General features: G+C 45.4%; 59 protein-coding genes and 1 pseudogene (2 of these 60 only partly in view). 43 read left to right on the top strand and 17 right to left on the bottom strand.

Features of this window, described 5'->3' with window-relative positions; translation table 11 throughout:
- The 4 genes from ycbL to M1D94_RS19780 all read left to right on the top strand — a co-directional run.
- Positions 1-337, top strand: partial view of a two-component system response regulator YcbL gene (ycbL, locus tag M1D94_RS19795; RefSeq protein ID WP_009966453.1) — the 3' end only. Its footprint begins 344 nt before the window's first position; only the last 337 of its 681 coding nucleotides appear in the window; its start codon lies off the left edge, out of view; it ends in the stop codon at positions 335-337.
- A gap of 1 nt (position 338) precedes the next feature.
- Positions 339-1274 carry a two-component system sensor histidine kinase YcbM gene (gene ycbM / locus M1D94_RS19790; RefSeq protein ID WP_151870471.1) on the top strand — a complete coding sequence of 312 codons (936 nt, stop codon included), beginning with the start codon at positions 339-341 and terminating at the stop codon, positions 1272-1274.
- A 91-nt stretch (positions 1275-1365) separates the two neighbouring features.
- Positions 1366-2289, top strand: coding sequence for an ABC transporter ATP-binding protein (locus M1D94_RS19785; RefSeq protein WP_021481875.1), 924 nt, complete (start codon positions 1366-1368; stop codon positions 2287-2289).
- Between the two features lie 18 nt (positions 2290-2307).
- Positions 2308-2994, top strand: coding sequence for an ABC transporter permease (locus M1D94_RS19780; protein ID WP_021481874.1), 687 nt, complete (start codon positions 2308-2310; stop codon positions 2992-2994).
- On the opposite strand, the gene M1D94_RS19775 is transcribed toward M1D94_RS19780, so the two are convergent.
- Both M1D94_RS19775 and M1D94_RS19770 read right to left on the bottom strand, forming a co-directional pair.
- The gene (locus tag M1D94_RS19775; RefSeq protein WP_119122840.1) at positions 2955-3089 is read right to left on the bottom strand and encodes a hypothetical protein; all 135 of its coding nucleotides are present in this window, start codon (positions 3087-3089) and stop codon (positions 2955-2957) included. The genes M1D94_RS19780 and M1D94_RS19775 overlap by 40 nt on opposite strands.
- Positions 3049-3435, bottom strand: coding sequence for a YndM family protein (locus M1D94_RS19770; protein ID WP_003246313.1), 387 nt, complete (start codon positions 3433-3435; stop codon positions 3049-3051). The genes M1D94_RS19775 and M1D94_RS19770 overlap by 41 nt, the downstream gene beginning before the upstream one ends.
- A 313-nt stretch (positions 3436-3748) precedes the next feature.
- Between M1D94_RS19770 and cwlJ the strand changes: the two genes are divergently transcribed.
- From cwlJ to tatC, 6 genes are all read left to right on the top strand, one after another.
- A complete protein-coding gene (cwlJ, locus tag M1D94_RS19765) occupies positions 3749-4177 on the top strand; it encodes a cell wall hydrolase CwlJ (protein WP_015715185.1) in 429 nt (142 codons plus the stop codon).
- A gap of 105 nt (positions 4178-4282) precedes the next feature.
- Positions 4283-5014, top strand: coding sequence for a vWA domain-containing protein (locus M1D94_RS19760; protein WP_253137350.1), 732 nt, complete (start codon positions 4283-4285; stop codon positions 5012-5014).
- Between the two features lie 79 nt (positions 5015-5093).
- Positions 5094-5270, top strand: a complete 177-nt coding sequence (locus tag M1D94_RS19755; protein ID WP_032679897.1) for a hypothetical protein — start codon at positions 5094-5096, stop codon at positions 5268-5270.
- An 18-nt stretch (positions 5271-5288) separates the two neighbouring features.
- Positions 5289-7040, top strand: coding sequence for an alkaline phosphatase PhoD (phoD, locus tag M1D94_RS19750; RefSeq protein WP_029945967.1), 1752 nt, complete (start codon positions 5289-5291; stop codon positions 7038-7040).
- Positions 7041-7053: 13 nt separating this feature from the next.
- Positions 7054-7266 (top strand): sec-independent protein translocase protein TatAD, encoded by a 213-nt coding sequence (tatAD, locus tag M1D94_RS19745; RefSeq protein ID WP_003223835.1) that lies wholly within the window; start codon positions 7054-7056, stop codon positions 7264-7266.
- A gap of 60 nt (positions 7267-7326) precedes the next feature.
- Positions 7327-8055, top strand: coding sequence for a twin-arginine translocase subunit TatC (tatC, locus tag M1D94_RS19740; RefSeq protein WP_014475692.1), 729 nt, complete (start codon positions 7327-7329; stop codon positions 8053-8055).
- On the opposite strand, the gene pcp is transcribed toward tatC, so the two are convergent.
- Entirely contained in the window at positions 8052-8699 is a 648-nt protein-coding gene (gene pcp / locus M1D94_RS19735; RefSeq protein WP_038427317.1) for a pyroglutamyl-peptidase I, read from the bottom strand. The two genes, tatC and pcp, sit on opposite strands and share 4 nt — an antisense overlap.
- A gap of 78 nt (positions 8700-8777) precedes the next feature.
- Here pcp and M1D94_RS19730 point away from each other — a divergent pair, with 78 nt between their 5' ends.
- Entirely contained in the window at positions 8778-9890 is a 1113-nt protein-coding gene (locus M1D94_RS19730) for an aminotransferase class V-fold PLP-dependent enzyme (protein ID WP_456270317.1), read from the top strand.
- Between the two features lie 41 nt (positions 9891-9931).
- Here M1D94_RS19730 and lmr(B) read toward each other — a convergent pair whose 3' ends face one another.
- Both lmr(B) and lmrA read right to left on the bottom strand, forming a co-directional pair.
- Complete coding sequence (gene lmr(B) / locus M1D94_RS19725; RefSeq protein ID WP_003234772.1) at positions 9932-11371, bottom strand: lincomycin efflux MFS transporter Lmr(B); 1440 nt, start codon at positions 11369-11371, stop codon at positions 9932-9934.
- Positions 11372-11409: 38 nt separating this feature from the next.
- Entirely contained in the window at positions 11410-11976 is a 567-nt protein-coding gene (gene lmrA, locus M1D94_RS19720; protein WP_003246449.1) for a transcriptional regulator LmrA, read from the bottom strand.
- 216 nt (positions 11977-12192) lie between these two features.
- On the opposite strand from lmrA, the gene ansZ reads away from it, so the two are divergent.
- Entirely contained in the window at positions 12193-13320 is a 1128-nt protein-coding gene (ansZ, locus tag M1D94_RS19715; protein WP_003234769.1) for an asparaginase AnsZ, read from the top strand.
- Positions 13321-13481: 161 nt separating this feature from the next.
- Positions 13482-14120, top strand: coding sequence for a lipase LipA (gene lipA / locus M1D94_RS19710; protein ID WP_003234767.1), 639 nt, complete (start codon positions 13482-13484; stop codon positions 14118-14120).
- A gap of 37 nt (positions 14121-14157) precedes the next feature.
- Here lipA and M1D94_RS19705 read toward each other — a convergent pair whose 3' ends face one another.
- Positions 14158-14541, bottom strand: a complete 384-nt coding sequence (locus M1D94_RS19705; protein ID WP_151870469.1) for an RDD family protein — start codon at positions 14539-14541, stop codon at positions 14158-14160.
- Positions 14542-14775: 234 nt separating this feature from the next.
- Here M1D94_RS19705 and M1D94_RS19700 point away from each other — a divergent pair, with 234 nt between their 5' ends.
- The gene (locus tag M1D94_RS19700) at positions 14776-15852 is read left to right on the top strand and encodes a helix-turn-helix domain-containing protein (protein ID WP_003234762.1); all 1077 of its coding nucleotides are present in this window, start codon (positions 14776-14778) and stop codon (positions 15850-15852) included.
- A 39-nt stretch (positions 15853-15891) separates the two neighbouring features.
- On the opposite strand, the gene natK is transcribed toward M1D94_RS19700, so the two are convergent.
- The gene (gene natK / locus M1D94_RS19695; protein ID WP_088325262.1) at positions 15892-16848 is read right to left on the bottom strand and encodes a two-component system sensor histidine kinase NatK; all 957 of its coding nucleotides are present in this window, start codon (positions 16846-16848) and stop codon (positions 15892-15894) included.
- A gap of 12 nt (positions 16849-16860) precedes the next feature.
- Positions 16861-17562 (bottom strand): two-component system response regulator NatR, encoded by a 702-nt coding sequence (gene natR / locus M1D94_RS19690; protein WP_086343411.1) that lies wholly within the window; start codon positions 17560-17562, stop codon positions 16861-16863.
- 143 nt (positions 17563-17705) lie between these two features.
- On the opposite strand from natR, the gene natA reads away from it, so the two are divergent.
- From natA to M1D94_RS19675, 3 genes are all read left to right on the top strand, one after another.
- Positions 17706-18446 (top strand): sodium ABC transporter ATP-binding protein NatA, encoded by a 741-nt coding sequence (natA, locus tag M1D94_RS19685; RefSeq protein WP_165634631.1) that lies wholly within the window; start codon positions 17706-17708, stop codon positions 18444-18446.
- Complete coding sequence (gene natB / locus M1D94_RS19680; RefSeq protein WP_069322340.1) at positions 18447-19607, top strand: sodium ABC transporter permease NatB; 1161 nt, start codon at positions 18447-18449, stop codon at positions 19605-19607.
- 135 nt (positions 19608-19742) lie between these two features.
- On the top strand, positions 19743-20675 hold the full coding sequence (locus M1D94_RS19675) for an aldo/keto reductase (protein ID WP_029317225.1): 933 nt from the start codon (positions 19743-19745) through the stop codon (positions 20673-20675).
- A gap of 39 nt (positions 20676-20714) precedes the next feature.
- Here the strand turns inward: M1D94_RS19675 and M1D94_RS19670 are convergent, their stop codons facing one another.
- Together M1D94_RS19670 and M1D94_RS19665 are read right to left on the bottom strand one after the other, a co-directional pair.
- Entirely contained in the window at positions 20715-21779 is a 1065-nt protein-coding gene (locus M1D94_RS19670; RefSeq protein WP_003234750.1) for a DUF4352 domain-containing protein, read from the bottom strand.
- 22 nt (positions 21780-21801) lie between these two features.
- Positions 21802-21933: a hypothetical protein gene (locus M1D94_RS19665; RefSeq protein WP_003246334.1), complete on the bottom strand. Its 132-nt coding sequence runs from the start codon at positions 21931-21933 to the stop codon at positions 21802-21804.
- A 173-nt stretch (positions 21934-22106) separates the two neighbouring features.
- Here M1D94_RS19665 and M1D94_RS19660 point away from each other — a divergent pair, with 173 nt between their 5' ends.
- Together M1D94_RS19660 and M1D94_RS19655 are read left to right on the top strand one after the other, a co-directional pair.
- A complete protein-coding gene (locus M1D94_RS19660) occupies positions 22107-23528 on the top strand; it encodes a YcdB/YcdC domain-containing protein (protein ID WP_326352964.1) in 1422 nt (473 codons plus the stop codon).
- A gap of 186 nt (positions 23529-23714) precedes the next feature.
- Positions 23715-25076 (top strand): YcdB/YcdC domain-containing protein, encoded by a 1362-nt coding sequence (locus M1D94_RS19655; protein WP_456270316.1) that lies wholly within the window; start codon positions 23715-23717, stop codon positions 25074-25076.
- Positions 25077-25083: 7 nt separating this feature from the next.
- Here the strand turns inward: M1D94_RS19655 and cwlK are convergent, their stop codons facing one another.
- Positions 25084-25587, bottom strand: a complete 504-nt coding sequence (gene cwlK, locus M1D94_RS19650) for a peptidoglycan L-alanyl-D-glutamate endopeptidase CwlK (protein WP_077671202.1) — start codon at positions 25585-25587, stop codon at positions 25084-25086.
- A 122-nt stretch (positions 25588-25709) separates the two neighbouring features.
- Here cwlK and rapJ point away from each other — a divergent pair, with 122 nt between their 5' ends.
- The 6 genes from rapJ to znuB all read left to right on the top strand — a co-directional run bounded on the left by rapJ (position 25710) and on the right by znuB (position 32123).
- Positions 25710-26831: a response regulator aspartate phosphatase RapJ gene (gene rapJ / locus M1D94_RS19645; protein ID WP_003234740.1), complete on the top strand. Its 1122-nt coding sequence runs from the start codon at positions 25710-25712 to the stop codon at positions 26829-26831.
- A gap of 108 nt (positions 26832-26939) precedes the next feature.
- Positions 26940-27716 (top strand): SDR family oxidoreductase, encoded by a 777-nt coding sequence (locus tag M1D94_RS19640; protein WP_003234739.1) that lies wholly within the window; start codon positions 26940-26942, stop codon positions 27714-27716.
- Between the two features lie 24 nt (positions 27717-27740).
- Entirely contained in the window at positions 27741-29426 is a 1686-nt protein-coding gene (locus tag M1D94_RS19635; protein ID WP_449237459.1) for a glycoside hydrolase family 13 protein, read from the top strand.
- A gap of 187 nt (positions 29427-29613) precedes the next feature.
- Positions 29614-30573: a metal ABC transporter substrate-binding protein gene (locus tag M1D94_RS19630; RefSeq protein WP_038828539.1), complete on the top strand. Its 960-nt coding sequence runs from the start codon at positions 29614-29616 to the stop codon at positions 30571-30573.
- A 54-nt stretch (positions 30574-30627) separates the two neighbouring features.
- Positions 30628-31323 carry a zinc ABC transporter ATP-binding protein ZnuC gene (gene znuC, locus M1D94_RS19625; protein WP_014475714.1) on the top strand — a complete coding sequence of 232 codons (696 nt, stop codon included), beginning with the start codon at positions 30628-30630 and terminating at the stop codon, positions 31321-31323.
- The gene (znuB, locus tag M1D94_RS19620) at positions 31281-32123 is read left to right on the top strand and encodes a zinc ABC transporter permease ZnuB (protein WP_003246340.1); all 843 of its coding nucleotides are present in this window, start codon (positions 31281-31283) and stop codon (positions 32121-32123) included. The genes znuC and znuB overlap by 43 nt, the downstream gene beginning before the upstream one ends.
- A gap of 37 nt (positions 32124-32160) precedes the next feature.
- Here znuB and M1D94_RS19615 read toward each other — a convergent pair whose 3' ends face one another.
- Complete coding sequence (locus M1D94_RS19615) at positions 32161-33156, bottom strand: LLM class flavin-dependent oxidoreductase (RefSeq protein ID WP_038828536.1); 996 nt, start codon at positions 33154-33156, stop codon at positions 32161-32163.
- Between the two features lie 283 nt (positions 33157-33439).
- Here M1D94_RS19615 and M1D94_RS19610 point away from each other — a divergent pair, with 283 nt between their 5' ends.
- From M1D94_RS19610 to niaP, 7 genes are all read left to right on the top strand, one after another.
- A complete protein-coding gene (locus M1D94_RS19610) occupies positions 33440-34039 on the top strand; it encodes a TerD family protein (protein ID WP_003234725.1) in 600 nt (199 codons plus the stop codon).
- Between the two features lie 21 nt (positions 34040-34060).
- Positions 34061-34642: a TerD family protein gene (locus tag M1D94_RS19605; RefSeq protein WP_003234723.1), complete on the top strand. Its 582-nt coding sequence runs from the start codon at positions 34061-34063 to the stop codon at positions 34640-34642.
- 34 nt (positions 34643-34676) lie between these two features.
- Entirely contained in the window at positions 34677-35255 is a 579-nt protein-coding gene (locus M1D94_RS19600) for a TerD family protein (protein WP_003241242.1), read from the top strand.
- A 51-nt stretch (positions 35256-35306) separates the two neighbouring features.
- Positions 35307-36080, top strand: coding sequence for a TerC family protein (locus M1D94_RS19595; RefSeq protein WP_003246458.1), 774 nt, complete (start codon positions 35307-35309; stop codon positions 36078-36080).
- 83 nt (positions 36081-36163) lie between these two features.
- On the top strand, positions 36164-37777 hold the full coding sequence (locus tag M1D94_RS19590) for a YceG family protein (protein WP_014478749.1): 1614 nt from the start codon (positions 36164-36166) through the stop codon (positions 37775-37777).
- Between the two features lie 15 nt (positions 37778-37792).
- Positions 37793-38884 (top strand): toxic anion resistance protein, encoded by a 1092-nt coding sequence (locus M1D94_RS19585; protein WP_003234715.1) that lies wholly within the window; start codon positions 37793-37795, stop codon positions 38882-38884.
- 121 nt (positions 38885-39005) lie between these two features.
- Complete coding sequence (gene niaP, locus M1D94_RS19580) at positions 39006-40208, top strand: niacin permease NiaP (protein ID WP_015715206.1); 1203 nt, start codon at positions 39006-39008, stop codon at positions 40206-40208.
- Positions 40209-40436: 228 nt separating this feature from the next.
- Here the strand turns inward: niaP and M1D94_RS19575 are convergent, their stop codons facing one another.
- Together M1D94_RS19575 and M1D94_RS19570 are read right to left on the bottom strand one after the other, a co-directional pair.
- Positions 40437-41609: an MFS transporter gene (locus M1D94_RS19575; RefSeq protein ID WP_064672033.1), complete on the bottom strand. Its 1173-nt coding sequence runs from the start codon at positions 41607-41609 to the stop codon at positions 40437-40439.
- Positions 41610-41677: 68 nt separating this feature from the next.
- On the bottom strand, positions 41678-41980 hold the full coding sequence (locus M1D94_RS19570) for an ArsR/SmtB family transcription factor (protein ID WP_010886398.1): 303 nt from the start codon (positions 41978-41980) through the stop codon (positions 41678-41680).
- A 289-nt stretch (positions 41981-42269) separates the two neighbouring features.
- Between M1D94_RS19570 and opuAA the strand changes: the two genes are divergently transcribed.
- Genes opuAA through opuAC form a run of 3 tightly spaced genes read left to right on the top strand, consistent with a single transcriptional unit; the run spans position 42270 to position 45257 of the window.
- On the top strand, positions 42270-43526 hold the full coding sequence (opuAA, locus tag M1D94_RS19565; protein WP_003246301.1) for a glycine/proline betaine ABC transporter ATP-binding protein OpuAA: 1257 nt from the start codon (positions 42270-42272) through the stop codon (positions 43524-43526).
- Between the two features lies 1 nt (position 43527).
- The gene (gene opuAB / locus M1D94_RS19560) at positions 43528-44376 is read left to right on the top strand and encodes a glycine/proline betaine ABC transporter permease subunit OpuAB (protein ID WP_003234703.1); all 849 of its coding nucleotides are present in this window, start codon (positions 43528-43530) and stop codon (positions 44374-44376) included.
- Entirely contained in the window at positions 44376-45257 is an 882-nt protein-coding gene (opuAC, locus tag M1D94_RS19555; RefSeq protein ID WP_003246462.1) for a glycine/proline betaine ABC transporter substrate-binding protein OpuAC, read from the top strand. Before opuAB ends, opuAC begins: the two co-directional genes overlap by 1 nt.
- A 37-nt stretch (positions 45258-45294) precedes the next feature.
- On the opposite strand, the gene M1D94_RS19550 is transcribed toward opuAC, so the two are convergent.
- Positions 45295-46446, bottom strand: coding sequence for a M20 peptidase aminoacylase family protein (locus M1D94_RS19550; RefSeq protein ID WP_456270315.1), 1152 nt, complete (start codon positions 46444-46446; stop codon positions 45295-45297).
- Between the two features lie 148 nt (positions 46447-46594).
- On the opposite strand from M1D94_RS19550, the gene M1D94_RS19545 reads away from it, so the two are divergent.
- The 5 genes and pseudogenes from M1D94_RS19545 to M1D94_RS19525 all read left to right on the top strand — a co-directional run bounded on the left by M1D94_RS19545 (position 46595) and on the right by M1D94_RS19525 (position 53672).
- Positions 46595-48028, top strand: a complete 1434-nt coding sequence (locus tag M1D94_RS19545) for a YfcC family protein (protein ID WP_119898978.1) — start codon at positions 46595-46597, stop codon at positions 48026-48028.
- A 115-nt stretch (positions 48029-48143) separates the two neighbouring features.
- Positions 48144-48745 (top strand): annotated as a pseudogene (locus M1D94_RS19540) (DUF6773 family protein).
- Between the two features lie 148 nt (positions 48746-48893).
- On the top strand, positions 48894-50873 hold the full coding sequence (amyE, locus tag M1D94_RS19535) for an alpha-amylase (RefSeq protein WP_286317442.1): 1980 nt from the start codon (positions 48894-48896) through the stop codon (positions 50871-50873).
- A gap of 176 nt (positions 50874-51049) precedes the next feature.
- Complete coding sequence (locus M1D94_RS19530) at positions 51050-52015, top strand: L-lactate dehydrogenase (protein WP_144483791.1); 966 nt, start codon at positions 51050-51052, stop codon at positions 52013-52015.
- Positions 52016-52046: 31 nt separating this feature from the next.
- A complete protein-coding gene (locus tag M1D94_RS19525; RefSeq protein ID WP_038427334.1) occupies positions 52047-53672 on the top strand; it encodes an L-lactate permease in 1626 nt (541 codons plus the stop codon).
- A gap of 43 nt (positions 53673-53715) precedes the next feature.
- Here the strand turns inward: M1D94_RS19525 and bmr3 are convergent, their stop codons facing one another.
- A complete protein-coding gene (gene bmr3 / locus M1D94_RS19520) occupies positions 53716-55254 on the bottom strand; it encodes an MDR family MFS transporter (RefSeq protein ID WP_213414898.1) in 1539 nt (512 codons plus the stop codon).
- Between the two features lie 112 nt (positions 55255-55366).
- Between bmr3 and M1D94_RS19515 the strand changes: the two genes are divergently transcribed.
- The 3 genes from M1D94_RS19515 (at position 55367) to M1D94_RS19505 (ending at position 57365) form a co-directional block, all read left to right on the top strand.
- Positions 55367-55831 (top strand): MarR family transcriptional regulator, encoded by a 465-nt coding sequence (locus tag M1D94_RS19515; RefSeq protein ID WP_014475735.1) that lies wholly within the window; start codon positions 55367-55369, stop codon positions 55829-55831.
- 73 nt (positions 55832-55904) lie between these two features.
- Entirely contained in the window at positions 55905-56534 is a 630-nt protein-coding gene (locus M1D94_RS19510; RefSeq protein WP_003246469.1) for a LysE family translocator, read from the top strand.
- A gap of 69 nt (positions 56535-56603) precedes the next feature.
- Entirely contained in the window at positions 56604-57365 is a 762-nt protein-coding gene (locus M1D94_RS19505) for a YqcI/YcgG family protein (protein WP_070548499.1), read from the top strand.
- Between the two features lie 4 nt (positions 57366-57369).
- Here the strand turns inward: M1D94_RS19505 and M1D94_RS19500 are convergent, their stop codons facing one another.
- Positions 57370-57671, bottom strand: the 3' end of a protein-coding gene (locus M1D94_RS19500; protein ID WP_024572720.1) for an amino acid permease. Its footprint extends 1039 nt past the window's final position; the window shows 302 of its 1341 coding nt (coding positions 1040-1341); the start codon falls outside the window, past its right edge — the gene reads right to left on this strand; the stop codon is at positions 57370-57372.

Raw genomic sequence — 57671 nt, 5'->3', positions numbered from 1 at the left:
GACGCAATATTCGGCAGAGGAGCCGGCTGTGAATAAGGTGATCCGGATTCACCAGCTTGCGATAGATATAGACAATGTTTCCGTTTTGAAAAACGGAGAGCCGCTTCAGCTGACGTCAACAGAATGGCAGCTGCTGTGCTTATTTGCATCAAATCCTAAAAAAGTGTTTACGAAAGAACAAATCTACCGTTCCGTTTGGAATGAAGAGTACTTTGATGATCAGAACATCATTAACGTACATATGCGGCGGCTCAGAGAAAAGATTGAGGATGACCCCTCCTCCCCTCAATATATTAAAACGCTATGGGGCATCGGTTATAAATTAGGAGAGTTTTAGAATGACAGTGCTATGGGTGGCCGCTGTCATCGCTCTGGCGTGTCTGAATGTGATTCAATTCATAATGAAAAAGAAGCGGGACGGGAATCTGGCTTACACGGCTGACCAGCTTAGCTACATGCTCAGCTGGGATTCGGCAGGACAAATTTTGCTTCCTACAGACGATCATGCGCTCAAAGACTTGCTTGTTAACATCAATCTTTTCCTTGAGAATCGTCAGCAAATCAGTGCCCGGTTTGCGAAAACAGAGCAATCCATGAAGCGGATGCTGACCAATATGTCGCACGACCTGAAAACGCCGTTAACGGTCATTCTCGGTTATATCGAAGCCATTCAAAGTGACCCGAACATGCCGGACGAAGAGCGGGAAAGATTGCTGGGGAAGCTCCGCCAGAAAACAAATGAACTTATTCAGATGATCAACTCCTTTTTTGATTTAGCGAAATTAGAATCTGAAGATAAAGAGATCCCGATCACCAAAGTACATATGAACGACATATGCAAACGAAATATCCTGCACTATTATGACGCTGTTCAGTCAAAAGGCTTTCAAGCAGCCATCGATATCCCGGATACGCCGGTGTATGCGCAGGCGAATGAAGAGGCTCTGGACAGAATCCTGCAAAACCTATTGTCCAATGCGATTCAATATGGCGCGGCCGGCAAGTTAATCGGCATGACGCTGTCTTATGATGAGAGGAACATCGCCATCACCGTATGGGATCGCGGAAAAGGGATTAGTGAAACCGATCAGCAGCGGGTGTTTGAGAGGCTGTACACACTGGAAGAATCCAGAAATAAAGCATTTCAAGGAAGCGGCTTGGGTTTAACCATCACAAAACGGCTTACAGAAAAAATGGGAGGCACCATATCCGTCCAAAGCAAGCCGTACGAACGGACTGCATTTACGATCACATTGAAACGCATGACATATTAATCGTAAGAATTTCTTAAGGTTTGAGAAATAAAAATGACAGGGCTCGCCGCTACAATAGAAAACAGGAAAAGAGAGGGAAGGAGAAACAAAGTTGACTTATATCGTACAAACAAACGGGCTGACCAAAACGTATCAGGGCATAGAGGTCGTATCCAATGTCAGCATGCATATTAAAAAAGGTGAAATCTACGGCTTTCTCGGCCCGAACGGCGCGGGGAAAACAACCATTATGAAAATGCTGACGAGCCTTGTCAAACCGACAAGCGGTGAAATCATCATTCTTGGGAACAAGTTCACCCACACGTCATATAAGGTGCTGGGGAACATCGGCAGCATGATTGAATATCCGATTTTTTATGAAAACCTGACAGCTGAAGAAAATTTAGATCTGCATTGTGAATATATGGGATACCACAATAAAAAAGCCATACAAGAAGTGCTGGATATGGTGAATTTAAAACAAATCGACAAAAAACCCGTCAAAACCTTTTCCCTCGGGATGAAGCAGCGCCTTGGAATTGCGCGTGCCATCCTCACGAAGCCGGACCTGCTCATTCTGGATGAGCCGGTGAATGGTCTTGACCCTATCGGCATTAAAAAGATCAGGCAATTGTTTCAAGTGCTGAGCAAAGAGTACGGGATGACACTGCTGATCTCAAGCCACTTACTGAGTGAAATCGAACAAATTGCGGACACGATCGGCGTCATTCGGGACGGCAGACTGCTTGAAGAGGTATCAATGGAGGATGTCAGGGGCCAGAACACTGAATACATCGAGCTTGTTACATCGAATCAGACAAAGGCCTGCTTTGTTCTTGAGAAAGAGCTGCAATTAACCAACTTTAAAATTTTAAATGAGAAAACAATCCGAATTTACGAAGCCGAAGCCTCACAGGCTGCTATATCCAAAGCGCTGATTTTAAATGATGTAGACATTGAATCATTGAACAAAAAGTATACGTCGCTGGAGGATTATTTTATCAAATTGATCAACGGCAATAGCATCAGTGCGTAAAGGAGGAGAGACACGTTGATGAATTTGATCAGAATCGAATTAAGAAAAATGAAAATGGGCTGGTATATCAGAGGTGCCCTTATTGCCAACGTGATCATTATGGGTTTTATGTGGCTGATCAGTTATTCCGAAAAAGCCGATGGCGGGGTTTCGTTCCAAAGTACGGATGAAGCATTCCTCATCATCGGCACCTTCGTCAGAGCGGTATTTATCGTATTTGGCGCTGTGCTGATCGTAAAATTGGTGATTTCGGAATATAAAAACAAAACCATTCTTGTGATGTTCACGTACCCGATCAGCCGTAAAAAGCTGCTCACCGCTAAGCTCATGATCGCGGGCGGACTGACGTTTATCACGATTTTACTTTCAAATATACTCATAGCCGCCGGTTTCTTTTGGCTGAACTCGATCTACCATTTCATACCAGGAGAGCTTACTTCCGAGATCATTTCTAAACAGGCGGTCAAAATGGCGGTTTTCGCTTTTGGCGCCGCTGGAACCAGTTTAGTTCCCATCTTTTTTGGGATGCGTAGACACTCGGTTCCGGCGACCATCATTTCATCTGTAGTAATTGTGATGCTCATCAGCTCAACAAGTCCGGGCTTCTCGATTTCATCTGTTGTGTATATCCCGTTATCGTTAGCGGCATTCGGATTGTTCTTTTCCTACATGGCGATCAGGAATGCGGACAAGCAGGATGCGTAAACAAAGGCGCCCAATATGTATAAAAGGCCGATGCTGTCAGCACCGGCCTTTCCATTATGAGTCTGTTCTTGTTTCAAGATAATGCTTCTTGCCAATCTCTTTGCTCATCATATAGAAATGGAAGCAATATTCACCGATTGCCATGACAATCGCGCCGAATAAAGCCGCCAATGCAACTTCACCGCCAGTCATCCCCATAGAAAGCGGCATGCCCATCAGCCAGATCACGAGAAAGGCCAAACCAAAATCAGCCAAAGTTGCAATCATATTATTCCATTTCGGCAATACATAAAGATCGCCCAGTAAATAAGAAATAACTCCTAACACAATCGTCATTAGCAGCGTATCACCAAACGTGAACCCAAAGCCCAGACCAAGCACCAGATACAACACAATAATCGTCATAATACCTTTAATAGCGAGCGCTTTCACATGTGTCATTACAATTCCTCCTTTTGTCATTTGATTTGTTATGTATAATTCCTCAAATGTAAAAAGTTAAACCTTATTTTTTTTCGGAGGCGGGTGCAAATCTGCTGGGGAGGGGTCAATGATGTGAATCCAGGAATTGAGGCTGCGGCGCTTCGACAGCGGAAATGTGAAGCTTGTACTGCACCGGACGCTGCTTTGATGCCCAACAGCCCATTATGTTTGCTGTTTTTAGATGAATAAATTTAAAAACTTCTCCTGTCCCTCCGTCATCACTTCTGAAGTAATGAAATATGATGAAAAGAGATCAAGGGGAGGTGACGTGATGGCGGTCGTGAGAGCAACGAGTGCGGATGTCGATTTGATGGCAAGGCTGCTCAGAGCGGAAGCGGAAGGTGAAGGCAAGCAGGGGATGCTGCTTGTCGGCAACGTTGGAATTAATCGGCTGCGGGCGAATTGCTCAGATTTTAAAGGCCTCCGCACCATCAGGCAGATGATTTATCAGCCACACGCGTTTGAGGCTGTGACTCATGGATATTTTTATCAAAGGGCGCGAGATAGCGAGCGTGCCCTTGCACGCCGGTCGATTAATGGTGAAAGGCGCTGGCCTGCAAAATTTAGTTTATGGTACTTCAGGCCGGAGGGGGACTGTCCAGCCCAGTGGTATAACCAGCCGTTTGTGGCCAGATTTAAGTCACACTGCTTTTATCAGCCGACGGCGGAGACGTGTGAAAATGTATATAACACATTTTAGAGACAGGACACCGTTCAAGTTGAACGGTGTTTTTCTTTGAAAAGATGCAATGGAAAATATTCCTGTGAGATAATCGAAGAAAAAAGAGCTGACGGAGATGACAGAATGGCAACAATTGACCTGCAAAAGAAAAGTGTAAAGATCGTACTGGAGAAAAAGCAGTTAACGAAGGTGACGGCTCGTGTCGGACTGGTTCTTGATATTACGGGATCGATGAGACCGCTCTACAAAAACGGGACGGTTCAAAATGTGGTGGAGCGGATTTTGGCAGTGGCTGATCAGTTTGATGATAACGGTTTGCTGGATGTATGGGTGTATGATAATGAATTTTCCCGATTAAAGCCAGTTTCAGAAAAGGATTTTTCGGGCTATGTCGATCGTGAAATTTTAAATAATGACCGCTTGCATAAATTCGGCAGAAATGATGAGCCGCCAGTCATGAAGGACGTGCTGCGCAAATATGTTGCGGAGGAACCGAGCTCGTATCCTGCTTTCATTGTTTTTATCAATGACGGGGGCTGTAAAAAGTCAATCAAACCGATAATTAAAGCTTCTTCTGATAAACCGGTGTTCTGGCAGTTTGTCGGCATCGGAAACGGAAACTTTGATTTTCTCAATAAACTGGATACGTTAGAAGGGCGTGTCATTGATAACACGAACTTCCTGCATATCGAAGAGATTGACCGCATTTCTGATGATGAGCTTTATGATGCTCTGCTTGCTGAATTTCCATTTTGGTTAAAAGAAGCGAAGGAAAAAGGGATTGTAAGAGAACAAGAGCCTCCTGCTGAAAAGCCGAAAAAGAAGGGCTTTTTCAGCAGATTGTTTTCGAAATAACTGATAAGGCACTGAGTCATTCTGCGAAATGGCTCGGTGTTTTTGTTTTTTTAAGATCATGTGAAGAAAAATAGTCCGAATGGGCGGCTTGCAAATGACAGGATATGCAGAAAACGCGTCATTCAGCCAGCTTTCGGCATGTTTCAGCGGCAGGCTTGTGAGGGAAGACCTGTTTTTGATGTTCAGCGCTTACAATCGGTTCACACTTCTTCACAGTCGTTTAACAATGATTTCCTATAATGGAGACGATCAATGAGGAGAGAGGGGATCTTGAATGGCATACGACAGTCGTTTTGATGAATGGGTACAGAAACTGAAAGAGGAAAGCTTTCAAAACAATACGTTTGACCGCCGTAAATTTATTCAAGGAGCGGGGAAGATTGCAGGACTTTCTCTTGGATTAACGATTGCCCAGTCGGTTGGGGCCTTTGAAGTAAATGCTGCGCCTAAATTCTCAAGCTATCCGTTTACATTAGGGGTAGCGTCAGGTGATCCGCTTTCTGACAGTGTCGTGCTTTGGACACGCCTGGCACCAGATCCGCTGAATGGCGGGGGAATGCCGAAGCAAGCAGTGCCTGTCAAATGGGAGGTCGCAAAGGATGAGCATTTCCGCAAAATCGTAAGAAAAGGCACTGAAATGGCTAAACCGAGTCTTGCCCATTCCGTTCATGTGGAAGCGGATGGGCTTGAGCCGAACAAAGTGTACTATTACCGTTTCAAAACCGGCCATGAACTAAGCCCTGTCGGAAAAACAAAAACACTGCCTGCCCCTGGCGCCAATGTGCCGCAAATGACCTTTGCATTTGCTTCCTGCCAGCAATATGAGCACGGATATTATACGGCCTACAAGCATATGGCAAAGGAAAAGCTTGATCTTGTCTTCCATCTCGGTGATTACATATATGAATACGGTCCAAATGAATATGTATCAAAAACAGGCAATGTCCGCACGCACAACAGCGCGGAAATCATTTCGCTGCAAGACTATCGGAACCGTCACGCACAATACCGTTCTGACGCCAATCTTAAAGCTGCACATGCGGCGTTCCCTTGGGTTGTAACCTGGGATGACCATGAAGTTGAAAACAACTATGCCAATAAAATACCTGAAAAAGGACAGTCGGTTGAAGCATTCGTGCTCCGTCGCGCGGCAGCATACCAGGCATACTATGAACATATGCCGCTCCGCATTTCCTCTTTGCCGAATGGCCCAGATATGCAGCTGTACCGGCACTTTACGTACGGAAACCTGGCGTCCTTCAATGTGCTTGATACCCGCCAGTACAGGGACGACCAAGCCAATAACGACGGCAATAAGCCGCCTTCTGATGAATCGCGCAATCCGAATCGGACTCTGCTTGGAAAAGAACAGGAGCAGTGGCTCTTCAACAATTTGGGCAGCTCGACAGCCCACTGGAATGTGCTGGCGCAGCAGATTTTCTTTGCCAAGTGGAATTTCGGGACAAGCGCAAGCCCGATCTACAGCATGGATTCGTGGGACGGCTACCCGGCTCAGCGCGAACGGGTTATCAATTTCATTAAAAGCAAAAATCTGAATAATGTTGTCGTACTGACAGGTGATGTACACGCAAGCTGGGCATCGAATTTGCATGTCGATTTCGAGAAAACAAGTTCAAAAATATTCGGAGCCGAATTTGTCGGAACCTCGATCACTTCCGGAGGAAACGGCGCCGATAAGCGGGCGGATACGGACCAAATTTTAAAAGAAAATCCGCACATCAAGTTCTTTAACGACTATCGCGGATATGTCCGCTGTACAGTGACGCCTCACCAGTGGAAAGCCGATTATCGGGTGATGCCGTTTGTGACCGAGCCGGGCGCAGCCATTTCCACGAGGGCTTCATTCGTTTACCAGAAAGACCAAACTGGGTTGAGAAAGGTATCATCCACAACAATCCAAGGCGGGGTGAAGCAATCCGATGAGGTCGAAGAGGATCGTTTCTTTGCGCATAACAAAGCCCACGAAAAACAAATGATTAAGAAAAGGGCAAAAATCACGAATTAAGGAGTGAAAAAACATGTTTTCAAACATTGGTATACCGGGCTTGATTCTGATCTTTGTCATCGCCCTCATTATTTTTGGCCCTTCCAAGCTGCCGGAAATCGGGCGTGCCGCCGGACGGACACTGCTGGAATTTAAAAGCGCCACAAAATCACTTGTGTCTGGTGATGAAAAAGAAGAGAAATCAGCTGAGCTGACAGCGGTAAAGCAGGACAAAAACGCGGGCTGAATGCTGATGAGGCAGACACCGGGTCTGCCTCTTTTTTTATGAAAGGGAGGGCTTTTTTGAATGGATAAAAAAGAAACCCATCTGATCGGGCATTTAGAAGAGCTTCGCCGCCGGATTATCGTCACCCTTGCGGCATTTTTTCTATTTCTCATTACGGCTTTTTTGTTCGTACAGGACATTTATGACTGGCTGATCAGGGATTTGGATGGAAAGCTGGCTGTGCTTGGGCCGAGTGAAATCCTCTGGGTGTATATGATGCTTTCCGGCATTTGTGCCATTGCGGCTTCTATCCCTGTTGCCGCGTACCAGCTGTGGCGTTTCGTTGCACCGGCGCTGACGAAAACGGAGCGCAAGGTGACGCTCATGTACATACCAGGTTTATTTGCGTTGTTTTTGGCGGGCATCTCCTTCGGATACTTTGTCTTGTTTCCGATCGTGCTCAGCTTTTTGACTCATTTATCCTCCGGCCACTTTGAAACGATGTTTACGGCTGACCGCTACTTTAGGTTTATGGTGAATTTGAGCCTGCCGTTCGGCTTCTTGTTTGAGATGCCCTTGGTGGTGATGTTTTTAACAAGGCTGGGCATCTTAAATCCTTACAGACTGGCCAAAGCGAGAAAGCTTTCCTATTTTCTGCTGATTGTCGTGTCCATATTGATTACACCGCCTGATTTTATTTCTGATTTTCTCGTGATGATCCCGCTTCTTGTCCTGTTTGAAGTGAGTGTCACCCTATCGGCGTTTGTCTACAAAAAGAGGCTGAGGGAAGAAACAGCGGCGGCCGCTTAGTGCAGCGTACCGCCCGGTGACTTCACATCCTCATCATATTGTGCGGCCGTAACAGCGGCGATTCTCAATGCCCGGACAATCGTGTCCAGGCTGAGGCTCGGCGCTGTTTTGTCGATTGTTTGCTCCGGAATGTAAGGAATATGAATAAAACCGCCGCGAATGTGCGGGGATGTCCGGCTAATGTGATCCATTAACCCGTAGAACAAATAGTTGCATACAAAGGTCCCCGCTGTGTAGGAAACCGCAGCTGGAATGCCATGTTCCTTCATCTTAGCAGTCATTCGTTTCACGGGAAGCCCTGTCCAGTAAGCGGCGGGCCCATCTGGAGAAATCTCTTCATCAATCGGCTGATGTCCTTCGTTATCGGGGATTCGCGCATCTGCAAGGTTGATCGCCACTCGTTCCGGTGTAATCTGCATCCGTCCTCCTGCTTGGCCGACACAAATTACGATATCCGGTTGATGTTTTTGAATGGCTTGGCGCAGAGTGTCCAGAGCGGATCTAAAGACAGTAGGAATTTGTTCCGCTGTAATGATTGCCTCATCCGTCTCGAAGCCATTAAGCCGTTTCGCCGCTTCCCATGATGGATTGACGGTTTCTTTGTCAAAAGGGTCAAAGCCAGTGATCAGCACTTTTTTTCTCATTCTCCCATCTCCTTTTTCTTTTATTCTATTGTTTATTTATGGGTTTTTCATCAAAATAATGTAAAGGAGTGAATCATAATGGAGCATTTGCCGCAGCAGTATCGTCATTTATTCCCAACCTTGCAGACGCATACGATGCTTGCCAGCTGTTCTCAGAGCGCATTGGCAGAGCCTGTATCAAGGGCGATCCAGGATTATCATGATAGCCTGTTGTATATGGGGACGAACTGGAAAGAAGCGATCGAAAAAACAGAGTTTGCGAGAAACGAGTTTGCAAAGCTGATCGGGGCTGAACCGGATGAAGTGGCGGTTGTACCGTCAGTTTCTTATGCGCTGGTTTCTGTAGCATCGTCCTTAACTGCATTTGGAAAGAAGCACGTTGTATATACAGATATGGATTTTCCGGCGGTGCCTCATGTTTGGCAGGCACACTCCGATTATACCGTATCCGTCATTCCATCAATAGACGGCGTGCTGCCGCTTGAACAATATGAAACGCATATTTCGGATGAAACAGTACTGACGTGTGTTCCTCACGTTCATTATCGTGACGGCTATGTTCAGGATATAAAAGCGATTGCCGAGATTTCTCAGAGAAAGGGCTCTTTATTGTTTGTAGATGCTTATCAATCAGCCGGGCATATTCCCATTGATGTGAAGGAATGGGGCGTAGATATGCTGGCAGCAGGCACCCGGAAGTATTTGCTCGGCATACCGGGTGTGGCGTTTCTTTATGTGAGAAAGGAGCTGGCTGACGCACTGAAGCCGAAAGCATCAGCTTGGTTCGGAAGAGAGAGCGGATTTGATGGGGCTTATGCAAAAGACGCGCGCCGTTTTCAAACGGGCACCCCAGCTTTTATCAGCGTATACGCAGCTGCAGCGGCTTTATCGCTGCTGAATCATATTGGGGTTTCTCATATCAGGGATCATGTGAAAACGATCTGTGCCGATGCAGTTCAATATGCCGCTGAAAAAGGCCTGCAGCTGGCGGCGGCACAAGGTGGGGATCAGCCGGGCATGGTTGCGATCCGGGATGAGCGGGCATCGGAAACGGCGGCGTTGCTGAAGAAGAAAAAAGTGATTTGCGCGCCGCGGGAAAAAGTTATCCGTCTCGCTCCCCATTTTTATAATACGAAGGAGGAAATGCGTCACGCGATTGATGAAATCGCGGCGAAAACGATCCACAAGTAAACATAAAAAAGCCCCTGAACATTAGTCAGGGGCTTTTCATATTAATGATCTACCTTCACGCGCTTCATAAAGAAAGCGCCAATTAAACCGATAATGGCAACAATCATTGCAAACACAAATGCGTGCTGTACACCCGCTGTCAAAGCTTGCGGGATGACTGCCGGATCGGCAGGGTTTTTAACTGTACTCATATAATCATGCTGGCCTGCAGCCATAATGCTGACCGCAACCGCTGTTCCGATAGCGCCGGCCATTTGCTGCAGCGTGTTCATAATGGCGGTGCCGTCTGGATAAAATTCACGCGGCAGTTGGTTTAAACCGTTTGTCTGTGCAGGCATCATGATCATAGAAATCCCGATCATCAAGCAGGTGTGCAGGATGATAATCAGCACAGCTGTTGAAGTGGTCGTTACATTTGAGAAGAACCATAGTACAACTGTGACAATCACAAATCCCGGAATGACAAGCCATTTCGGCCCGTATTTATCGAACAAGCGGCCTGTAACAGGGGACATAAATCCATTTAAAATACCGCCCGGCAAGAGAACAAGACCAGATGCAAATGCAGTCAGGACTAAGCCGCCTTGCAGATACATCGGCAGAAGCAGCATAGATGACAGAATGACCATCATACAAATGAACACCATGATCACACCCAAAATAAACATCGGGTATTTGAACGCACGGAGGTTCATCATCGGCTGCTTCATTGTCAGCTGGCGGATTGAAAATAGGATAAGGCCGACAACGCCGACAATCAGCGACACGATAACAGTCGGGCTGGACCATCCCCCGGAGCCTTCACCCGCGTTGCTGAATCCGAACACAATGCCGCCGAAGCCAATCGTCGACAGGATGATAGACAATACATCGATTTTCGGCTTTGTCGTTTCAGATACATTCTGCATATATGCGATACCGAACACAAGCGCCAGCACAAGGAATGGAAGAGAGATCCAGAAAATCCAGTGCCAGTTGAGGTGCTCCAGAACCAATCCTGAGAAAGTTGGGCCGATGGCGGGCGCGAACATAATGACAAGACCGATCGTTCCCATTGCGGCGCCCCGTTTATGAGGCGGGAAAATCACCAAGATTGTGTTAAACATTAGGGGCAGTAAAAGACCGGTTCCAAGTGCCTGAACGATCCTTGCTGCTAATAAAAACGAGAAGCTCGGCGCAAGCGCCGCGATCAAGGTTCCTATAATTGAAAAGATTAGTGACACGGTAAAAAGCTGTCTTGTTGTGAACCACTGTAACAGCAGTCCTGAAACAGGAACAAGGATACCGAGTACAAGCAGGTAGCCCGTCGTTAACCATTGGACGGTTGCCGCTGTAATGTTCAATTCCTTCATAAGGTCGGTTAACGCAATATTCAGTGCTGTTTCACTGAACATGCCGATAAAACCGGCCAACAGCAAGGAAATCATAATCGGCATCACTTTGTATTGCTGAGATGCTTTAGCTGTTGTTTCCAAAATCATTTCCCCTCTCTATCAACTGCATGTAGGATGTCGTTTTTTTATCTCTTCAGCAGGTCAGGAATGCAGCTGGAGATATGAAGGAGCGGCGTACTGTTTTTTGCCGTCAAAGATAAAAGAATACCGCCTTCAATCATCGCGTTAACCACAGTGCTGGCTTCTTTTGCACGGCTCTCGCTGCAGCCAGTCTGCCGCAGTTTTTCCTCATATACAGAGGCCCATTCTTTGTAGGCTTCATGACAGGCTTCGCGCAACGGTTCGCTTTTCAATGACGTCTCAGCCGCTAGCAAGCCCACAGGCAAGCCTTCAATGTCTTCCGTACATGAAAACTGGCAGGAGAGCTCCTTCAAAAAGGCTTGAATGCCTTCCGCTGGATCGGTGCAGGCTTCCATGCAGTCCGCGATTTTCTGACGGATATACTCCTTCATCTCATTCACGGCTTCGATCGCAAGCTGTTCTTTACCCCCGGGAAAGTGGTAGTAAAGAGAGCCTTTAGGCGCGCCGCTTTCCTTTATAATCTGGTTCAGCCCCGTGCCGTAATACCCTTGCAGCTGAAAAAGCCGGGTAGCTGCCGAAAGGATTTTCTCACGGGAATCTCCATAACTCATAACATTCCCACCTTACTGAATTGCAATCAAAAATATAGTGACTGGTCTATTATCTTGATTCAATCATCAATTGTCAAGAAAAATTCATTGTATGAAAAGACAAAAAAAGAAGGATATGACAACAAAAAATACTGAGAGAAAAGCTGACTGATCTTTTGACTGAATAGATAAAATGTTCAATGATTAATCATCATATGGATGTAAGGAGAGAAATAGATGAAAAAACAACGAATGCTCGTACTTTTTACCGCACTATTGTTTGTTTTTACCGGATGTTCACATTCTCCTGAAACAAAAGAATCCCCGAAAGAAAAAACGCAGACACAAAAAGTCTCTTCGGCTTCTGCCTCTGAAAAAAAAGGTCTGCCAAACATTAGAATTTTAGCGACAGGAGGCACGATAGCTGGTGCCGATCAATCGAAAACCTCAACGACTGAATATAAAGCAGGTGTTGTCGGCGTTGAATCACTGATCGAGGCAGTTCCAGAAATGAAAGACATTGCAAACGTCAGCGGCGAGCAGATTGTTAACGTCGGCAGCACAAATATTGATAATAAAATATTGCTGAAGCTGGCGAAACGCATCAACCACTTGCTCGCTTCAGATGATGTAGACGGAATCGTCGTGACTCATGGAACAGATACATTGGAGGAAACCGCTTATTTTTTGAATCTTACCGTGAAAAGTGATAAACCGGTTGTTATTGTCGGTTCGATGAGACCTTCCACAGCCATCAGCGCTGATGGGCCTTCTAACCTGTACAATGCAGTGAAAGTGGCAGGTGCCCCTGAGGCAAAAGGGAAAGGGACGCTTGTTGTTCTTAACGACCGGATTGCCTCAGCCCGATATGTCACCAAAACAAACACAACCACAACAGATACATTTAAATCAGAAGAAATGGGCTTCGTCGGAACAATTGCAGATGATATCTATTTTAATAATGAGATTACCCGTAAGCATACGAAGGACACGGATTTCTCGGTTTCTAATCTTGATGAGCTGCCGCAGGTTGACATTATCTATGGATACCAAAATGACGGAAGCTACCTGTTTGACGCTGCTGTAAAAGCCGGAGCAAAGGGGATTGTATTTGCCGGTTCTGGGAACGGGTCTTTATCTGATGCAGCCGAAAAAGGGGCGGACAGCGCAGTCAAAAAAGGCGTTACAGTGGTGCGCTCTACCCGCACGGGAAATGGTGTCGTCACACCAAACCAAGACTATGCGGAAAAGGACCTGCTGGCATCGAACTCTTTAAACCCCCAAAAAGCACGGATGTTGCTGATGCTTGCGCTTACCAAAACAAATGATCCTCAAAAAATCCAAGCTTATTTCAATGAGTATTGAAGAAAAGAAGGCGAATAAGCCTTCTTTTTTTGGCTTTTTAGGACCAATAATGACCTCTGAATCTTAAAATTTCTTTAAAAATAAGCCAAAATTACCCTTTACTTAATTAATTTGGTAACGTAATATAATTGGAGAATTTGTTACAAAAAAAGGAGGATATTATGAAATTTGTAAAAAGAAGGATTATTGCACTTGTAACAATTTTGATGCTGTCTGTTACATCGCTGTTTGCGTTGCAGCCGTCAGTAAAAGCCGCTGAACACAATCCAGTCGTTATGGTTCACGGCATTGGAGGGGCATCATTCAATTTTGCGGGAATTAAGAGCTATCTCGTATCTCAGGGCTGGTCGCGGGACAAGCTGTATGCAGTTGATTTTTGGGACAAGACAGGCACAAATTATAACAATGGCCCGGTATTGTCACGATTTGTGCAAAAGGTTTTAGATGAAACGGGTGCGAAAAAAGTGGATATTGTCGCTCACAGTATGGGGGGCGCGAACACACTTTACTACATAAAAAATCTGGACGGCGGAAATAAAGTTGAAAACGTCGTGACGCTTGGCGGCGCCAACCGTTTGACGACAGGTAAGGCGCTTCCGGGAACAGATCCAAATCAAAAGATTTTATACACATCCATTTACAGCAGTGCCGATATGATTGTCATGAATTATTTATCAAGATTAGACGGTGCTAGAAACGTTCAAATCCATGGCGTTGGACACATCGGCCTTCTGTACAGCAGCCAAGTCAACAGCCTGATTAAAGAAGGGCTGAACGGCGGGGGCCAGAATACGAATTAATGAAAAACAAAACCTTGAAGAATGCTATTCTTCAAGGTTATTCTGCTTTCAGCACAATGGTTTTCGCCGCCATATCATGAACGGTTTGTTTTTTCTTCGTAAATGCGGCAGTCAAATAGATCAGGCGGGAGAATACATGCACCCACGCTATGATGTAACGGACAATCGCCTGTAGGAAAGAAATTTTCTCGTGTGTTTCGTCCCTCACGATTTGCAGCCCGATGATTTTTTTGCCCAGTGTGCCCTTCCAATTTGTCAGCGGCATCAGCAAAGGATACACAATCAGCATCAATATGGCGACAATAATGACACCGGCGGACTCATCGCCAAACGTAAATCCGGCTGCCAAAATCACTGCTGCGGCAATGATTACATCAAGTACAAGAGCGCAGGCGCGCAGCATGAAACCAGCTAGTTCCAATAGAAACACTCCTTAAAATGTTAAATAAATACCTAATGATTGTAAAAAAGAAGGGCCTAAAGTGGGAATAGGTGATAAGCCTTAAATCACAAAAGTTGGTGAAAATGTCATAGGTAAATTGGCATAATCAACCAGCTTATCACATTACCAAATTCTTTTTTAGCCCGAAACCAAGCCCTCAGAAGTTATTTTTGTTAAAATAGAAAAGTTACAACAGAATTCGGAGGGTTTATTGTGGGAAAAGTGAAACGAAATGCCCCTTGCCCATGCGGCAGCGGCAAGAAATATAAAAAATGCTGCGGAAGTAAAGTTGTCGACTTCCCGGCGGAACTAGCGGCAAAAGAAGCGAAACAAATTCAGGAAGACTTAGTGGAGTATGCCTTCACAGTACATAGAGAAAGCATTTCAGGCTTTATCAACCAGCATGATTTTCTTTCTGCTATGGACAGACAGACGAAAGACATCAGCGTATTTAACTTAGGAATCTGGGGAATCTTCTTCCACCCGCTTGCTGGTGAGAAGACAATCTTCGAAGAGTACCTTCAGAAAAAAGGCGATTCGATCACTCGTCCTAAAACGCGTGAGATCGTAGAATCATGGCAGAGCATGACGCCTGCTTTATTGCTGCTGAAGGACCTGAAGGAAGGCATCATTCACTTTGAAGATGTTATTACGGCAAAACAATTCGAAGTGGAAATGGACGCCAGCAATCAAGACCTTCCTCCAGTGGGAAGCCTGATTCTTGGATACCCAATCCACGAAGCGGAAAAAGCAGAATTCTTCATGCAGTTCACGATCTTCCCGGTGAAGAGAACAGAAGCGCTGATCAGCAAGGTGAAGAAATATGCGGATGCCGCTGTGAAGGAAGGCAAAACGCCGGAGGACTTCATGAAGCAGGAATTCAACAACGTTCTGTTCGCGTTGTTAGCTGAGAAAGATGAAGAGCCACAAGCAGAGAAAGCGGAAGTAAGCACTGTTGAGTGGGCAAACGACTTGGAGAAAGAAACCGCTGCGGCTATTGAAGAAGGCATGAGCGGGGAAGAGTATCCGACTGAATTGATCCCAGCTGTTATTGACATCTGGAAAACATTCTGCGAGAAAAAATCACCTGTCATCAGAAAGCCGGAAGCTTTTGCGGCGGCAGTTGAATATTATGTAAACGCGATTTCTCTCAACGGCGCGTCCGTTTCTCAAGCTAAACTGGCGAAAAAATACGGAGTTAGTGCATCAACGATTTCCAGCCGTTACAAAGAAATTGAAAGCACGCTGCAAGATGAAGCAGATCGTTTTGCACAAGCGTTATCCTCATAATGAAAAAAACCTTGAAAAGCCGGGCTTTTCAAGGTTTTTTTATTTCTGAAACGGAATTTTGATTTCTAACCGGAAGATGGGGTGGCGGTAGGTAAAATCCAGCCTGCCAAAAGCGCTCTTCACCAGTTTTTGAATGATATATGTGCCCATGCCTTCATGAGCGCCGTTTTTCGTTGAGCGGCCAAACGATTGATAGATTGTATCGAGCACTTTTGGGTCCATCCCGGGAGTGCTGTTTTCACAAGTCAGTACATAAAGTCCGCTGCGCAGTGAAGTCTCCAGTTTAATCTCTGCTTTTTCTCGGGCCTCCGCCGCGCTGTCGAGCGCATTTTCTAATATGTTGCCGACCAAGCTGACCTGATCAGCAGGCGAAAACGGAAGGGAAGAAAGCGGTGTATGAATATGCAGCGAAACACTCACATTCGAGGCGCGGGCTTTTTCTAAAAAATCATAAAGCACCCCTGCAACGTACGCGTTCTCTCCCTTCAAAAATCGGTCATATTGACTGTATTGATCCGCCCAGTTTTGAATATATGCTTGTGTATCTGCCTTGGGCTGAGCTGATTTGATTGCAGTGATATGTTTCATTGTGTCATGATTCCGGCTTCTCACATCAATCAGCATTTGATTGGCGTGCTGTTCAGCTTGAGTCAGCTTATCAATTTGATCAGAAAGCCTTGCCTGCAAAGCAGACTGTCCGATACGGAGCCCTTCACACCCTGCAAATATTACGATTACACATAATGCCTGCATGATGTCTGTGCCGATCAGCACCACTCCCGCCGACATCACTTGAATCACGGCAATCCATGCACAAAGCCCTGAGGAACAGTGTTTCCACACCCGATTCGTATTCCAAATGTACAATCCTGCAGCAGCTGCGCCTAAAACAGCGGTGAGCCAAGAGGCGGCTGTGCTATGTGAAAAAGCAGCAGCTCCCTGATAACATATGAAACTAAATAAAACCAGATAAAGACATTGAAAAAGGGTAATCACGTTCTGAACTCCTCAAAAGTAGTAGTTTTGAAAATAATCAAGCTGCTGCTTGGTGATCATCGCTTTTTTAGACGTTCCCTCAAAGGAAACTGTGAATGAATGCTTGGTATAAGCGGAAAAATGCTTTATGTAATGAATGTTGATAATAAAGGAACGATGCGAACGAAGAAAATCTTTTTCGGGCAGGTCGCCTTTAATATCATTTAATGTTTGATACGTTTGCACCTCTTCGGCGGTTGTCACAATCGTCGTCGAACGTCCCGTCCGTTCTGCGAAAATAATATCCTTCTTTTGCAGGACGTGCATTTCAGACTTTTGCTTTATCAATATACGCCCATTCAAACTCGTTTCCGTTTTCTTTTTCAAGTAGCGGTCGAAGGAAGCGGCCAGACGCTCGGCATAGTACGGCTTCATAATATAATCATGGACGTTCAGGTCAAAGGCGTGAACCGCATAACCGCCGTGGCCGGTAACAAAAATCACATCCACATCAAGTGAATGGGATTTGATCAAATCAGCAAGCTCGTAGCCAGATATATGGGGCATCTCGATATCGGCAAGCAGCAGATCAATGTCTCCATTCTTTACCCGCCTGTAGGCTTCCTCCGCTGAATCGGTGGAAAAGACAATTTCGACGTCCTGCATTCTGGTCACGATCGCTTCCAGCTTCTCTAAATCTACTCGATAATCATCTACAAGTCCGACTTTTACCATTATCATTCCCCTAGTTACATAGAATCATCTTTATTCTATCCCATTTCGCGACATAAAAAGAACTCTTCGCGACAACTTTATCCAACTAATCCAGCTTTTCGTATATAGTCATTACTAGAAATAAAGATAAGGGAGATTGTGACATGATTACACTGACCGATTGCAGCCGCAGGTTTCAGGATAAGAAAAAAGTAGTCAAAGCGGTGCGAGATGTAAGCTTAACAATTGAAAAAGGAGAAGTGGTCGGCATTCTCGGAGAAAACGGTGCCGGCAAAACCACGATGCTGAGAATGATTGCTTCCTTGCTTGAACCATCACAGGGTGTAATCACAGTAGACGGCTTTGACACGGTCAAGCAGCCGGCTGAGGTCAAAAAAAGAATCGGTGTCTTATTCGGAGGAGAAACCGGGCTTTACGACAGGATGACCGCTAAAGAAAATCTCCAATACTTCGGCAGGCTGTATGGGCTGAACCGCCACGAGATCAAAGCAAGAATAGAAGATTTATCGAAACGGTTCGGCATGCGCGATTATATGAACCGGAGAGTGGGCGGGTTTTCGAAAGGCATGAGGCAGAAAGTCGCCATTGCCAGAGCGCTGATTCACGATCCGGACATCATTTTATTTGATGAGCCGACAACTGGGCTTGATATTACGTCAAGCAACATCTTCCGAGAATTTATACAGCAGCTGAAAAGAGAACAAAAAACGATTCTTTTCTCCAGCCACATTATGGAGGAAGTGCAGGCGCTCTGTGACAGTGTCATCATGATTCACAGCGGAGAGGTGATTTACCGAGGGGCGCTTGAAACACTATACGAGAGCGAGCGCAGTGAGGATTTGAATTACATCTTTATGTCTAAGCTTGTCAGGGGGATTTCTTAAATGCTGAGCCATATTTATAAAAAAGAAATGATCGACGCTTTGCGCGACAGAAAAACGATTTTACTCACAATTTTAGTGCCGATGATTATGATGCTTGGACTTGTCTTCTTTTATGAAAGCATGCTGTCCGACAAAGGGGAGCAGTACACGCTGGCTGTCGGCCATTCGCTTCCGCCCGCACTGGAAAGCAAGCTTAATGAGATTGACGAAATCAGCGTAAAAACATTTGCAAAGCCTGAAGAGGCAGTTGATGAAGGAAAAGCAGATGCCTATCTGAACGTCCCGAAAGAGTTCGACTCATATGTCAACAGCATGACACCTTTTAAGGTTGATGTTTACGGCAATTCAATCGATCAAGGGTCGTCAAATGCCATGCAGCTTGTGCAGTCTGCCTTAGATCAGTACAAAAATGAAATTGTGCAGGAACGTTTAACAAATAAGCGCATTGATCAATCGGTCATCCAGCCATTTACGATTCAGCAAAAGGAAGCGGATGAGGAGAAAGGGACTTCCGCTATTATGCTTTCCGCCATTCTGCCCATGCTGATTCTGACTTCCATTGTTTCCGGCGCAATGCCGATCGCTCTTGATATCATGGCCGGTGAAAAGGACCGGAAGTCGATCGAGGCGCTGCTATTAACGCCAGTCAGCAGAAACAAAGTGCTGGTCGGCAAGTGGCTTGCGGTTTCCACTTTTGCCGTGGCTTCAGGTGTATTGGCTTTGGTGTTTTTGATTTTGTCCACCGTGTTATTTACCGAAAATTTAAAAACGGCCTTCCAGCTGGGAGATCATATGTGGAGTGTAATCGGCGCTTCAGCCTTAATCATTGTGCTCTCTGCATTGCTGATATCTGCGATGGAGCTTTTCATCAGCATCATGTCCAGCTCGGTAAAAGAAGCGCAAAGCTATATGTCTCTCGTCGTCTTTCTGCCTGTGTTTCCGATGTTTTTCATCTTCAGCAAGGCACCGAACCAATTTGACTTATCATACTTTCTCATCCCGTTTCTGAACCTGCATGCGTTATTTAAACAGCTTTTATTCGGGATGGTTGACCCGGCTGCCATTTTGTCTACGTCAGGAACCATCGCCGTGCTCATCGCCATCTTCTTTTTACTAGCCAGAGCCTGCTTCCTGAAAGACAAATGGGTTCTTCCAAAATAAACTTGCGAAAGGAGAAATACACTTTCTCCTTTTTGTATATCCTGAAAAAAGAAGGAAAATAGAAAAAGGATATCTAATACAAAAAGTGACCCTGCACTATTTTTCATCAAAATTGGTTTCAAAGGAGAAGGAACAATGGATCAAACACGTACACTCGGCAAAACGAAGCTGAAGGTGAAGCGGATCGGATTCGGCGCGAATGCGGTCGGCGGGCATAATCTATTTCCAAATCTAAATGATGAAACAGGGAAGGATTTAGTGCGCACGGCATTGGATGGCGGCGTCAACTTTATCGATACCGCCTTTATATATGGATTGGGGCGATCTGAAGAATTAATAGGCGAAGTCGTACAGGAACGCGGCGTACGGAATGAGCTCATCATCGCCACCAAAGGAGCTCATAAAGAAGTGAACGGCAGCATTGAATTAGACAATAGCCGGGAGTTTCTTCGCAGCGAGGTGGAGAAGAGCCTGAAGCGGCTGAAAACAGATTACATTGATTTGTATTATGTTCACTTTCCGGATGGAAAAACACCTCTCGCTGAAGTGGCGGGCACTTTGAAAGAGCTGAAGGATGAGGGGAAAATCAAAGCGATCGGCGCTTCGAACCTCGATTATCAGCAATTGCAGGATTTTAATGCTGACGGCTATTTGGAGGTCTTCCAGGCCGAATATTCTCTCATACAGCGTGATGCCGAGAAAGAGCTTCTTCCATACTGTGAAAAACAAGGCATCTCCTTTATTCCTTACTTTCCGCTTGCGTCCGGACTGCTGACAGGAAAATTCACGCAAGACACAGTCTTTGATGATTTCAGAAAGGATAAACCTCAATTTCAGGGTGAAACGTTTATCCACAATCTCAAAAAAGTAGATAAGCTGAAAGCAGTAGCGGAGGAAAAACAAGCGGATACGGCACATGTCGCCTTGGCGTGGCTGTTAACGAGACCGGCGATTGATGCCATTATTCCAGGAGCTAAACGACCGGAGCAATTACAGGATAACCTGAAAACCTTGAACATTGAACTGACCGAAGATGAAGTGAATTTCATCAGCGACATTTTCAAATAAAAAAGGAAATAGCCTCCGAGGCTATTTCCTTTTGGTGTTTTATTCTTTGATGAATGCTTCGACTAATTCTGCTGCTCTGTAATCATCCATATCAAGCTGCCATTGGTCGATGTCATTTTTCTTCATTTTTACTTCAACTGTTTTTTCAGATGAAGCAGGTCCAAGCTTTTTAAATTCCTCAGGGTAGACTTGAAGCGCGTATTTCACTGCCTCTTCATAGCTGGCACTAGAGTTTTTACTGTAGTAGTCTTTCACTTTGTCTTCGATACGGTCTGAAAGAGAAGATGCATCTACAGGTTTAACTGTGGCTTCAACAATTGCTTCGTCTTTAGAGATTGAAGTCGTTTTTGCTTGAATGGAAGAGTTTTTGCTTAATCCCTCTTTAATGCCGTTCACGATATTATCAAGCGCTTTGCTGTCCGCATATGTGCTGGAAAGGCCGGAAGCTGAGAGATAACCGTCTTTGGCTGATTCATTAAAATCATTTACAATTTCATTTTTGTTAGCACCGGTGATTTTTTCGAAATCGGCGTTATCTTTGCCGAAAAGAAGGACATCAACATAAGCTGATAACGCTTTTGCAGAATCTTGGAGCTTATCTGCCGTCGCCAGAATTTTTTTGTCTTTTCCGTCAATTTTAAAAGTAACTGATTTTGGCTTTTTATCACCGTAAGATTCCGGCGTATAGTTGAGCTCGTATTGCTTGCCTTTATCTACAACGAAGAAAAGATTTCCTTCAACGGATTTGTCAGCGTTAATCGTGCTGCCTTGAAGCTTTTCGCTATAGTCTTCAGGGTCTGTGTCAGACATTTTGGTATCACCTTGATACAATGTGAAATCCATACTGTCTACATTCAGCGGGTCTTTTCCTGTGTTTTTCACCGCGACATTGACTTTTAACACAAGCTGGTCATCTGAAGTGGACTTATCATATTTAGACGGAAGCGTATAAGAGACATCCTTGATTTTGACTTGAGCTATATCTGAGCTTTTTTCTGTTTCTGATTCTTTCTTCTCCGCGCTTGTTTTGCTGCCGGAACAAGCAGCTGTAAACATCATCAGCAGAAGAATTAGGAAAACAGCGTACGTTTTTTTCTGAAACATTCATTTTTCCTCCTCAAATGGTTTAGGAAAGGGGAGTCTTTTGTCTTTGAGAAATGGATCTTTTTGAATGGATTAGCATCATATAACCAAAAAAATCAGTTCTTTTCTCACGGTTTTCACCGGATTTTCTGGAAACTCCGCCCTCCTTTGTCATGAATGGACCTATAAAAAGTTACAACGGAATTAATTTTAAGATTATTAGCTTTTATATTGAATAGGTTCATCATCCTATTTTTGGTGAAAAATGTTCTGGTAAAACTGGTAAACTCAGAAAACTGTGTATTTTAGACTATTACTTTTTGATTAGTTAGAGGGAACTTAAGAAGGATGAAAGGGGCTGCCTTTGTGAAGAAAGAGGGACTGAAACAAAAAGCACTGGAAATCGGCCGGGTGCCGACACACTTAAAACTGGAAATTGAAGATTATGGCGGTGATGACAAAAGAGTCTGTTTTTGTTGGACAGATCCTCAGGATGAGAATATCGGCATTATCGTGGAACTTGGACCGGACGGGGAGCTGGAATCCCTTTCCCGTGATATTGAGCCTGAAAGCGGAGAAAGGCTGTCTGAGGAGAAACTAGAGGATATCATACGCCAATTTGTCGAGACTCATCATCCGGGGGCACTCTCTGCCTTTGTTCGTGAAGAAAATGACCGTGCATACGGCGATAAAGTGAGATTTTCATATGTTCAAATGGAGGCTGGGCTTCCTCTCCCCATGAGCGGATTTATGGCTGATGTTTCCTTATCAGGTGAGATCGTTTACTTCCGCTATTACGGCGAAGCGGGCAGCATCATCAAGCCAAAGAGGGTCGCGGATGTTGAAGAGGCATTTGCCTTTATCAAGAAGGACGTGGAGTTCGACCTTTTGTTTGAGGTTCTCCATCGTTCTGTTTACAAAAACGGAGATGATCAGCCGCATTTGGTGTATGAGCCTGAATGTAGGGCCATTACCGTACCTGCGGATTTGGTTCAAGAAGAACAAGGAGGAGTTGATGATGACGATAATTACAGGGAGCCTGAGAGCTTTCCTCTCCCTTTATTCGAGGGCATCCGCGAAAAGGCCGATCCTGACAGCATGATTGGTATTGAAAATGGGTTTGTCAAAGAGCGGGAAGCGGATTTGGGAGATGGGAGAATCGGAATCGTTTGGCGGAATCCGGATGACCCTGTGTATCAGCCGGCGGATAAAAGCATGGACAGCTGGTTTAAGGGACGGACTCATCAAGTGCTGAAAACCATCTATAACAAAGAAACCGGAAAACTCGAAGGCGTCATGTCATTTATGGAGGAAAAAGGGCCGCTGACAGTAACTTTGGCAGAGTGCGAAAAAATCGCGCTTCGCTTTCTGTTTGCTTTATTTCCGAATGCCGATCAATATTTTAGGATCAGATACGATGAAAAGGATGAAGAAGAAAACGCAGTCGCTGTTTTTACATTTGAAGCGCATTGTCACGGAGTTCCGATCCGATTTGGGCAGATCAAAATTTGTGTCAGCCGCCAGACAGGGTATATCACCGTTTATATGGGACCGGATATTGACCCAAATGAGCTGGCAACCATTGATCCTGTGCCGGCCATTTCAGTTGAACAAGCCAAGGCTATCTTTTGGCAGCATTTTAAAGTTGAGCTTGGCTGGGAAAGAGAGTACGGGGATGATGAAGAACACAGCTACCGGCTCGTCTATAAGCCGGTGTATCCGCGTTTTATCGATGCACATACAGGAGAGCCTGTCTTCAGCATATGGTGAAACAGCCAAAAGTCACGCAATTGCCTCAGATATAGAAGAGAGTATGTGATGAAAGTAACAGAAAGAATCTCGAAAAACAATGACAATAATAGAAAAGGACCTTTCTTCACTTTAAAAGAAGAAAGGTCTTTTTATATAATAAACAGGATTCTCTTTGTCGTAGACTCTTTGAAAGGGATGACTTCATTGGTTAATAAACAGCTGAAAAAGAAGGCGCAGGAGATCGGAAATGTACCGACGCATTATGAGCTTGAGATAGAAGATTACGACCAAAAGCAAAAGAAGAACGGGCAGGCATATTTTATCTGGAAGGACCCTAAAGATCCGGAAAAGCACATTACAGTTGAACTTAGAAATGACGGCGCTTTGCTCACCTTTTCAACAACTGTCCGCTCCGAGACAGACAAACAACTTCCAGATGCCGAGCTGAAGCTGACGGCTCTTCAGTTTGCCGCTGCCAATCATCCCGGCACATTTATGAATTTTCATTTTCAAGGCAAGGAAGAACGGGGGCAGCACATCCGGTTTGTCTATACCAAAATGGAGCTGGGGCTTCCGATTCCCAATTCAGGTTTTTTAATTGATATGACACGAAGCGGTCAGATTGTCCACTTTCTATATTACGGGGAAGGGTATAAAGCCGAAGTTCCGACGGAATTTGTAGCAAAAGAGAAGGTTGTGTCCCATTACTTAAACACAATGTCTTTTGAGCTGATGTACGATGTCATTGATGGCGAACAGGAACCAAGGCTTGTTTATGAACCGATTCTCCCGGGATACAGCTATCCCGCAGATGTAGACGAAATTGTGCCCGACCAGCATATCGCAGATGAAAGAATAGAAAACACGGCGCCACTGCCGCCGCTTCAGAACAAGGAAGAAGTTGATATATTTGCCTTGCTGGGTTTTACCTCTGATATGCAGAAAGTCAGTGAAAGAGACTTTGGAGAACAAATTGGAAGCACATGGCGCAGGGGCGCTGCGCCGGAGCGTAAGGATTTAAGAATAGGAAGCTATTTTGAAACGAGAAATAAAAACACAATCAAAATGAAGACGGATAAAAGAACCGGAAAATTAAAAGCAGCGCTTTCTTTTATGGAGCGGCAGAACAACCGCCAATGCTCCACGGAAGAATGCCAAGAGATAGCGCTTCAATTTTTGTATGCCCTCTATCCGAGAGCGGCTGAGTTTTTCAGGGTGAATCCCGTCCGAATTGATGAAAGAGGGAGAGTCCGCAACCATTTTTCTGTCTGGTATAAAGGAGTGCCGCTGCGGTTCGGCGCTGCCCGCATCATTGTCAATCCGGAAACTGGGTTGATTGACGCTTTTATGGCGCCTGATATTGAACCTGAACAATTGGAAGCGATAAATCACAGGCCGGATGTTTCCGCTGAAGAAGCGAGAGAAGCGTTTTTAGCCGCTTTTGATGTGAAGCTGGAGTGGCAGCCTGACTTTACTGCAGGCAGTGACCAGCACTGCAAACTTGTCTATAAGCCGGTTTACCCTTCCTATATTGATGCGCACATAAGGAAAAAGAAAAGGCTGTGAGGGGTGTCTAGTTAGGAATCATCTCCAAGTGGGGAAAGTCCTTGAATCGCTTCCAATCCCCGCCCCATTCAAAACCGAGTGTCTTAGCGATCTCGACAACCTCCAGCCAATCTGACTTTTCGTTTTGATTGCCGTCATATTCCATATCCCATATGATGCTTCCATCCTTTTTTTGAAGGGCGAAATCAATCGCTAAACCATAGTTATGATACGATTCCCCTCCTCTTGCATAGGTGACAATATTCCCTTTTTTTGTACGTCCCTGTTTATATAATTCATCTTGTTCCTTAAAGGACCTGAATCCTTCAGTAATGACGACGGTAATGCCTTTATTCGCTGCAGCGGCTTTGAGTGCATCGGCATTCTGCTTCACAATCGGATGAAGATCCGAGGGGACAGGCATGTCCTGCAAGGCGTTTTGAGAATGCCATTCATGCCGAATATAACTAAAACAAAGATCTAGAAGAAATAGAATACATAAGATAACAAATGTTTTTGCGGGTAACTTCATATCGGTCTCACTTTCTCAAGATGTGCTGAATGTTAACGCTTTTAAGTGATTGACTCTCTCTAAAAGCGAACAGCTATGATAAAATATAACATAAATAGTAGCAGGAGGAAGGAGGCAGACCGATGAGAGCAAAGATTCCATCAGAAGAAGTAGCAGTAAAGCTGAATGAATGGTACAAGCTCATTCGCGCATTTGAAGCAGATCAAGCAGAAGCGTTAAAGCAGGAGATTGAATACGATTTAGAAGATATGGAAGAGAACCAGGACTTGCTTTTATATTTTTCTTTGATGGAATTCCGGCATCGAATCATGCTTGATAAGCTGATGCCGGTGAAAGACAGCGACACCAAGCCTCCATTCTCTGATATGCTGAACGAAATTGAAAGCAATCAGCAAAAACTCACGGGCTTATTGGAATATTACTTTTATTATTTCAGAGGAATGTACGAATTCAAGCAGAAAAATTTCATATTAGCGATTGACCATTATAAACATGCCGAGGAAAAGCTCGAGTATGTCGAGGATGAGATCGAAAAAGCTGAGTTTCTTTTTAAAGTCGCAGAAGTGTATTATCACATCAAACAAACGTATTTTTCCATGAATTATGCGAGCCAGGCGCTTGATATCTATACGAAATATGAACTGTACGGTCGCCGCCGGGTTCAGTGTGAATTTATCATCGCCGGAAATTTGACCGATGTGTATCATCATGAAAAAGCACTGACCCACTTGTGCAGCGCTTTAGATCATGCCAGGCAGCTTGAAGAAGCGTACATGATCGCCGCTGCCTATTATAATGTCGGACACTGTAAGTACAGTCTGGGTGATTACAAAGAAGCGGAGGGCTATTTCAAAACAGCCGCCGCCATTTTTGAGGAGCACAACTTTCAGCAAGCTGTTCAAGCTGTATTTTCACTGACCCATATCTACTGTAAAGAGGGAAAATACGACAAAGCAGTAGAGGCGTATGACCGCGGGATAAAGAGCGCGGCTGAATGGGAGGATGACATGTACTTGACGAAATTCCGCCTCATTCATGAGCTGTATCTTGGAAACGGTGACCTGAACGTGCTTACAGAATGCTTTGACCTGCTGGAATCCAGGCAGCTTCTTGCAGACGCCGAAGATCTGCTGCATGATACAGCGGAACGTTTCAATCAGCTGGAACATTACGAGTCCGCCGCTTTCTTTTACCGCAGGCTGATGAATATTAAAAAGAAGCTTGCCGAGCAGCGTTTTCAATAGGAAATGGCAGAGAACTACAGGTTCTCTGCTTTTTTTTGTGCTGTTTTCAACTCGGAAAAACAGGGTATTTTCCACTGCATAGTGAGAAATCAGAGGAGGATATCAAGTATGTACAAAGATTTAACCGGAAAAACAGCGATTGTGACAGGGTCTTCAAAAGGAATCGGGAAAGCCATTGCGGAACGGTTCGGACAGGAGAAAATGAATGTTGTTGTAAACTACCACAGCGACCCGTCTGGAGCCGATGAAACCCTGGAAATCATTAAGCAGAACGGAGGGAAAGCCGTCGCAGTTGAGGCGGACGTGTCAAAAGAAGAGGGGATTCAGGCGCTCTTGGACACAGCTTTAGAGCATTTCGGCACGCTCGATGTGATGGTAAACAACTCTGGTTTTAACGGCGTTGAGGCGATGCCGCATGAGATGAGTCTTGAAGATTGGCAGAGAGTGATTGATGTCAATGTTACCGGAACCTTTCTGGGAGCGAAAGCAGCACTTAACCACATGATGAAAAACAATATCAAGGGCAATGTGCTGAATATCTCAAGTGTTCATCAGCAGATTCCGCGCCCTGTCAACGTTCAGTATTCCACATCCAAAGGCGGCATCAAGATGATGACGGAAACGCTGGCGCTCAATTATGCGGATAAGGGAATCCGCGTCAATGCGATAGCGCCCGGCACCATTGCCACAGAATCAAATGTTGATACGAAAAAGGAAGAGAGCAGGCAAAAACAATTGAAAAAAATCCCGATGAAAGCCTTCGGAAAGCCTGAAGAAGTGGCGGCAGCAGCAGCTTGGCTCGTATCTGAGGAAGCAAGCTATGTGACCGGCGCAACACTTTTCGTCGACGGCGGAATGACACTTTATCCGTCTCAGCTTGAATAGAACACAAAACAGGGGGATTGCGGGATGAAAACGGACTGGTGGAAGGATGCAGTGGTGTACCAAATTTACCCGAGAAGCTTTCAGGACAGCAATGGAGACGGAATTGGGGACTTGCGGGGGATTATTTCCCGTCTTGACTACATAAAGGAACTCGGGGCAGATGTGATTTGGATTTGCCCGATCTATCCTTCTCCGAATGTTGATTACGGCTATGATGTGACAAACCATAAGGCGATTATGGATTCTTACGGAACAATGGACGATTTTCACGAGCTGCTGGACCAGGTGCATCAGCGGGGATTAAAGCTGGTGATGGACTTTGTGTTAAATCACACCTCGGTCGAGCATCCGTGGTTTAAAGAAGCGGAGCTGGACAAAAACAGCAAATACCGCAGCTATTATTATTGGCGTCCCGGCACAAAGAACGGCCCGCCGACAGACTGGCTGTCAGACTATGGCTGCCCGGTCTGGCAATACGAGGAGCACACCGGAGAATACTATCTCCATATGAATGCCGTCAAACAAGCTGATTTAAACTGGGAAAATCCCGAAGTTCGCCAGGCGGTGTATGACATGATGAAATTTTGGCTCGATAAAGGGGTCGACGGTTTGCGAATTGATCAGCTCCATCTCATTTCTAAGAAAGAATATCTTCCTTCGTATGAGGACTATATCAATCAGCAGGCAGAGCCGAAGCCCTTTCAGCCAAATGGCGAACGAATCCATGACTATTTAAAAGAAATGACAGATGAAGTGTTTTCCCAATATGATGTCATGTCTGTCGGAGAGGTCGGCAGTGTCACACCGGAAGAAGGCCTGAAATATACGGGAACAGATAAGCATGAGCTGAATATGATTTTTCACTTTCAGCATATGGAGCTTGATCAGCAGCCCGGAAAAGAACATTGGGATTTGAAGCCCCTTGAGCTTTCTGATTTAAAATCGGTTTTGACAAAATGGCAAAAGCAGCTTGAGCATCAAGGCTGGAATACATTGTTTTGGTGCAACCATGACCAGCCCCGGATTGTGTCCAGATTCGGAGACGATGGGGAATACCGCAAAGCATCAGCGAAAATGCTGGCAGCCGTACTTTATTTTATGAAGGGCACGCCGTATATTTATCAGGGAGAAGAAATCGGGATGACAAACGCGCCGTTCACCCGGATTGAAGACTACAAAGATATCCAAACGATCAATATGTATCATAAACGGGTGTTTGAAAAAGGCTATGATCCAAATGATGTGATGAGATCGATCTTAGCCAAAAGCCGGGATCACGCCCGGACCCCGATGCAGTGGAACAGCGGCAAAAATGCCGGATTTACTGACGGCACGCCTTGGCTGAAGGTCAATCCGAACTTCACCGCAATCAATGTGGAGGAAGCGCAGGGAGATCCTGATTCTGTCTTAAACTATTACAAAAAGCTGATCAGCCTGAGAAAGCAGTACGCTGACCTCATGAAAGGGAGCTTTGATCTTTTGCTTCCGGACGATCCGCAGTTGTTTGTATACATGAGAGAAAACAGTAAACAGCAGCTTTTGTCGGTCAATAATTTTTCAAAAGAGCAGGCTGTTTTTCAGTGGCCTAAGAACTGCGGCAAAGCTCAGGCCTCACTGCTTCTCAGCAATTATAACAACGATGATCTTGCTGACGAAATGGTGTTCCGGCCTTATGAGAGCAGGGTCTATCTTCTGGACAAAACAAACTAATGATTGAAGTAGCCCGGCATTCTTAGCCGGGTTTTTTTAGTACATATATTCGCTCTGCAGGCGGGAAGAATAAATGAAAATGAAATTTATTCTTGCAAAACGTAATGACTTCGGTTTATTATGATATAGGATTACAAAATCGTTATCATTTTGATTTAAAGTTACTGAAAAAGAGGGGATATACGATATGTTTAAAAAATGGAGCGGTTTGTTTGTGATTGCAGCGTGCTTTTTATTAGTTGCAGCATGCGGCAACTCATCAACAAAAGGGTCGGCGGATTCAAAGGGTGATAAACTGCACGTTGTCACAACGTTCTATCCGATGTATGAATTCACAAAACAAATTGTAAAAGACAAAGGCGATGTGGATCTGTTAATCCCATCTTCCGTTGAACCGCATGATTGGGAACCGACGCCGAAAGACATTGCTAACATTCAGGATGCTGATTTGTTCGTTTATAATAGTGAATACATGGAGACATGGGTTCCGTCAGCTGAAAAAAGCATGGGCCAAGGCCATGCCGTTTTCGTTAATGCAAGCAAAGGCATTGATTTAATGGAAGGCTCTGAAGAAGAACACGAAGAGCATGATCATGGGGAGCATGAGCACAGTCATGCAATGGACCCTCACGTATGGCTCAGCCCTGTTCTGGCACAGAAGGAAGTTAAAAATATTACGGCGCAAATCGTGAAGCAGGACCCGGATAACAAAGAATACTATGAGAAAAATAGTAAAGAATATATTGCAAAACTGCAGGATCTTGATAAACTATATCGTACAACCGCAAAAAAAGCGGAGAAAAAAGAATTTATCACGCAGCATACAGCTTTTGGCTATCTGGCAAAAGAATACGGCTTGAAGCAGGTTCCGATTGCAGGGCTGTCACCTGACCAAGAACCGAGCGCAGCCAGCTTGGCAAAGCTGAAAACATATGCCAAAGAACATAATGTAAAAGTTATTTACTTTGAAGAAATTGCATCCTCAAAGGTCGCAGATACGCTCGCCAATGAAATCGGCGCGAAGACAGAAGTGCTGAATACACTGGAAGGCTTGAGCAAAGAAGAACAGGATAAAGGTTTAGGGTATATCGACATTATGAAACAAAACCTCGATGCCCTGAAAGATTCACTATTGGTTAAATCATAAGATAGTGTGCGCCGGAGGGTGCACACTATTTCTTTGTGAGAAAGGAAGATTAACATGAATCTCGTCTCATTGAAAGATATCGTTTTCGGCTATTCCCATACGCCTGTTTTAGATAAAGTATCACTTGATATTGAAAGCGGTGAGTTCGTCGGCATCACTGGACCAAACGGCGCCTCTAAATCGACGCTCATAAAGGTAATGCTCGGCATGCTGAAACCGTGGGAAGGCACAGTGACGATCAGTAAAAGGAATACAGAAGGGAAACGCCTGACCATAGGGTACGTCCCGCAGCAAATTTCTTCATTTAATGCCGGCTTTCCGAGCACGGTGCTGGAGCTTGTTCAGTCAGGCCGCTATACAAAAGGGAAATGGTTTAAACGTTTAAATGAAGAAGATCATCTTGAAGTAGAAAAAGCACTGAAAATGGTGGAAATGTGGGAGCTCCGCCATCGTAAAATCGGTGATTTATCAGGCGGACAGAAACAGAAAATCTGTATCGCCAGAATGCTCGCCAGCAACCCGGATCTGCTGATGCTGGACGAACCGACGACAGCTGTTGATTACGACAGCAGAAAAGGATTTTACGAATTTATGCATCACCTTGTGAAAAATCACAACCGCACAGTTGTGATGGTTACTCACGAACAAAACGAAGTACAGCAATTTTTAGATAAAGTGATTCGATTAGAGAGAGGAGAAAAAGGCGGATGGAAATGTTTGACTTGGAATTCATGCGACGAGCTTTTCTAGCAGGCGGCATGATCGCCGTCATGGCTCCGATACTAGGAGTGTATCTCGTTCTCAGAAGACAGGCCTTAATGGCTGACACACTTTCACATATCTCATTGTCAGGTGTTGCCATCGGCTTTTTTCTCAGCACCAATATAACCGCAGCAAGCATAGTCGTCGTGACCATCGGCGCGATCGGAATTGAATACATGCGGCGGGCGTATCGGACTTATTCAGAAGTGTCCATTGCCATCTTAATGGCAGCTGGTTTGTCCTTCGCGATGTTTTTAATCAGCCTTTCCAAAGGCACAGCCAATATGAGCATCGATCAATACCTATTTGGATCGCTTGTGACAGTAAACCAGCAGCAGGTCTATATTATCAGTATTATCACACTGCTGATCCTGCTTTATTTTATCGTACTGAGAAGGCCGCTCTATCTGCTGACGTTTGATGAAGCAACAGCCAAAACATCGGGAATCAATACAAACGTTCTCTCGTTGTCATTCAGTATTGTCACAGGCCTTGCGATTTCAGTCATTATTCCGATCATCGGGGTCCTTCTTGTATCGGCCCTGCTCGTATTGCCGGCAGCCTTCGCCATCAGAATTGCAAAAGGCTTTAACATGGTTTTCATTACAGCCATACTCATTTCATTATTCAGCGTATTTACGGGACTGACATCATCCTATCAGCTCGGGACGCCGCCAGGTCCGTCTATTACCCTTCTATTGATCGTTTTGCTATTAATCGGATTTGCAGTTCAGGGAGTTTGGACGTTTATCAAAAAAGAAGCTCAGCGCAAAAAAAGAAGCCGATAACATGAAAAGCAGTTTTCCCTAGGGAAAACTGCTTTTTTTATAGAAACAATCCGGCAAGGCGCTCATAAGATTCTTTTTTCGCCTCAAAATCAAACACATTGCACAGAACCATGATTTCATTTGTTTCGTAGCGGCCTGTGAGGTCTAACAGCTGTTGTTTGACAGTGGTTGGAGAACCGATCACCATCCGCTTTCTGTTTTCTTCTATGAGTTTTTTATCGGAAGCTGTATAGGGATGAGCTTTCGCTTCCTCGATGCTTGGCACGCGGCTGTCCAAGCCTTTTCCGACGCGAAGAAGCCACAAATCCTGGCTTAATGCGAGTTCTTCTGCCTCTTCATCTGTTTTTGCGCAAATGACAAAAATCGTAAACAGTGCGGATGGATTCGAAAAATGGGCTGAGGGCCGAAAGCTTTCCCGGTAGATGCGGAATGCATTTTCTCCTCGCTCGGGATTAATGAAATGCCCAAATACATATCCAATCCCCTGGTGCGCCGCGCGTCTTGCGCTGTTTTCACCAAGACCGAGCACCCATAGCTCGGGTGCCGTACCAATAAGGGGCGCCGCTTTGATTCCGGCATACGGATGGTCGGGAGGAAGGGAATCTGTTAGAAAATAAGAGACATCCTGCAGCTGTCTGTTAAATTCGGTTAAGCTTTTTTTCACCCCGTCCGTTAATGCAAGCCTGGTTTTTGTCGTGCCGCCGGGGGAACGACCGACGCCGAGGTCAATCCGGTTTGGATACAGGGCCTCAAGCTGGCGAAAGGTTTCAGCCACTTTAAATGGGCTGTATTGGGGCAGAAGCACGCCGCCTGATCCGACACGAATGGTGTTTGTCTGTGCTGCGATGCGGGCGATCATGATTTCAGGCGCTGTGCTTGCCAGTCCTTTCGTGCTGTGATGCTCGGCAAACCAATAACGCTTATAGCCCCACTCTTCGCTAAATCGAGCAAGCTCAACCGAATGCTGAAGAGTTGTCACAGGGCTCTCTCCTTTAGAAACAGGTGCCTGATCAAGTATGCTTAAATGAATCAAAAGGCCGCTTCCTTTCTGTCTGTTTTTAGATGGTGACACCAGAATAGGCAAAATGACTTGCCCGCGTCAAATGGTTTGTTTAAGAAGCGCACTTTATAGCATTTGCAAATCATATATCAAATATGGAAGTTTTTTTTCGAGGTTTTTCGTCAATTATTCTTAACTTTTACGAAACTTTGATATAATAACAAACGTATATATTAGTAATTTACGGCTTATTTTCCTTGTGAGCGTAAAAATAAATGTGACTATCTTCACATTTCGATGAGTAGGAGTGAATCGTGTGGCAATTTCTTTAGAAAAAGGTCAACGAATTGATTTAACAAAAGGAAAAGCCGGTCTGTCAAAATTGATGGTCGGTCTCGGCTGGGACCCAGTGTCCTCAGGCGGAGGATTCTTCAGCAAACTGCTTGGCGGAGGCGGTCCGAATATCGACTGTGACGCTTCAGTGCTGATGCTGGAAAACGGAAAATTCACCGATAAGAAAAACCTGATTTATTTCGGCAACCTGAAAAGCCGCTGCGGCGGTGTACAGCATACAGGCGACAACCTGACGGGTGACGGTGCGGGCGATGACGAGCAAATTATGATAGATTTAGATAAAGTGCCTGGAAACATCGATAAGCTTGTATTTGTAGTGAACATTTACGATTGTGTCAGAAGAAAACAAGATTTCGGCATGATTCAAAATGCGTTTATCCGCGTAGTTGATCAATCTAATCACGAGGAAATGCTCAAGTACAATTTGAGAGACAATTACGCCGGCAGAACAAGCCTGATTACAGCAGAAATCTACCGCAGCGGCAGTGAGTGGAAGTTTGCGGCGATCGGTGAAGGCACAAACGATACGAGATTAGAAGATATTATCAGCCGATACGTATAAAAGAAAAGGAGTGGATGAAACATGACAATTTCATTGGCAAAAGGACAAAAAGTAGATTTAACAAAAACAAATCCGGGTCTTTCAAAGGTTGTTGTCGGTTTAGGCTGGGATACGAACAAGTATGACGGCGGACACGACTTTGATCTTGACTCAAGTGTGTTTCTGTTAGACGCCGCAGGCAAATGCGCGTCACCAAACGACTTTATTTTCTACAACCAGCTTGAAGGCGGCAACGGTTCAGTCGTTCATTCAGGCGACAACCTGACTGGTGCTGGCGAAGGCGACGATGAGAATGTAAAAGTAAATCTCAGCGCTGTACCGGCAAACATTGATAAAATCTCATTTGTTATTACCATTCACGATGCAGAAGCGCGCAGCCAAAACTTTGGACAAGTATCAAACGCGTTTGTCCGCATCGTAAATGAAGAAACAAATGAAGAGCTCATCCGTTACGATCTTGCAGAAGATTTCTCTATTGAAACGGCAATCATTGCAGGGGAGCTTTACAGACATAACGGCGAGTGGAAATTCTCCGCAATCGGCTCAGGCTACCAAGGCGGCCTTGCCCGCATTGCAACAGACTACGGTTTGCAAGTCGGTTAAGACAAATACGAAGAGCAGAAAGGAGAGAGGCAGTATGGCCATTCAATTATCAAAAGGACAGCGCATTGATTTAACAAAAACAAATCCGGGACTGACAAAAGCGGTGATCGGCTTAGGCTGGGATACAAACAAGTACTCCGGCGGACACGATTTTGACCTGGATGCTTCGGCCTTTTTAGTTGATGCGCATGATAACTGCGTAAATGATCTCGATTTCGTCTTCTATAATAACCTTGAACATCCGAGCGGCGGTGTCATCCATACGGGTGACAACCGCACGGGTGAGGGCGACGGAGATGATGAGCAGATTATCGTTGATTTCTCAAAAATCCCGGCTCACATTGAGAAAATCGGCATCACAGTGACCATTCACGACGCTGAAGCACGCAGCCAAAACTTTGGACAAGTTTCCAATGCGTTTGTCCGCGTTGTGGATGAAGAAACGCAGAATGAGCTTCTTCGCTTCGATTTGGGAGAAGACTTCTCCATTGAAACAGCTGTTGTCGTTTGTGAGCTTTACAGACACGGCGGCGAGTGGAAATTCAATGCGATCGGCAGCGGATTTTCCGGCGGGCTGGCTGCATTGTGCCGGAATTACGGTTTGCAAGTGTAAGCGAGTGACAAATAGAGAAGTCACCGTTTCAAATTAATAGGAGGAAAAAACTTGGACTTTTTACATCATATTTTGTCTACGTATGCTTCATTTTTCGATTGGAAAATGTGGGGGGAAGTTCTGACTGATCCTGTTTCTTGGGGTTTGATCGGTTCCCTTGTTGTTCTGGAAGGCCTTTTATCGGCCGATAACGCGCTAGTTCTTGCGGTCATGGTTAAACACCTGCCGGAAAAACAGCGGAAAAAAGCGTTAACGTATGGTTTGTTTGGAGCTTATATTTTCAGGTTTATTTTCATCGGGCTCGGTATGCTTCTCATTAAATTCTGGTGGATCAAGGTGCTTGGCGCGCTTTACCTGGCTTGGCTCGTCATTAAGCACTTCTGGATAGGCGAAAAAGAAGAGGAAGCGGACGGCATGAAGAAAAACTCTTGGATGGTCCGCACGTTCGGGATCTTCTGGGCGACTGTCATTTCAGTAGAATTAATGGATCTTGCCTTCTCTGTGGACAGCATCCTAGCCGCGTTTGCAGTATCTGAAAAAGTATGGGTGCTTCTGATCGGCGGTATGCTTGGTATTTTAATGATGCGTACAGTGGCAAAAGTGTTCCTTGTGCTGATTGATAAAATTCCTGAGCTGGAAAACACAGCATTCGTGTTAATCGGCATTATCGCGCTGAAAATGGCGGGGAGCGCTTTCCATTACGAAATGCCGCACTCTGTATTCTTCATTATCATTATCGCTGCATTTGCGGTAACATTGATCATTCACTACATCAATAAACAAAAGCAGGTGCGCGAACAAACAGCCGCTTCAAAAGAAGAATAAAACAAAACAAGGAGGGAGGTTCAATGTCCTTCCTTTTTTGTTACCGAAATATCGTTCAATGACAAACCGGAAAGGAGGATATGATGAGACAAGAAGAACTAACCATTCATAAAGCACTTCCGGCTGATGGCGATTGGAAAAGCCTGCTGTTTCAGCCATTGCCGGAGCGGGATCACTATGAAACTGCACAAGGCCTTTCTTTTTCCCGTCTTGCCGGACAGATATTGGGCACGCCTATTGATGAGACGGACTACTATAACGAGCTGTATGAGCTGTCTGTAAACGACCGCATAACGATTTTGAGTGAAACGCTTGATAAAACAATCGAACCGGAAACATTTCAAAAGCTTCAGCATATTCATTCCATCAATCAGAAAGAAAAAGGGCTGTCAGTCAGCCGCTTTGTTGCCTTTCTGGACGGGGAAAAGCTGATTGCGAAGCACTCAAATCCCCTGATGCACCGCCATTTAAGAAAAGCGCTGATGACGCTTTTACATACCTTTGCGGACAGTCATGAAAAGGGGCTGAATCATCCTGATTTTCGCAGAGTGCTGCTTGATGTCTCGAAGTTTTCCTTAAACCATCTGAATCCTTGGCTGGAAAAAACCGATATAGAGCGGGAGATGCCGAAGATTGTTTGGTATGGAGATGCGACGAAAAGCCAGCTCTATTTCTTATATTATCTGATGCTGGTCGGCTGTGATGTACTACTGTTCCATCCGGCGGGAATCGATCAGCTGGCGCTTGTCGACCCGAAGCAGGAGCTCGGTTTTACGGAAAAGCTCCCGGATGTTTCTGAGCTTCAGCCGTTTCCGAAAGAAAAACCAGACCGGAAATCAACAGTGGCTTACCGCTCAACAAAGGAAATTGAACATGTGCTGAATCACGAGGAATCCATGCTGTATAAGCCGTGGCAGTTCAGAGATCACACACCGGTGTCCGTTACGCTGAAAACGACCTATGATGAATTGTTTTTAATCACGAAAGAACGCGCCTTTATTCGGCCGAATTTCAAAGCTGATAAACATTCCATTGAGATTCCGAATGTATTCGCCAAAATTATGGGCGTGTCGAAAGACAATAAGGAATATTGGAACAGGCTTCATACTCTAGCGGATTATCAGGAAACCGAAATGGTCAGAAGCTTTCCATTTACAGAAGAAATAAAGTCGAACTATCAATTTCACTACAGCCACGCACTTGATCAAGAAGGGAACATTGATCCGGACAAGCTGATGGCAAGCAATGTGTGGCAGTACAAACAGCTGCCGGCGGGCGTTCAGACTGCCATTGCCAAAACGATTTCGAGAATGTGCAGGCACCCGCGGCTTAAAGCTTTGCATCAGGAACAAGTCAAGGATGTTCAAATCTATTTGTTTAAACAAACAACAAACCTGCCTGCTAATCTGCTGAAATTGATTCAAATGTTCGACTATGCGCAAACCGTTCCGAAACTCGTTTTATATCATACGGAAATGAGCGGCGGACTCGCGCGTTCGGATGCTGCTGCCCTGCTGTTCCTGAATGAAATCGGAATCGATATCATCATTTATAATCCGCCCGGACACCAGGATATTGAGCAGTTTATTGAAGAGGACCAGTATGATATCCACTGGCTGGATGACATGGTGTTTCAGCAGGACTACAAAGAGCCTTCGCTTGTGAAAAGGCTCTTCAGAACCATTACCCAAAAATAAGGAGAGAAGAAAAGCATGACAACAGAAAATCAAAATCCGCTTGTTCTCGATAAAAATGAAGAGATTTCCCAGCAAAAAGCTGACGATATCCGTCTTCAGCTCCGTCAGGAACCAGAAGTGAAGCGGCTTGCTCAACAAATTGACGTCAAAAACCAAATGGAGCTGCTTGAGTACGGCAAGGAGCCGGCCGTTGAAATATCCAAGTTCTCTGACCGCATCTTAGGGATGATGAAAACAACAAGCGTGACAGACTCCGGCACAATGCTGACTCAGCTTGGGAAAATCATGGACCGCTTCGACAAAAATGATTTCGATGAGCCAAAGGGATTAATGGCGAAAATTTTCAAACGCGGCGGCAGCATGATTGAAAAAATCTTTAAAAAGTATCAGACACTTGGCGGAGAGATTGAAAAAATCCACGTTGAGATTTCAAAATACAAAGATGAGATGACGAAGACGAACTACACGCTCGATGAAATGTATGAAAACAATATCAAATACTATATGGAGCTTGAAAAATACGTCGTTGCCGGACAGATGAAACTGGAAGAGATGCAGTCGATCCTTCCTTCATATGAGGAAAAAGCGGCAAGCGGGAACCAGCTGGCGCAAATGCAGCTCGATACGTTGCGCAACGGCATTCAGGCGCTTGAGGAACGGGTGTATGATCTGGACATGGCACGGATGGTGGCGCTTCAAACCGCACCTCAAATCCGTCTCCTGCAGCGAGGAAATGCAAAGCTGATCGGGAAAATCAACTCCGCGTTTATCATTACCATTCCGATTTTCAAAAACGGCATTATTCAGGCTGTTACGGTAAAGCGGCAAAAGCTTGTGGCTGATTCCATGAGCGAGCTTGACCGCCGGACAAACGAGATGCTGAAACGAAATGCTGAAAACATCTCAAGCCAAAGTGTTGAAATTGCCAGAATGGCCGGCAGACCGAGCATAGATATTGAAACGATCGAATCGTCTTGGAACACGATTGTCAGCGGCATGCAGGAAACAAAACAAATCGAGGAAGAAAACAAACGCCTCCGCGAAGACGGCGCGAGACGAATTGCACAGCTTCAGGATAATATTAAAAAAGCAGCATTGCAGCAATAATAAAAACCCCGCTTGTGGAACATAAGCGGGGTTTTTCAATTATATCATTTAGTTAATGACAACGTGTAAAGACAGGTGTAAACTTAAACGGTAATCATTTTGCATATCAGAGGTGTTGGCAATGGGAAAACAACAGCCTATATCCCAGCGTAAACTGCTGGGCGTCGCCGGTTTGGGGTGGCTGTTTGATGCAATGGATGTCGGAATATTATCGTTTATTATCGCCGCGCTCCATGTAGAGTGGAATCTGTCGCCCGAAGAAATGAAATGGATCGGAAGCGTCAATTCCATCGGCATGGCTGCGGGTGCGTTTTTGTTTGGTTTGCTTGCTGATCGAATCGGCCGCAAAAAAGTGTTCATCATCACCCTTTTATGCTTTTCCATCGGAAGCGGCATTTCCGCTTTTGTGACGAGCTTATCGGCATTTCTAATCCTTCGTTTCGTGATTGGTATGGGACTTGGCGGCGAGCTTCCAGTCGCTTCAACACTCGTTTCGGAAGCGGTTGTGCCTGAAAAGCGGGGCAGAGTGATTGTGCTTTTGGAAAGCTTTTGGGCCGTTGGCTGGCTCGCAGCGGCCTTGATTTCTTACTTTGTGATACCAAGCTTCGGCTGGCAGGCTGCCCTTCTGTTAACTGCGCTGACTGCTTTTTATGCGCTGTACCTGCGGACGAGTCTGCCTGATTCGCCGAAATATGAATCGCTTTCTGCCAAAAAGAGGTCGGTGTGGGAGAATGTAAAAAGCGTCTGGGCAAGACAGTATATACGGCCGACGGTGATGCTGTCGATCGTTTGGTTCTGTGTGGTGTTTTCTTATTACGGCATGTTCCTATGGCTCCCGAGTGTCATGCTGCTGAAAGGCTTCAGCATGATTCAAAGCTTTGAATATGTCCTGCTGATGACGCTTGCTCAGCTACCTGGCTATTTCTCTGCCGCATGGCTGATTGAAAAAGCGGGCCGGAAGTGGATACTCGTCGTTTACTTGATTGGCACAGCAGGAAGCGCCTATTTCTTCGGAACGGCGGATTCCTTAAGTCTTCTGCTTACGGCTGGAATGCTGTTATCGTTTTTCAATCTCGGTGCATGGGGCGTGTTGTATGCTTATACCCCGGAGCAATACCCGACTGCGATTCGAGCAACAGGTTCAGGAACGACAGCAGCGTTTGGAAGAATCGGCGGCATCTTCGGGCCTTTGCTCGTCGGAACGCTCGCAGCCCGTCATATTTCGTTTTCGGTCATCTTTTCAATCTTTTGCATTGCAATCTTACTCGCGGTTGCTTGTATTTTGATTATGGGGAAAGAAACGAAACAAACTGAGCTAGAATAGGAAAAGCACCTCTTTTAAGAGGTGCTTTCAGCGTGTCGACAAACCCTCGCATTCGTTGTCAGGACTGCGCTTCGGTGCTCAATGCGAAGTGGATCAACGGCTAAATTCTCAGGCGTCCTGCCTAAACGCCGTCGTCATCACATCCTGTGAATGTCCGCTCCTATGCTCGTCCTTCCTAGACTTCAAGGGTTTTCAATCTGAGGCACCTCTTGAATGAGGTGCTTTTTTTTACATTTGCGCCCGGGCTGCGGATTGGCGTTTCCCGGTTTTACTAATTGTCTGGTAGAGCGTCATAGAAAGTATGAACAGAATGGCAGTAAATCCTGTGACAGCTCCGAAATGCTGTGTGCTTTGATATAAAAAACCTGCAATACTTGTACCGACAGTGGTTCCGGCATACATAGCGGCATTGGAAAGGGAAGCGATGGTTCCTCGCGCATTTACTGCAATGGATTGAAAGACACCCATCATTAACGGAAAGATGATGCCAGCTGTAAAAAACGTGAGAAAAAAGCTGGCTTCTACTAAAAACAAGTTTGGAAAGAACGGAAGAGCGAAATAGAGAGCGCCCATTAGCAGCATCCCGCTGATCAGTGTTTTAAACATGCCCAGCTTTTCTGAAACCCGGCTGCCGATAAGGCTCCCGAGCATATTTCCCAGTCCGAGTACAAGCATAGCTGCGCCAATTTGTGACACGGTTAAATGATAATCCGCGGAAAGCCAAGCACCCAGAAAGCTGAACGAAGCGAAGTTTCCGGTTTGAAACAGAAAATAGGCAAGCAGAATGACCGATGTTTTCGGCAATGAAAAAAGCTCCCGATAGGGGTTGACAATTGATGGTCGCGCCAATGGTTCAGAAGGCCGGATATCAGGCATGACCGCCGCCAGGATCAATAGTAGAATAAGCGAGCATGTTGACAAAACGAAAAATGGCGTATGCCATGTAAAGGAAGCGAGAAACCCTCCAATAGGAAGTCCGAGCATTTGTGAAGCGGCCAAACCTGCTGTCGCAATCCCCATGCCTTTTATGATCTGAGAAGGCCGGACAATGACTGGGATGGACGCCCAAATTTGAGGCGTCACAAACGCAGCGCTAACGCCTGCGGCAAAACGGAACAGGCACATGGCGGCAAAAGAGGGAGCGATGCCGCATAAAAACGTGGATACGATAAAGCCTGCAAGTCCCCACAGCATGACTGTTTTCCTGTTCAGCCGGTCTGAGATTGGGCCTGCAATGAAAGCGAAGAGCGCATAACCGAGTGCATAAGCACTGACCATCCAGCCTGACAAATCAGTAGAGACATGAAACTGATTCTGTAAAAGGGGGAGAAGCGGCGAAAGCAAAAAGGTATCCGTGCCAATGACAAACATGACACTGAAGAAAAGCCAAATGCGATTCAAATTTTATCACTCCTATTGTTTTATAACTTTGAAACTATGAAACAGATATGTATAGAGAAAACCCTTTGTTAGAGGGTTTCCAAAAAGCCAGGCAGGTATGTTTGAAATGTGTCTTCACGCAGACTGACGTATTTTGTCCGCGAATCTTTCCGGGTTGCCGTCAATCCCGCTTCACGCAGCGTTTTAAAATGATAAGATGCCGTGGTTTTGACAATATTGCACTTTTCACCTACTTCACCGCAGCTGAGTTCTTTTCCGCTGACATAAAGCGTACGAATAATGGCAAGCCTTGATTCATCAGACAGTGCTTTAAAAATTTGCGCTCTGATTTGATCATCTGATTGTTTCATAGTCATGAAACTATAATACATAATGGGTGTTGGAAAAGCAACTTATTTTTCCAGTAAAGGAGCAGGAAGTCATAAGAGGAAGGAGGAATTCAATTCCAATAAAAGCGTTTTCAACTAAAGATAGGAGAAAAATCACCCGTAAAATACAATCATATAGGAGGATTACAGAGCATTTAGAAGCATAAATAAGATCATGTGGTCACATGGATGTTTATAAAGAAATGGTACAGAATAAAAGAGAATATGCTGTTTGTGTGGGAAGTTACATAAATGTTACGGTAATAAAGATTGCTTAATATGGAGGGAAAATATGAGTGTAGATGAGAAACCAATTAAGATAAAAGTCGAGAAAGTCTCTAAGATTTTTGGGAAACAAACAAAGAAGGCAGTTCAAATGCTTGCCAACGGAAAGACAAAAAAAGAGATCCTGAAAGCAACCGGATCAACCGTTGGTGTTAATCAGGCAGATTTTGAAGTATATGATGGTGAGATATTTGTCATCATGGGTCTATCAGGGAGCGGTAAATCAACTTTAGTACGGATGTTAAACCGGCTTATTGAACCGACTGCCGGAAATATTTACATTGATGGTGACATGATAACAAATATGTCTAAAGACCAGCTCCGGGAAGTCCGCCGGAAGAAAATCAGCATGGTCTTCCAAAAGTTCGCTCTGTTCCCGCACAGAACGATACTTGAAAACACAGAATACGGACTGGAGCTTCAAGGTGTAGACAAACAAGAGCGGCAGCAAAAAGCGCTTGAGTCTCTTAAGCTCGTTGGACTGGAAGGATTTGAACACCAATATCCAGACCAGCTTTCCGGCGGGATGCAGCAGCGTGTCGGCCTTGCCCGCGCGTTGACAAATGATCCGGACATCCTTCTGATGGACGAAGCGTTCAGTGCGCTCGATCCACTGATTCGTAAAGATATGCAGGATGAGCTTCTTGATCTTCACGATAATGTCGGAAAAACAATTATCTTTATTACGCATGACTTGGACGAAGCGTTGCGGATCGGCGACAGAATTGTCCTAATGAAGGACGGCAACATCGTTCAAATCGGCACGCCTGAAGAAATCCTGATGAATCCATCTAACGAATATGTTGAGAAATTCGTCGAAGATGTTGATTTGTCTAAAGTCCTCACAGCAGGCCACATTATGAAACGCGCTGAAACAGTGCGGATTGATAAAGGGCCTCGCGTAGCATTGACACTGATGAAAAACCTTGGAATTTCTTCAATTTATGCAGTGGATAAACAAAAGAAATTATTAGGTGTTATCTATGCGTCTGATGCGAAAAAAGCGGCTGAGTCTGATTTGTCACTTCAAGACATCTTGAATACAGAATTTACGACTGTACCAGAGAATACGTATCTGACTGAGATTTTTGACGTTGTGTCCGATGCGAATATTCCAATTGCGGTTGTGGATGAGAAGCAAAGAATGAAAGGAATTGTCGTAAGAGGCGCGCTGATTGGCGCACTTGCCGGCAATAACGAGTATATCAATGCTGAAGGCACTAACGAACAAACACAAGATCCTTCTGCACAGGAGGTGAAATAAGATGGATAGACTGCCTAGAATACCTTTAGCAGATATTATTGACCGTTTTGTTGACTGGATTACGATGACGTTTGGCGGATTCTTCGACGGAATCGCTAACGGATTGGCCGCTTTTGTAAATGGAATTGTCACCGGTCTTGGATTTATTCCATCTATTTTGTTAACGATTATTTTCGCCGCACTTGCGTGGTGGATCAGTACAAGGGGAATTGCGTTATTTACGTTGATTGGATTCCTCCTGATCGATTATTTAGGATATTGGGACCCAATGCTGCAAACATTGGCGCTTGTTTTGACATCTGTGATTATTTCGATTGTGGTCGGGGTTCCGATCGGAATTTGGGCGTCTCAGAAAGAAACGGTTCGCCGTATTGTAACGCCAATTCTTGATTTAATGCAGACAATGCCTGCTTTCGTATATCTATTGCCGGCGATTTTCTTCTTTAACATCGGTGTTGTGCCGGGTGTTGTTGCATCTGTTATCTTCGCGATGCCGCCGACAATCCGCATGACTGTTCTCGGTATTAAACAAGTGCCGGCGGATTTGATTGAAGCGACTGAGGCATTCGGTTCTACAACAGCTCAGCGTTTATTTAAAGTTCAGCTTCCGCTTGCGACAAAAACGATTTTGGCCGGAATTAACCAGAGCATCATGCTTGCGTTATCAATGGTTGTTATCGCCGCAATGGTCGGTGCACCGGGACTTGGTTCTGAAGTATACAGTGCCGTTACACAGCTGAAAACCGGGGTCGGAGTAGAGGCCGGTATCGCCATCGTTATCGTTGCCATTACCCTGGACCGTATTACTCAAAATATTAAAGTGAAGAAGAAAAGCAGGGGGAATGCCTGATGCTTAAAAAAATCATCGGCATCGGCGTTTCCGCCATGCTGGCGCTCTCACTTGCGGCTTGCGGTTCAGAAAACGATGAAAATGCATCCGCAGCAGAACAAGTGAATAAGACCATCATCGGGATTGACCCCGGTTCAGGGATTATGTCCCTGACTGACAAAGCGATGAAGGATTATGACCTGAATGACTGGACATTGATTTCAGCGTCAAGTGCTGCGATGACCGCTACGCTTAAAAAGTCATACGACCGTAAGAAACCGATTATCATTACAGGATGGACACCGCACTGGATGTTCTCCAGATATAAGCTGAAATATCTCGATGATCCGAAACAATCTTATGGCAGCGCAGAGGAAATCCATACGATCACACGCAAAGGCTTCAGCAAAGAGCAGCCGAATGCCGCAAAGCTTCTGAGCCAGTTTAAATGGACGCAGGACGAAATGGGCGAAATCATGATTAAGGTGGAAGAAGGCGAGAAACCTGCCAAAGTTGCTGCTGAGTACGTCAATAAACACAAGGATCAGATTGCCGAATGGACAAAAGGCGTTCAAAAGGTGAAGGGAGACAAAATCAACCTCGCCTATGTGGCGTGGGACAGTGAGATTGCAAGTACAAACGTCATAGGCAAAGTCTTAGAAGACTTGGGCTATGAGGTAACACTTACTCAGGTAGAGGCTGGGCCGATGTGGACTGCAATTGCGACGGGAAGTGCGGATGCATCCCTTTCCGCATGGCTGCCGAATACCCATAAAGCATACGCCGCTAAATATAAAGGCAAATATGATGATATTGGCACCAGTATGACTGGTGTGAAGATGGGGCTTGTTGTTCCTCAATATATGAAAAATGTCAACTCAATTGAAGATTTGAAGAAGTAATCAAAAAAGCAGCCTGTGTCAGGCTGCTTTTTTTGCGTTATTTTACGTAAACGGCAGCGGGTGAATCAGCCTTTTGAAAAGTTTTTAATACGGCATTCGCTAAAATGTGAATGCCATTGAACATCGCGTTTCTGTCAAAGGTCATGTGCGGATGATGGAGCCCCGGCTGGAGCCCGCAGCCTAGTCCGAGCATCGTTGTTTTCAGATTCGGCACCTTCACGGCGTAAAAATGGAAATCCTCTCCGCCGGTGGTGACAAGCGGGTCATCAAGCCGCTCAGCCCCGATGATATCTGTAATGGCTTCTGCCATGATCGCTTCAGCTTCTTTGTTTTGTGTTGCCGCAGGAAGGCTGTGTTCTTTTTGCAGCTCGATTTTTGCGCCGAATGCAGCGGCGGCCGCTTCACAGGCTCTTTCTGTTTCGGCGATTAACGCCTCCATGGCTTCATTGGTCTGTGCGCGCAAATCAAGGCTGAACGATGCTTTTCCTGGAATGATGTTAGAGCTTTCACCGCCGGCTTGAAGTTTTGTCATTTTGACGGTATGCGGGATTTGCGGGTCAATATGAATGAGTCCGAGCTTATGTACAAGAAATGCCGCAATTTCAATGCTGTTTTTCCCGAGGTGCGGACGGGCGCCATGAGCCTCTTCCCCGATGATCGTTCCCTCAATGTGCTGGCTTGATCCGTGCAGAATAGACGGAGCGCAGCGGCCGTTCTGTGTTTCCTGAATCGGACGGACGTGAACGCCATACAAATAGTCGATATCATCAAGCACGCCTTCTTCTATCATTTTCAAGGCGCCGCCGCCTTTTTCTTCTGCCGGCTGAAAGATAAAACGGATTGTGCCCTTCGGAAGCTCAGGTTGTTTTTTGAGCAGCATTAACGTGCCCAATGCCATTGTCATATGTGAATCGTGTCCGCAGGAATGGTTGGCGCGAAATGTGCCGTTAACCTCCTGCCACAGCGCGTCAATATCAGCGCGTACCGCTACAACAGGTGAGCCTGAGCCGATTTCACCGACAACCCCGGTGCAGTCTGAAAACGTGCGCGTCCGGCACCCTAAATCCTCAAGCTTTTGTTTCAAAAATGAAGTTGTCTCATATTCCTTCCAGCTGACTTCAGGGTTCGCGTGCAGATGGTCGAAGATGTCCATAATGGTTTGTTTCATGTCTTCTGAAAGCTTTTGCATGGTTAGAAATACCTCCTTCTATCAGAATGAATTTTTACCTTCTTTACTTTATTTATATTGAAACAGGAAGATAGGCTGTATATAATATAGCACATATTGCAACTTTTCAGAATAATGAATATATTCAAACAGAGGGGATGGATCGAACATGAGTATGCCAGCAGCCGAAACACAGCCTAAGAAAAAACGAACGACATTTAAAATGCCTGACGCCTATGTCCTCTTATTTATCATTGCTTTCATTTGCGCCGTTGCTTCATATGTTGTGCCGGCGGGAGAATTTGACCGCGTAACAAAGGGAGATATTACGACTGCGGTGCCGGGAAGCTATCATTCAATTGAACAGTCTCCGGTCAGCTTGATCAGCTTTTTTACTTCTCTACAGGATGGAATGGTTGGATCAGCGCCAATCATCTTTCTGATTTTATTCACAGGCGGCACCATTGCCATTTTAGAAAAAACGGGAGCCATCAACGGACTGATTTACAATGTCATCAGCAAGTTCCGCACAAAGCAATTATTATTTATTTGTATTGTCGGCGCATTGTTCTCCATTCTCGGAACAACCGGGATTGTCGTGAATTCAGTTATCGGTTTTATCCCCATCGGCCTCATTGTGGCACGATCCTTAAAATGGGACGCAGTCGCGGGAGCCGCTGTTATATACATCGGCTGCTACGCTGGATTTAACTCCACCATATTATCACCGTCACCGCTCGGTTTATCACAATCAATCGCGGAGCTCCCTCTTTTCTCAGGAATCGGCCTGCGAGTTGTGATATACATATGCTTTTTGCTGTCTTCTATTATTTATATCTATTTGTATACGAGAAAATTAAAAAAATCAAAAGATGCCAGTGTGTTAGGAACAGATTGGTTCCCTGCGGCAGGAATGGGCGAAGCCGGTAAAGAAGAAGATCAGTCAGTGCCGTTTACCGTTCGCCATAAGCTGATTTTGGCTGTGGCGGGACTCTCACTTGTCGGATTTTTATACGGCGCTTTGAAGCTTGGCTGGTCAGATTCCCAAATGGCTGCGACATTTATTTTTATTTCTGTCCTTGCCGGTTTAATAGGCGGACTTGCGGCGAACGATATTGCCAAAACCTTCATTACGGGCTGCCAAAGTCTTGTATACGGGGCGCTGATTGTCGGGATGGCACGAAGCATTTCCGTTATCCTTGAAAATGGAAAGCTTCTCGATACTGTCGTCAATGCTTTGGCTTCACTTTTGGACGGATTCAGCCCGATTGCCGGGGCAATCGGCATGTATATCGCCAGTGCGCTGCTTCATTTTCTCATCTCTTCAGGTTCTGGCGAAGCCGTTGTATTTATTCCAATCCTGGCGCCGCTCGCTGATTTGATGGGAATCACGAGACAGGTTGCGGTTGAGGCGGTTATGCTTGGAGAAGGGGTCGTCAACTGTGTGAACCCGACATCCGGCGTTCTCATGGCGGTGCTTGCCGCCAGCGGTATTCCGTATGTCAAGTGGCTGCGGTTTATGGTGCCGCTTGCTCTGATTTGGTTCTTGATCGGGCTTGTCTTTATCGTGATCGGCGTCATGATCAATTGGGGGCCGTTTTAACGATTGCTGCCCGCCGGCTTGTACGGCGGGCTTTTGAGTTATTCATTGCAGAAGCGCAGGCTGTTATTGTAACATGTAAGCCATAAGCCATTCGTAAAAGTGCGGGAGGAAGGTCATGAATAATCTGCGTAATAGACTTTCAGGCGTGAATGGGAAAAATAAGAGAGTAAAAGAAAAAGAACAAAAAATCTGGTCGGAGATTGGGATGATAGCGGGAGCATTTGCGCTGCTTGATGTGATCATCCGCGGCATTATGTTTGAATTTCCGTTTAAAGAATGGGCTGCAAGCCTTGTGTTTTTGTTCATCATTATCTTATATTACTGCATCAGGGCTGCGGCATCCGGAATGCTCATGCCGAGATTAGACACCAAAGAAGAACTGCAAAAACGGGTGAAGCAGCAGCGAATAGAATCAATTGCGGTCGCCTTTGCGGTAGTGGTGCTTACGATGTACGACAGGGGGATTCCCCATACATTCTTCGCTTGGCTGAAAATGATTCTTCTTTTTATCGTCTGCGGCGGCGTTCTGTTTCTGCTTCGGTATGTGATTGTGAAGCTGGCTTACAGAAGAGCTGTAAAAGAAGAAGTAAAAAAGAAATCATCTTGAAAAATAGATGGTTTCTTTTTTTTGTTTGGAAAGCGAGGGAAGCGTTCACAGTTTCGGGCGGCTTTTTTATAGGAACATTGATTTGTATTCACTCTGCCAAGTTGTTTTGATAGAGTGATTGTGATAATTTAAAATGTAAGCGTTAACAAAATTATCCAGTCTTCACATCAGTTTGAAAGGAGGAAGCGGAAGAATGAAGTAAGAGGGATTTTTGACTCCGAAGTAAGTCTTCAAAAAATCAAATAAGGAGTGTCAAGAATGTTTGCAAAACGATTCAAAACCTCTTTACTGCCGTTATTCGCTGGATTTTTATTGCTGTTTCATTTGGTTCTGGCAGGACCGGCGGCTGCGAGTGCTGAAACGGCGAACAAATCGAATGAGCTGACAGCACCGTCGATCAAAAGCGGAACCATTCTTCATGCTTGGAATTGGTCGTTCAATACGTTAAAACACAATATGAAGGATATTCATGATGCAGGATATACAGCGATTCAGACGTCTCCGATTAACCAAGTCAAGGAAGGGAACCAAGGAAATAAAAGCATGTCGAACTGGTACTGGCTCTATCAGCCGACATCGTACCAAATTGGCAACCGTTACTTAGGAACTGAACAAGAATTTAAAGAAATGTGTGCAGCCGCTGAAGAATATGGCATAAAGGTCATTGTTGACGCTGTCATCAATCATACCACCAGTGACTATGCCGCGATTTCCAATGAGATTAAGAGTATTCCAAACTGGACACATGGAAACACACAAATTAAAAACTGGTCGGATCGATGGGATGTCACGCAGAATTCATTGCTCGGGCTGTATGACTGGAATACACAAAATACACAAGTACAGTCCTATTTGAAACGGTTCTTAGAAAGAGCATTGAATGACGGGGCAGACGGTTTTCGCTTTGATGCCGCCAAACATATAGAGCTTCCGGATGATGGCAGTTACGGCAGTCAATTTTGGCCGAATATCACAAATACAGCTGCAGAGTTCCAATACGGAGAAATCCTGCAGGATAGTGCTTCCAGGGATGCTGCATATGCGAATTATATGAATGTGACAGCGTCTAACTATGGACATTCCATAAGGTCCGCTTTAAAGAATCGCAATCTGGGCGTGTCGAATCTCTCCCACTATGCATCTGATGTGTCTGCGGACAAGCTGGTGACATGGGTGGAGTCGCATGATACGTACGCCAATGATGAAGAAGAGTCGACATGGATGAGCGATGATGATATCCGTTTAGGCTGGGCGGTGATAGCTTCTCGTTCAGGCAGTACGCCTCTTTTCTTTTCCAGACCTGAGGGAGGCGGAAATGGTGTGAGATTCCCGGGGAAAAGCCAAATAGGCGATCGCGGGAGTGCTTTATTTGAAGATCAGGCTATCACTGCGGTCAATAGATTTCACAATGTGATGGCTGGACAGCCTGAGGAACTCTCGAACCCAAATGGAAACAACCAGATATTTATGAATCAGCGCGGCTCACATGGCGTTGTGCTGGCAAATGCAGGTTCATCCTCTGTTTCTATCAATACGCCAACAAAATTGCCTGATGGCAGGTATGACAATAAAGCTGGGGCAGGTTCATTTCAAGTGAATGATGGTAAACTGACAGGCACGATCAATGCCAGATCTGTAGCTGTGCTTTATCCTGATGATATTGCAAAAGCGCCTCATGTTTTCCTTGAGAATTACAAAACAGGTGTAACACATTCTTTCAATGATCAACTGACGATTACCTTGCGTGCAGATGCGAATACAACAAAAGCCGTTTATCAAATCAATAATGGACCAGAGACAGCGTTTAAGGATGGAGATCAATTCACAATCGGAAAAGGAGATCCATTTGGCAAAACATACACCATCATGTTAAAAGGAACGAACAGTGATGGTGTAACGAGGACCGAGAAATACAGTTTTGTTAAAAGAGATCCAGCGTCGGCCAAAACCATCGGCTATCAAAATCCGAATCATTGGAGCCAGGTAAATGCTTATATCTATAAACATGATGGGAGCCGAGCAATTGAATTGACCGGATCTTGGCCTGGAAAACCAATGACTAAAAATGCAGACGGAATTTACACGCTGACGCTGCCTGCGGACACGGATACAACCAACGCAAAAGTGATTTTTAATAATGGCAGCGCCCAAGTGCCCGGTCAGAATCAGCCTGGCTTTGATTACGTGCTAAATGGTTTATATAATGACTCGGGCTTAAGCGGTTCTCTTCCTCATTGAGGGCAATGCTAGACGGGACTTACCGAAAGAAACCATCAATGATGGTTTCTTTTTTGTTCATAAATCAGACAAAACTTTTCTCTTGCAAAAGTTTGTGAAGTATTGCACAATATAAATGTGAAATACTTCACAAATAAAAAGACATCAAAGAGAAACATACCCTGGAAGGATGATTAATGATGAACAAACATGTAAATAAAGTAGCTTTAATCGGAGCGGGTTTTGTTGGAAGCAGTTATGCATTTGCGTTAATTAACCAAGGGATCACAGATGAGCTTGTGGTCATTGATGTAAATAAAGAAAAAGCAATGGGCGATGTGATGGATTTAAACCACGGAAAGGCGTTTGCGCCACAACCGGTCAAAACATCTTACGGAACATATGAAGACTGCAAGGATGCTGATATTGTCTGCATTTGCGCCGGAGCAAACCAAAAACCTGGTGAGACACGCCTTGAATTAGTAGAAAAGAACTTGAAGATTTTCAAAGGTATCGTTAGTGAAGTCATGGCGAGCGGATTTGACGGTATTTTCTTAATCGCGACAAATCCGGTTGATATCCTGACTTACGCAACATGGAAATTCAGCGGCCTGCCAAAAGAGCGGGTGATCGGAAGCGGCACAACACTAGATTCTGCGAGATTCCGTTTCATGCTGAGCGAATACTTTGGCGCAGCGCCTCAAAACGTGCACGCACATATTATCGGAGAGCACGGCGACACAGAGCTTCCTGTTTGGAGCCATGCGAATGTCGGCGGTGTGCCGGTCAGTGAACTCGTTGAGAAAAACGATGCGTACAAACAAGAGGAGCTGGACCAAATTGTAGATGATGTGAAAAACGCAGCTTACCATATCATTGAGAAAAAAGGCGCGACTTATTATGGAGTTGCGATGAGTCTTGCTCGCATTACAAAAGCCATTCTGCATAATGAAAACAGCATATTAACTGTCAGCACATATTTGGACGGGCAATACGGTGCAGAGGACGTGTACATCGGTGTGCCGGCTGTCGTGAACCGCGGAGGGATCGCGGGTATCACTGAGCTGAACTTAAATGAGAAAGAAAAAGAACAGTTCCTTCACAGCGCCGGCGTCCTTAAAAACATTTTAAAACCTCATTTTGCAGAACAAAAAGTCAACTAACCGCAACTTTAGAGTAAAGGGCTGATTGTCAATGTGGGAGCAGTTGTATGATCCGTTTGGAAACGAGTATGTGAGCGCACTTGTGGCGCTCACTCCGATTCTCTTTTTTCTTTTGGCTTTAACTGTTTTGAAAATGAAAGGCATTCTTGCGGCATTTCTTACCCTAGCCGTCAGTTTCTTCGTCTCCGTTTTGGCATTTCATATGCCGGTTGAAAAAGCGATATCTTCTGTTTTGTTAGGAATCGGGAGCGGGCTGTGGCCTATTGGCTACATCGTCCTGATGGCGGTGTGGCTGTATAAAATCGCAGTGAAAACCGGGAAATTTACCATTATTCGGTCCAGCATTGCCGGCATTTCGCCTGACCAACGATTACAGCTATTATTAATTGGTTTTTGTTTTAACGCGTTTTTAGAAGGCGCGGCCGGTTTTGGTGTTCCGATTGCGATTAGTGCGGCGCTGCTCGTCGAACTTGGTTTTAAACCGTTGAAAGCGGCGGCGCTCTGCTTGATTGCAAACGCCGCCTCCGGAGCCTTTGGGGCGATCGGGATTCCTGTCATCACAGGGGCGCAGATTGGTGATTTGTCTGCTCTTGAGCTGTCACGGACATTAATGTGGACACTGCCGATGATCTCATTTTTAATACCATTCCTGCTTGTATTCTTATTAGACCGAATGAAAGGAATCAAACAGACATGGCCCGCTCTTCTGGTTGTGAGCGGTGGGTATACAGCGGTTCAGACACTGACAATGGCGGTACTCGGGCCGGAATTAGCAAACATTTTGGCGGCCTTATTCAGCATGGGCGGGCTTGCCCTCTTCCTCCGCAAATGGCAGCCGAAAGAGATTTACCGCGAGGAAGGGGCCGGCGATGCTGGTGAGAAAAAGGCATACCGTGCCGCTGACATTGCGAAAGCGTGGTCTCCTTTCTACATTTTAACTGCGGCGATCACCATCTGGAGCCTTCCTGCCTTCAAAGCGCTTTTCCAAGAAGGCGGGCTGTTATATCAATCAACGCTCCTGTTCAAAATGCCTTTTCTGCATCAGCAAATTATGAAAATGCCGCCGATTGCGCCATCTGCCATGCCGTTAGATGCAGTCTTTAAAGTTGATCTGCTGTCAGCGACTGGTACAGCGATTTTAGCGGCGGTCATCGTGACAGGGCTGTTCAGCAAAAAGTTCTCCTCCCGGGATGCCTTTGCTTCCCTGAAGGAGACAGGAAAAGAGCTGTGGGTGCCGATTATGACGATCTGCTTCGTGATGGGGTTTGCCAATCTGGCCAACTTCGCAGGGCTCAGCTCTTCAATTGGGTTAGCATTGGCGAAAACAGGAGACCTGTTCCCGTTTGTCAGTCCTGTTCTCGGCTGGATTGGCGTGTTCATCACCGGTTCGGTTGTCAGCAATAACGCTTTGTTCGGTCATTTGCAGGTTGTCACCGGAGCGCAGATCGGTGCGGGTTCAGACTTGCTGTTAGCCGCAAATACGGCGGGCGGTGTCATGGCGAAACTTGTTTCTCCTCAATCTATCGCCATCGCTGCCGCAGCGGTCGGCCAAACAGGCAAGGAATCTAAACTGTTTAAAAGGACAGTGGCGTACAGCCTGATTCTGTTATTGATCATTTGTATATGGACGTTTATTCTTGCAAGATTAGGAGTGTAATAGAAAAAAGCAGTACATGCCCAGCATGTACTGCTTTTTTATGTTAATTTGCTTTCTTTGTCATTTCGGCTGTTGTTTTCACTCTGGCTTTTCCCATAAATAAAATGGTAACCGCCGCGAGGACAATTGGAATCAAAGCGAGCAAAAAGACATACGTAATACTTGATGACATCGCGTCAATAATGCGATTCAGGATCGCATCAGGAATCTGGGAACGTGTTCCCGCTTGGAATATCTCTTGCGGGTCGCCAATATTTTGCGTAGCACCTGATCCCGCTGAGCCTTTCATCCCGCTGAAGGCGTCGGTCAGCTTGTTCGTGAATACGTTTGTTTGCACCGTTCCGAAAATGGTGACGCCTAAGGTCATGCCAAATGATCGCAAAAATGAATTTGTAGAGTTTGCCGTTCCCCGAAAGCGAGGTTCAAGATCATTCATCGATGCCGCCGGCAGCAGGGAGAAGTTAAAGCCTACACCAAAGCCTGAAATCATCATAAAGACTGTCAGCCATACCCTTGCTGTGTCAGGCGTCATATTGGAAAGAAGCAGCATACCGATAAAGAAAGCTATAACAGATATCAGCATCAAATTGCGGAAGCTTGCCTTCGTTTGGAAGATTCCGCCGATCATGCTTCCGATGACTGATCCAATCATCATCGGCGTCAGAATGAAGCCCGCGCTTGTCGCCGAGCTGCCGTAGACCGCCTGAACGAAAATCGGAATAAATACCGCTAAAATAATAAATGTTCCGCCATACAAAAAAGCGAGAATCTGCGCTGTGGCAAACAAGCGGTTCTTAAACATCCAGAAAGAAATAATCGGCTCTTCTGCTTTTCTCTCCACAATAAAAAAGGCAATGAAGAAAACGGCGAATACAATAAACAGCCCGATGATCTGAATGGAGTTCCAATCGTATGTTTTGCCGCCAAGCTCAAGGGCGAACATCAGGCATACAATGGATACGACTAAGGTAATCGCGCCGCCCCAGTCTATTTTCTGCTTTCTGTGCTCCAGAGATTCTTTGTAGTAGCGAATAATGAAAAACAATGACAATGCGCCGATCGGCACATTGATGTAAAACACCCAGTGCCAGCTGATCGAATCTGTAATGATCGCGCCTAAGAGCGGACCAAGAACACTTGATAATCCAAATACAGCACCGAACATGCCGGACATTTTTCCGCGTTTTTCCGGCGGAAACAAATCAAAGATAATGGTAAAGGCAATCGGCAGGAGCGCGCCGCCTCCGATCCCTTGAATGGCCCGGAAGATGATCAGCTGATTCATCGTCTGGGCAATCCCGCATAAAGCCGAACCGATTAAGAAAAAAATAAGTCCAAACAGGAAAAAACGTTTTCGGCCGTACATATCGGAAAGCTTGCCGTAAATCGGCATGCCAGCCATAACCGCCACCATATAGGATGCCGTCACCCAGGCAAATTTATCGAAGCTTCCAAGATCGGCTACGATATTGCCCATCGCGGTGGCAACAATCGTATTGTCCATTGCAGACATCAAGATGCCCAGCAGGAGACCGAGGACCACAAATTTGGTGGAAGCCTGTTTTGCTGTTGTTGTGTCCATTTGTTCTACCTCCTCTTACTTTTCTATGTAAGTTCTGATATCATGATAATAGTTTGATCGTTGAATATCTCGATTATCAAGATAAACTCGATTTTATAGGGAGGACTGTCAGTTGTCAACAAGAAATTCCAGAAGTGAGTTGGAAAAGACTGCTGTTCAGCTTTTTCGAAAACTGGGCACAAGAACGGTTCTGTTCCATCAGGCAGCCGCTCAAGCTCTCGGTCTGTTTCCTACCGATTTGAAATCAGCTGACATTTTAAATGAAGCAGGGCCGATGACGGCCGGAGAGCTGGGAAAAAAAACCGGCCTCAGCACGGGTTCCGTCACGGCGCTTGTTGACCGGCTGGAAAAAGCGGGGTATGTGGCTCGTGAAAAGGACCCGAACGATCGCAGGAGAGTCGTAATCGTCCCTTTGACTGCTTCGAAAAAACATATAAAGGATTTGTTCCGTCCTTTGTCTGAGTCGACGATGGAGTTGTGCCGCGAATATACGGAAGAGGAGCTGGAACTCATTTTTAGTTTTGTAGGCAAAGCCGCCGATATTATGGAGGAAGAGCTTGAACGTCTGAAACAGTAAGTGAATTTGTGCATAGCTTGGCCCGTTCCCGAATAAATTGTACAAGTTACATAAGAGAAGGGAGTACGGGCCGGTGAACATTTTTTTGAGCTATATTGTGCTGGGACTGTCCTTGTCTGCGCCTGTGGGGCCAGTGAATGCGGCGCAAATAGACAAAGGAATTAAAAACGGTTTTTGGCATGCATGGATTTTCGGTTTAGGCGCCATGACAGCGGATGGGCTGTACATGCTTTTTATCTATTTCGGGTTGTCGCAGTTCTTGACCGCTCCATTTGTGAAAACGTTTTTGTGGCTGTTCGGCTTTTTTGTCCTGACCTATACCGGAATTGAAACGCTGAAAAACGTCAGAGAACCGATGGATGTGCGAAGCTCGCGGGGGAAACCGTCATACAGGAAAACATTCGCATCGGGTTTTCTCATTTCATTGTCAAACCCATTGAGCATCCTTTTTTGGCTTGGAATTTACGGAAGCATTCTTGCGAAAACAGCAGAGGCCTACAATATGAATCAGCTTCTAATCTATAGCTCCGGCATCATGATCGGCATTTTAATCTGGGATTTCTGCATGGCTATCACAGCCAGTACGTTCAGAAACCTGCTTCATGAAAAGCTATTGAGAGGATTGACCGGAATCGCCGGTGTATCCCTCCTTGTGTTTGGCTTTTACTTTGGTTATCAGGGCATCAAACAGTTATTGGGCTGATTCATGAAGGACAGTCACCTGCCGCTTCCAGTTTTAATATAGTATCCAGATGATACTGGAGGTGGATCAATGGTGAATGGGATTTACACCAAAAGTTTTCTGGAACGTATTCAGGAAGAGCTTCCTGAATGGCAAAGAATCGCTTTTGAACTGCTGGCAGAAACTCTGGCGGACGATGCGGATACGTTTCCATGCATTCCCGGACGCCAGGCGTTTCTGACTGATCAGCTTCGGATTGCTTTTGCCGGAGATCCGCGGGAAAACCGCACAGCGGAGGAACTGGCTCCGTTGCTTGCGGAGTACGGCAAGATATCGCGGGACACGGGAAAATACGCATCCCTCGTTGTGTTGTTTGATACACCGGAAGATTTGGCGGAGCATTATTCGATTGAAGCGTATGAAGAGCTGTTTTGGCGCTTTTTAAATAGACTGAGTCATCAAGACGAAAAAGAATGGCCGGAAGATATTCCGGCCGATCCTGAGCATTATAAATGGGAGTTTTGTTTTGACGGCGAGCCGTATTTCATTCTGTGCGCTACACCGGGGCACGAGGCAAGAAGAAGCCGGAGCTTTCCTTTTTTTATGGTCACGTTTCAGCCAAGGTGGGTGTTTGATGACCTAAATGGATCAACTGCATTTGGCCGTAACATGAGCAGGCTGATCCGATCTCGTTTAGAGGCCTATGATCAGGCTCCGATTCACCCGCAATTAGGCTGGTACGGAGGAAAGGATAATCGTGAATGGAAGCAGTATTTCCTCCGTGATGACGAAAAACAGGTATCGAAGTGCCCGTTTTCTTATTTAAAGAACATGTTCAACAAAATGAAATAAATAATCAAGGACTGGCAGGGCGATCTTTATGACCCTGCTTTTTTTGATAGATCATGGTAACGATGGCGATAATCACGAGAAAACCTATGCTGACGAAAAAACCGGGCCGGCTTGATTTTTCAAACAATGTACCGGACACAGCTGCAGCAATCAGAACCATCGCTAAATAAATTTGCGTTTTTCCCATGCCCTCGGGATCAGTCAGCTTTTTGCTGGAGAACAGGATAAACAGCCAAGTGTATAAAAGCATAAGCCCCGCAGCTGTTGTCATATGCTCATAAATGTTTTTAGGCAGCACTAACGACA

The organism is Bacillus sp. JZ109 (assembly GCF_053903135.1).
This window is presented reverse-complemented; position numbering and strand designations above follow the sequence as displayed.

What these genes read in the sequence shown, in the direction of transcription:
- niaP (WP_015715206.1), top strand. Translation starts at nt 39,006, where the DNA reads ATGGGAAAACAACAGCCTATATCCCAGCGTAAACTGCTGGGCGTCGCC.
- cwlK (WP_077671202.1), bottom strand. Translation starts at nt 25,587, where the DNA reads ATGAAGTTACCCGCAAAAACATTTGTTATCTTATGTATTCTATTTCTT.
- lmrA (WP_003246449.1), bottom strand. Translation starts at nt 11,976, where the DNA reads ATGAGTTATGGAGATTCCCGTGAGAAAATCCTTTCGGCAGCTACCCGG.
- znuC (WP_014475714.1), top strand. Translation starts at nt 30,628, where the DNA reads ATGAATCTCGTCTCATTGAAAGATATCGTTTTCGGCTATTCCCATACG.
- M1D94_RS19770 (WP_003246313.1), bottom strand. Translation starts at nt 3,435, where the DNA reads ATGACACATGTGAAAGCGCTCGCTATTAAAGGTATTATGACGATTATT.
- M1D94_RS19545 (WP_119898978.1), top strand. Translation starts at nt 46,595, where the DNA reads ATGAGTATGCCAGCAGCCGAAACACAGCCTAAGAAAAAACGAACGACA.
- M1D94_RS19605 (WP_003234723.1), top strand. Translation starts at nt 34,061, where the DNA reads ATGACAATTTCATTGGCAAAAGGACAAAAAGTAGATTTAACAAAAACA.
- M1D94_RS19630 (WP_038828539.1), top strand. Translation starts at nt 29,614, where the DNA reads ATGTTTAAAAAATGGAGCGGTTTGTTTGTGATTGCAGCGTGCTTTTTA.
- amyE (WP_286317442.1), top strand. Translation starts at nt 48,894, where the DNA reads ATGTTTGCAAAACGATTCAAAACCTCTTTACTGCCGTTATTCGCTGGA.
- M1D94_RS19570 (WP_010886398.1), bottom strand. Translation starts at nt 41,980, where the DNA reads ATGTATTATAGTTTCATGACTATGAAACAATCAGATGATCAAATCAGA.
- natA (WP_165634631.1), top strand. Translation starts at nt 17,706, where the DNA reads ATGATTACACTGACCGATTGCAGCCGCAGGTTTCAGGATAAGAAAAAA.
- lipA (WP_003234767.1), top strand. Translation starts at nt 13,482, where the DNA reads ATGAAATTTGTAAAAAGAAGGATTATTGCACTTGTAACAATTTTGATG.
- tatAD (WP_003223835.1), top strand. Translation starts at nt 7,054, where the DNA reads ATGTTTTCAAACATTGGTATACCGGGCTTGATTCTGATCTTTGTCATC.
- M1D94_RS19665 (WP_003246334.1), bottom strand. Translation starts at nt 21,933, where the DNA reads ATGACAAAGGAGGGCGGAGTTTCCAGAAAATCCGGTGAAAACCGTGAG.
- pcp (WP_038427317.1), bottom strand. Translation starts at nt 8,699, where the DNA reads ATGAGAAAAAAAGTGCTGATCACTGGCTTTGACCCTTTTGACAAAGAA.
- ansZ (WP_003234769.1), top strand. Translation starts at nt 12,193, where the DNA reads ATGAAAAAACAACGAATGCTCGTACTTTTTACCGCACTATTGTTTGTT.
- M1D94_RS19600 (WP_003241242.1), top strand. Translation starts at nt 34,677, where the DNA reads ATGGCCATTCAATTATCAAAAGGACAGCGCATTGATTTAACAAAAACA.
- cwlJ (WP_015715185.1), top strand. Translation starts at nt 3,749, where the DNA reads ATGGCGGTCGTGAGAGCAACGAGTGCGGATGTCGATTTGATGGCAAGG.
- M1D94_RS19590 (WP_014478749.1), top strand. Translation starts at nt 36,164, where the DNA reads ATGAGACAAGAAGAACTAACCATTCATAAAGCACTTCCGGCTGATGGC.
- phoD (WP_029945967.1), top strand. Translation starts at nt 5,289, where the DNA reads ATGGCATACGACAGTCGTTTTGATGAATGGGTACAGAAACTGAAAGAG.
- M1D94_RS19640 (WP_003234739.1), top strand. Translation starts at nt 26,940, where the DNA reads ATGTACAAAGATTTAACCGGAAAAACAGCGATTGTGACAGGGTCTTCA.
- tatC (WP_014475692.1), top strand. Translation starts at nt 7,327, where the DNA reads ATGGATAAAAAAGAAACCCATCTGATCGGGCATTTAGAAGAGCTTCGC.
- M1D94_RS19730 (WP_456270317.1), top strand. Translation starts at nt 8,778, where the DNA reads ATGGAGCATTTGCCGCAGCAGTATCGTCATTTATTCCCAACCTTGCAG.
- M1D94_RS19505 (WP_070548499.1), top strand. Translation starts at nt 56,604, where the DNA reads ATGGTGAATGGGATTTACACCAAAAGTTTTCTGGAACGTATTCAGGAA.
- ycbM (WP_151870471.1), top strand. Translation starts at nt 339, where the DNA reads ATGACAGTGCTATGGGTGGCCGCTGTCATCGCTCTGGCGTGTCTGAAT.
- M1D94_RS19550 (WP_456270315.1), bottom strand. Translation starts at nt 46,446, where the DNA reads ATGCAAAAGCTTTCAGAAGACATGAAACAAACCATTATGGACATCTTC.
- M1D94_RS19525 (WP_038427334.1), top strand. Translation starts at nt 52,047, where the DNA reads ATGTGGGAGCAGTTGTATGATCCGTTTGGAAACGAGTATGTGAGCGCA.
- natR (WP_086343411.1), bottom strand. Translation starts at nt 17,562, where the DNA reads ATGGTAAAAGTCGGACTTGTAGATGATTATCGAGTAGATTTAGAGAAG.
- opuAC (WP_003246462.1), top strand. Translation starts at nt 44,376, where the DNA reads ATGCTTAAAAAAATCATCGGCATCGGCGTTTCCGCCATGCTGGCGCTC.
- natB (WP_069322340.1), top strand. Translation starts at nt 18,447, where the DNA reads ATGCTGAGCCATATTTATAAAAAAGAAATGATCGACGCTTTGCGCGAC.
- M1D94_RS19635 (WP_449237459.1), top strand. Translation starts at nt 27,741, where the DNA reads ATGAAAACGGACTGGTGGAAGGATGCAGTGGTGTACCAAATTTACCCG.
- opuAA (WP_003246301.1), top strand. Translation starts at nt 42,270, where the DNA reads ATGAGTGTAGATGAGAAACCAATTAAGATAAAAGTCGAGAAAGTCTCT.
- bmr3 (WP_213414898.1), bottom strand. Translation starts at nt 55,254, where the DNA reads ATGGACACAACAACAGCAAAACAGGCTTCCACCAAATTTGTGGTCCTC.
- opuAB (WP_003234703.1), top strand. Translation starts at nt 43,528, where the DNA reads ATGGATAGACTGCCTAGAATACCTTTAGCAGATATTATTGACCGTTTT.
- znuB (WP_003246340.1), top strand. Translation starts at nt 31,281, where the DNA reads ATGGAAATGTTTGACTTGGAATTCATGCGACGAGCTTTTCTAGCAGGC.
- M1D94_RS19780 (WP_021481874.1), top strand. Translation starts at nt 2,308, where the DNA reads ATGAATTTGATCAGAATCGAATTAAGAAAAATGAAAATGGGCTGGTAT.
- rapJ (WP_003234740.1), top strand. Translation starts at nt 25,710, where the DNA reads ATGAGAGCAAAGATTCCATCAGAAGAAGTAGCAGTAAAGCTGAATGAA.
- M1D94_RS19755 (WP_032679897.1), top strand. Translation starts at nt 5,094, where the DNA reads ATGGGCGGCTTGCAAATGACAGGATATGCAGAAAACGCGTCATTCAGC.
- M1D94_RS19585 (WP_003234715.1), top strand. Translation starts at nt 37,793, where the DNA reads ATGACAACAGAAAATCAAAATCCGCTTGTTCTCGATAAAAATGAAGAG.
- M1D94_RS19760 (WP_253137350.1), top strand. Translation starts at nt 4,283, where the DNA reads ATGGCAACAATTGACCTGCAAAAGAAAAGTGTAAAGATCGTACTGGAG.
- M1D94_RS19530 (WP_144483791.1), top strand. Translation starts at nt 51,050, where the DNA reads ATGATGAACAAACATGTAAATAAAGTAGCTTTAATCGGAGCGGGTTTT.
- M1D94_RS19670 (WP_003234750.1), bottom strand. Translation starts at nt 21,779, where the DNA reads ATGTTTCAGAAAAAAACGTACGCTGTTTTCCTAATTCTTCTGCTGATG.
- M1D94_RS19660 (WP_326352964.1), top strand. Translation starts at nt 22,107, where the DNA reads ATGAAAGGGGCTGCCTTTGTGAAGAAAGAGGGACTGAAACAAAAAGCA.
- M1D94_RS19675 (WP_029317225.1), top strand. Translation starts at nt 19,743, where the DNA reads ATGGATCAAACACGTACACTCGGCAAAACGAAGCTGAAGGTGAAGCGG.